Source organism: Shewanella algidipiscicola, from assembly GCF_003605125.1.
Taxonomy (GTDB): domain Bacteria; phylum Pseudomonadota; class Gammaproteobacteria; order Enterobacterales; family Shewanellaceae; genus Shewanella; species Shewanella algidipiscicola.
Window position 1 is genome coordinate 1 of the sequence record NZ_QPQT01000007.1, and the last position, 57671, is coordinate 57671.

The window sequence follows — 57671 nt, forward strand, 5'->3', positions numbered from 1 at the left end:
ATAGGCAAGGTGTGTAAGCGTTGTGAGGCGTTGAGCTAACTTGTACTAATGACCCGTGAGGCTTAACCATACAACCCAAAAGGGTTTCGAGTTAATGGTTAACTTTAGCGAAAGAATACCGCCACTTGATTTAGTGTGACTCAATTTAAAACAGCTTTCTAAATTTATAATTTTGGTTAATTACGCAGGTAATTGTTTGGCTGACAAAGCCGTAACGAGCGAAGCGCGGAGTGTACTTTAGTACATGAGCACTGTAGCGAGGAAACAATGCCGTCAGACGGACAATTAACCAGTAAGAATTTGTCTGGAAACCATAGCATTGTGGTACCACCTGATCCCATCCCGAACTCAGAAGTGAAACGCAATCGCGCCGATGGTAGTGTGGGGTCTCCCCATGTGAGAGTAGGTCATTTCCAGACGCCTAATACGATAAAGCCCGTTGCTAATGCAACGGGCTTTTTTCGTTTAACCGCTATTGAAATTATCACTCGAAAATGGGGAAATAAAAAGTCCGAACGTAGTGAGGTTCAAAACCATGTGGAGGTCGATAAATGTTCCAGACAATATCGACACTTCCGCCATCCTTGGCGGTCGTAGGGGGCAGCGTCTGCGCTTATTCAGCGCAGCTTGATGCTGGAGCTGAACGCGGAGAGCTAGCTCGAAGCTGACTATGATAAGACGCCTAATGCTCTTGCAAGAGAGTCGATAAAGCCCGTTGCTAACGCCGCGGGCTTTTTGGTATATGAGTTTGCCAAACTTAGCCTGAGTATCGGCTAGAGAGATTTAGATGATATTGATTACTTGATTATGCTTGGCGGCTAAGCGGGAGGTATTCACTTTGATACAAGCCCAATATCGATAGATACAGGGCTTGTTAAGCCTCATAGGGCAAGTAGCTTATCTATGATGGGGGCATTAGCCGCAGGAAAGTCATAGTGTTGTAACTCACCTAAGTCTGCCCACTCTATTGGTTGTCCTTCAAGGCCTCTAGGCTCTCCAGAGAAGCTGTTTACTATATGGATATCGAGTAGGACTTGTTTGTCGGGATAATCGTGAGCAATTGTCATTAGAGGCGTTGTATCGCTAACAGTAATATTAACCTCTTCTTGCAACTCTCGGATTAGTGCTTGTGATGTTGTTTCATTATTTTCAACTTTACCACCTGGAAATTCCCATTTTCCACCTTGATGAAGATGGTCTGGGCGTTTAGCTAGCAGTACCTGATTGGTGGTATTCATAACAACGCCAACGGCGACATGTACTCGTTTCATCGGTTAGTTGTCCTTGAAAAAGTCTGCTTCATCATACCCGAGTGCATCTAAGGACTCAGCATCGAACTCAGGTTTCACTGGAATGGCGTGTTTCTCTGACGCCCAGTCGCCAAGATCAATAAGCTTGCAGCGCTCACTGCAGAAAGGTTTAAATTTAGATGTTGCAGTCCACTCTACTTGGGCTTTGCAGGTCGGGCAGTTTACTACAGTTGGCATAAAAGCTCCCATTGTCGCTTTGGTGATTTATACGAATCCGATTAATCAGTCGAACGCTTAATTAATTGAATTGGCATTAAGCTCAATGGTAATCAGTTTAGCGACAGGTTGCCAACATAAAGTCGATGGTTTGGTCTGAATGTTTTTGTTGCTCAAATCCAACGAAATGGATTGCGTAACGATTGCGATTACCGCTAATGGTGGGGTAACAGCCTTGTGCGGCATCGAGTTTAACTCTGATAAGTGATAATGCCTGCTCACTATTGCCTTGGTAAAATCCAGCAATGGCGGTTTCATCGGTGTAATGGGTGGTTTGACGAGTTAATTCAAGTAGCAGTTTGATGGGGGTGAGCAAGCAGTCGAAGTGGGCTATCCAAGTTCGATATTCCTGCAGGCGAACATCGAAGGGTTTTGCTAACCAAAAATGCAGTTGGGGTAAGTCAAAGTTGCAACAGGCACCTGGCATGCCAAATCGTTGTCTTAGTGCTGACAAGAAGCGGTCTTGTTTGAGTATTTGTCCGGGACGTTGGTAGTGGATTAAATATTTTCTGGCATCTTTTAGTCTATCGATAAGGTCAGTGAGCTGTTGTTTATCGGTGTTATTTTGATTTTGCCAGTGAGTTAATTGTTGCAGTTGTTTATCGATATCTTTAATAATTTCAATTTGATAATCACAGCGCTCTGTGAGTTCACACAAGGAGAATAGCGGATAAAAGCACCGATGTTGGTGGTCTTGAACTAGGTTACTCTGCAACTGATTGGCAAGATACTCGAGCCGTAAATAGCTGCGGGTTTTCTCATTGAGTGGCTGTTCATAGATCAATTTATTCATGACATTATCGGGTGCGACCGGCTAGTGTTAGGTATTTATTATGTAATACAGCTACCTTGCCTTTTAATGCTGATATCGTTCCTTGATTGTCGATGACATCATCAGCTTTTGACAGTTTCTCGGCTCTACTGGCCTGACTGTTTATTATATTTTGGACTTGTTCTGCACTGACCGCATCGCGCTCGATGGTCCGCTTGGTTTGTAGTTCAGGTGAAATATCAACCACTAAAGTGCAATTGACTAAGCTATCTAAACCATTCTCAAATAGCAAGGGCACAACTAAAATAGCGTAGGGTGAGTCAGCTTTTTCTAATTGCGACAGCATTTCTGCCCTAATGAGTGGATGCAAAAGGGCATTAAGCCATTCACGATCGGCAGTATTACTAAAAATACGTTGCCTTAATGCTGCACGGTTAAGCTCGCCATTATCCAATAAGATGGTTTCGCCAAAGTGTTCGACTATTTTGGCTAATCCTTCACTGTCTTTGGCGACCACTTCTCGGCTGACGATGTCGGCATCAACCAAGGTGATCCCCAATTCGGCAAACAGGTTGGCCACGGTCGTTTTTCCACTGCCAATCCCCCCGGTTAATCCGACAACAAAATTTGACATGGCTGGCTCTTAAACTCTCAAAGTAGTGTTATAGACAAAGGTCGAGGGTTATAGGGTCGCTAAATAAGCGTTGACTATCTGCTCGCCCCATAACATGGCAATCCACCCAGCGATGGCAATATATGGGCCAAACGGAATGGGGTTACCCGAGTTGATTTTCTTATTGACTATCATCGCGATGCCAACCACAGCCCCGACAACTGATGATAACAATATGATCAAAGGTAGCAACTGCCAACCTAACCAGGCACCGAATACGGCTAGCAGTTTAAAATCACCGTAGCCCATGCCTTCCTTACCTGTGAGTAACTTAAAGCCCCAAAAGACACTCCACAGGCTCAAGTAACCCGCGGCGGCACCAATGATGGCATCGGTGCTTGTGGCAAAGGTGCCATTGAGGTTAATGAGTAAACCTAACCAGAGTAGCGGTAAGGTGATTTGGTCGGGCAGTAGCATCTCGTCGAGATCGATAAAGGTTAGCGTTAGCAGGGCGAAAGTGAGCAATGTTGCCAAGGCAAATTGCCAGCTGGGACCAAAATGCAGGGCTAAATAAGCGATAGCAACGCCGGTAATTGCTTCAATTACCGGGTAGCGAGGTGAAATCGGCATGCTGCAACTGGCGCAGCGACCTCTAAGCATTAACCAGCCCACTATGGGAAGGTTATGCCAAGGTTTAATCGTGGTATTGCATTTGGGGCAAGCCGAGCCGGGGACTATCAAATTGTATTTGGCCGGAAAGGCATCGATAGGGGCGTCGAGTTTATCGGCGATAGGGGCAATCAGGGCTTGATGATATTCCTTGAGGTATTGGTTGCATTCTTGCTGCCACTCGCGCTTCATCATCACAGGTAAACGGTGGATCACCACATTGAGAAAGCTACCAATAGTGGCGGCAAAGACAAAACTGATGGCGGCAAACAGCCAAGGGTGCTGCGCCATTAAATCGATAAACTGAGTCATTATTGTACTTATCTTGTTGATGCTAACTAGTTACTAAAAATGGCATCTTCTATGCCAAAGTCGCCGGCCAATAGCTCATTTAACCAATGGCTTATTTAAATAGTCGCTTTAAATGCAATTGATTAACGAACTTCATTCAAGGGTTAGCCTACCACATTACCCATTTCGAAGATGGGTAAATACATGCCAACAATCAAGCCACCCACCACGGTACCTATCACCACCATCATGACGGGTTCGATAAGGCTAGATAGACCATCGACGGCATCATCCACCTGCATTTCGTAGATATTAGCCACCTTATTAAGCATCTCATCGAGGCCGCCAGACTCTTCACCAATCATCACCATCTGGATCAACATATCGGGAAATAGCCCTGTTGTACGCATGGCAACGTTCATCTGCATGCCCGACATCACCTCTTGGCGCACCTTTAATAGGGCTTTGCGATAGACATAGTTGCCCGATGCCCCAGCGGCCGACTCTAAGCCATCGATCAATGGCACACCAGCGGCAAAGGTGGTGGCTAAGGTTCTGGCAAAGCGTGCCATGGCGCCTTTATGCAAAATGTCGCCAATGGCCGGGATCTTTAATACTGCTTCGTCGACACGATTACGAAAGGACTCAGAGGTTAAGTGGGCGCGTTTGAATGCCCATACCCCAACAATGATGGCGATGACAAAGAAATACCATGAGCCTTGTAACCAGCGAGACAGACCAATAATTAATTGGGTAAAGGCGGGCAGCTCGGCGCCAAAACCATTAAAGATCTCTTCAAACTGAGGCACCACAAAGAGCAGCAATAACGAGGTGACCAAAATAGCGACTATCACTACAGCAGCCGGGTAAAACATGGCTTTTTTGATTTTAGACTTGAGTGCCTCGGCTTTTTCGCGGTAAGTGGCGATTCTGTCAAACACCGCATCGAGAGAGCCCGAGTGCTCGCCTGCGGCCACAAGGTCGACATACAGGTCGTCGAAATATTTGCGGTGGGGTTTGAGTGAGTCCGACAGCGGGATCCCCGACTGCACATCGGCAACGATAGTGGCGAGTAGCTCGCGCATCTTCGGCTTTTCGTGGCCGCGGCCGAGCATCTCCAAGGTGGTCACTATGGGCACGCCGGCGGCCAACATGGTGGCAATCTGGCGGGTCATCATGGCGATATCCATGGCGGTGATCTTAGGGTCGCGTTTAAATAACGATTCGGCTTTTTTCTTAACGACTTTGGGGTTTACCCCTTGAGACTTTAGCTGGGCTTTGATTTCGGCAGCCGAGGTGCCGCGTAGTTCGCCACCGGTTTTTTTGCCATCACGATTGGTGCCTTTCCATTCGAAGGTAACGACCTTTGGCTGTGCCTTGGCCGCTTTTGGCTTTTTGCTTTTCGATGGGCTTTTTGACTTAGCAAGTGATGCGGTGGCCATGGTGTGTCCTTAACTCGTAAGTATTAAGTATTGAGCTGTATGTATTAAGTTGTAAGTCTTAGGCTGTAAGTTGCCAATCACTTATTGTTTTGGGCTAGAAGCTGGTCACACGGTTAATTTCGGCAATGCTGGTGACGCCGGCAATCACCTTACGTAGGCCAGAATCGCGCAGATCGCGCATGCCTTGCTCCTTGGCTTGGGTGGCAATTTGCAGTGAATTACCGCCTTCCATGATGGTGCGGGCAATTTCATCTGACATTTTCATCACCTCATAAATACCGACGCGGCCTTTATAGCCACCAGAGCAGAGGTCGCAGCCCACAGGCTTATACACGGTAAAGCCCTCATCGATTTGCAGTTGGGTAAAGCCAAGTTTTAATAGCTCGTGTTCGGGCACCTCTTCAGGCAAGCGGCACTCGGTGTATAGGCGTCTGGCTAGGCGCTGGGCAATAATCAGGTTAACCGAGCTGGCGATGTTATAGCCAGGCACGCCCATATTGAGCAAGCGGGTTAAGGTTTCGGCCGCCGAGTTAGTGTGCAGGGTCGAGAGCACTAAGTGGCCGGTTTGCGCCGCCTTGATGGCAATTTCGGCGGTTTCGAGATCGCGAATTTCCCCTACCATCACCACATCGGGGTCTTGGCGTAAAAATGAGCGCAGCGCCGAGGCGAAGGTGAGGCCAGCTTTGAGGTTGATGTGAACCTGATTGACCCCCTCTAAGTTAATCTCGACCGGATCTTCGGCGGTGGAGATATTGCGCTCTTCGGTGTTGAGAATATTCAATCCGGTATAGAGGGAGACGGTTTTACCCGAGCCTGTGGGGCCGGTGACTAAGATCATCCCTTGGGGTTTAGCCAGCATCTGCTCATACAGCTCGCGCTGATCGTCTTCGTAGCCGAGCTTTTCGATGCCCAGCTGCGCCGAGGATGAGTCTAAGATACGCATTACGATTTTTTCGCCCCAGATGGTGGGCAGGGTGCTCACCCGAAAATCGATAGATTTAGTGCGCGACAGCTTCATCTTGATGCGGCCATCTTGGGGCACGCGGCGCTCGGCAATATCCAGCTTTGACATCACCTTGAGGCGCGCCGAGATGCGGCCCGAGAGATTCACCGGTGGCTCGGAGACTTGATGCAATATGCCGTCGACCCGAAAACGGATGCGGTAGCGTTTCTCGTAAGGCTCAAAGTGTAAGTCCGACGCCCCTTTACGTATGGCGTCGGTCAAAATTTTATTGATATAGATAACAATGGGCGCATCGTCACTAGCATCCCCCGTCGGCTCATCATTATGCTTGTCGGTATCGGTTATTTCGATGCCCGAGAGGGAGTCGGTATCTATGCCGTCTAAATCCAGCGCGGAGATATCCTCTTCGAGCACTTTTTCTAGCGCCTTGGTGAGTTTGTCATCTTCGACTAATATCGCCTCGGCGTGCAGCCCGGCGCTAAACTGAAAGTCTTCTAGGGCAGCAATATTGGTGGGATCTGAGGTACCAATATAGAGGCGGTTACCGCGCTTAAACAGCGGCAGGCAGCGGTGTTTCTCTATGAGTTTACGATTGAGAAAGTCTTCGGGGATGCTGCTAATATCGAATTCATTCAGGTCTAGTAGCGGCGAGCCATATTCTTCATAACAGAGCTCGGCAATTTCACGAGCGGAGATCAGCTTATCTGCTACGATAGTGGAAACCAGTGATTGTTTAGATTGACGAGATTTGGTTATCGCAGCAGAAATTTGCTCTTCTGATAGAAGTTTTTTTCTTATGAAAAGTGTTGATAAACCTAAATGTAAGCCTGTTGTGGGCATCTTTTTCTCATAAGGTCATTGGAAGCCAATTAAGTGTGAGTGAATCAGATAATCTAATCACTCACACTATAAGAGTTTACGGTATGATATTGATACTATGTGGTTGGAAGCCCTGCACCTTTTTTACAAAGAGGAAGCTCAGTATCTGAGCCTTTAGCTCCATTTGTCATTGCATAAGATACCCCGCCGCTAGGCGTGAATGTTGCTGTTAAAACACACTTTTCCTCAGTCCAAACTAAAGATAGATCTGCTCCAGGATTTTGTGCATATGTATTACCTGAACCTGTTGTAAACTTTTTATTTGCACCAATTTCATTAGCAATAGCATCACAGCCAATTCCTGTCTGAACACATGTTTGGATTTTCTGAGTGAATGCCGTAACACCTTTCATAGCTGCACCACCTTGGGCAGATGTAACGTAATCCCTGTAAGCAGGCAGTGCGATGGCGGCTAGAATACCGATGATTGCGACTACGATCATCAATTCGATTAGGGTGAAACCCTTAGCGTTGTTGATTTGTTGGTTCAATTGGATACCTTTCATTGTTACGCTCTCCGTTGGACGATAATGTTATCTTATTGTTTAGTAATTGTTTGCTATGCTTATTGTTTTCTATCCAATTAACTACTATCAGGTTATTAGTTAATAGCTGATAGGTCATTGGCTTATCAATTGCCATTAACTTGAGGATTTGGCAGCAATGATGCCGATGTTATCCTAGGTTAAGGTAGCGCATTAATAAGTTGTACAACATTGCTGGTGTACCGTATGTCGTTTGGGTAGTTTTACCCACTGCCCACTGCCCACTGCCCACTGCCCGCCACCCACTTTTACTCACTTTAGCAGTGAACCAGTAAGCAGTTTAAGTTACAGCCACCTAGTTAACCTGGTGTTAACTTAGTCTTAACCTAGGTAGCTAGTGTGCAATGTAACACCTTGGTTTCAACAATAAAGATAAATGTTAGTTTACTTAACTCAACTTATCTGTTTGTTTAGCCTGTTGGGTGGCGTATCTTCTGCAATACTAGCCCATTTTCGTCATATTCATCATTTCGACTGAGTATTTAGTCTAGCTTGGTAGAGAGCTGGCTGAAATGGCTGGCTCACCTGCTGTCAAAGTTAGTACAAAGTTAACTGGAATGGAACTACCAATGACAACAAAGTACTAATTTTGCGATAAATTTGTCTAATGCTGGGGTGTTTTTGAAAAAACAGTTCTAACATAATTTTGTCGCTATCTAAATAAATGGCACATTTCACCCATTAGTCAAAAAAATGTTGTTTACCAAGTGAGGAGACTCGCTATGAGCTTGACTATTGCAGCCAAATTATTGTCAGTCGTAAGTTTTACGTGGGTGCTCTTGATGACTTATTTATAGGGGGTTGCCTGTGGTTTTAGGTGACGATAATGGGCTTGAGTGATTTAGCCTTGGTTGTGTGTTGGGCTGCATGCCAGTAGCAACCTATTATTATCTTTTTTGTTACATTTTTGGGTGTGTGACGGTTTTTTGGGGTCATTAGCGCTTATAACATAGTGCTTAAAATTAGGTGCTTATAAATAGCGCTAATAAATAGTGCTTAAAATTAGGCGAGCTTGCATGAGGTCGTGTACTAGGCTTGGTGATTAGGTCGGTTTTAGTCATTAGCCGTACAGCATGGACTGCCTCCTCTGCTTTATCTTTTTAAGGATGGTTGTGATTAAGCCGAGCCGCTGGTGATGCGGCTCGATAAGTCAGATAGATGAGGTGCTAGCGTATGGCCTTGAGCGGCACCTCATGCTTATGGTGTAAGACTGATGACCTTGAGGGCGAGTCGGTTGGGGCTAATCTTTCAGCCTTAACGATAGGTCGAGCGCTTTAAGGTGTTTAGTGAGCGCGCCGACTGAGATGTAGTCGACACCTGTGCTGGCAAAGTCGCCGATGGTGTCTAAGGTGACGTTGCCCGATACTTCTAGCTTAGCGCGCTGGGCCTCAGGGTAGCGGTTATTAAGCTCGACCGCCTGTAACATCATGGTGACGTCGAAATTGTCTAACATCACGATATCGCTTTGGGCGTCTAAGGCTTGGGTTAATTCGTCGAGACTTTCGACCTCAACCTCGACCAATTTATCGCTGGCCAATTGACGGGCGGCGTTAATCGCGTGAGCAATTGAGCCACAGGCCATGATGTGATTTTCTTTGATTAAAAAGGCATCGAATAACCCGATACGATGGTTTTGTCCGCCACCGCAGGTGACCGCGTATTTTTGGGCGGTGCGCAGCCCTGGGATGGTTTTGCGGGTGTCGAGTAGTTTACAGTGAGTGCCTGCGATTCTATCGACATAATGTTTTGTGAGGGTGGCCACGCCCGATAATGTTTGGATAAAGTTCATGGCGGTGCGCTCACCGGTCAAAATGGCACGCGCCGGGCCCGACAGTTCACACAATACTTGGTTGGGGACGAGTAGATCGCCGTCATCAACATGCCAATGGAGGGCGACTTCGCTGCCGAGCTGATTAAAGACTTGCTCTGCCCATGCCTTACCGCAAAATACTCCCTCTTCACGGGTGATGAGGGTGGCCTGTGCATAGCGATCGCTTGGGATCAGTTGGGCGGTAATATCGGCGCTGAGTTTTTCTTGGGCACTCAAATTGCTGTCGGCTTGGTAGCCTAAATCTTCTTCGAGGGCGATTTTAACCGCGAGTCTTATATCATTTTCCAACATGTTTCTGTCCTCTGTGAGTAGCAGTCTCTCGTGGCGGTTAGCGACCTGTGGTTAATTATCCCGTTTGTGGAGACATTAAGAGTGGCGTAAATGCCTTATGGCGTTGTGCCCGTATTGGCTGCTAGCACTGGTGTTTTGTATTGGAATGATAGCAAATATGAATCTGAAAAAGCAGCGTAAATTATAGATTGAGTTACCGCCCTTATCTATAACAAAACGCTTGTTAGCGGTGATAAGTGTTTATCACTGTGTATGGCGATGATTGTTGATGAGGTTTTATCGGTTAGCGGCGCCTTAACTAGCGAGGCGAGACAAATGCAGGTAAAGTGGATTTCACATTTTTTTTTGCTATTTTAGGCGGGTGAATTCGCAGCTATTGGCTTTTAAACTCAGCGATTAATGTTAACTATCGCTGGCGTAGGGCCGTACACCTACTTAGACAATATAAAGATAGGCAAATGGGCCGCATTCGAGGCAAGATGAGTAAACTAACAATGCAAGATGATGGCTGGGTCAGCCATGCAAGGCGCTGTGTATCGCCACACTTTAATCCGCGGCCTCATGGCGAGGTGAGCTTATTAGTGATCCACAACATTAGCTTACCTGCGGGTCAATTTGGTTTGCCTTATATTGACCAACTGTTTCAAGGCTGCATCGATGTGAGCGCTGACGACAGCTTTTGTGAGTTGGCCCAATTAACGGTATCGGCCCATTTTTTAATTCGCCGTGATGGGGAGTTAGTGCAGTATGTCAGCTGCGATGACAGGGCTTGGCATGCGGGCGTGTCGTGCTATGAGGGGCGCGAGGGGTGTAATGATTTTGCCATAGGGGTCGAGTTAGAGGGCACGGACGATATTGCCTATACCTATGCCCAATATGCGACATTACAACAATTAACCTTAGCCTTGTTTGACGCCTACCCTTTGCTCAATGGCGAGCGAATAGTAGGACACTGTGATATAGCGCCTGGGCGTAAAACTGATCCTGGTGGAAGTTTTGACTGGTCTAGGTATAAAAAGAGTCTACTCGGCTATGCCGATAAGACCATTGATTGACAAGGTAAGGAGACTGAGATGGCGCTGTTTTCGTTGTTGATAGCGATTATGATTGAGCGGTTAAAATTGTTGCCACAAGCTTGGCAGTTAGAGACCTTGTTGGCTTGGTATAACAAGGCTTTTTTTGGTGATAACTCGCTGAAAAATGAGCCCATGATGCTGCTGGCGCTGTTGTTACCCGCGGTGAGTGTACAGGTGTTGGCTTGGTTTGTTGAAGGGATGTTTTGGGGGCTTATTAGCTTACTGTTATGGGTGGCGGTGGCGATTTTATGCTTTAGTCATCTCAAGCAGCGGCAAGTCTTTAAGCAGTATATTCAAGCGGCGTGCCGAGGAGATGTACAAGCATGTTATCACTTTGCCGAGGCACTTGATCCCAGCACTAATCTCGATGCGATATCGGAAACTGACTTAGGTGCTAAGGTGGGTCAGACCGTGGCTTGGGTTAATTATCGTTTTTATGGTGCAGTGGCGCTGTATTTAATTTTCTGTGGGCCTGCTGGCGCCGTGCTTTATTGTACCGTGCGTTATTTTTTTGATGAGGCCGCTAGCCAAAAAATCCGCTTACCGCTGGTGGACTCGGCGTTGACCGTGCTTGATTGGCTGCCGAGTCGCTTGATCGCGTTTGGTTATGTTTTGAGCGGCCATTTTTCGGCTGCATTTAGTCGTTGGCGCCGCTTGGCGCTGCAATGGCGAATGCCTGCCAGAAGCGTGATAGCCGAAGTGGCCTTGGCTGCCGAAACTATCGAGGCCTCATCGGCGACGCCCATATGTGTGCAATCGACTATCTCTTTGCTGCAGTTGAGTAAACGAAATTTTATCCTGTTAGTCACGGGATTATCTTTGTTAACGATATTTGGCGTGGTGGCATAGCGCCACCGACTTACATCAGGATAGCGTGCGAGGGGGTTGACCTTGTTATTGGTAAATGGTCAGACCCCCTGCGGCAAAATATCAGCTATCCTCACAAATCCTGAGGCAACATGAAGCAGATCACGAACTAGACATCTCAAATGTGATTTGATAAAGTGCGCTCAGTCAATTAAATTGGTAAGACCAATTTACAATAGGAGCTGAGGCCCATATGGCTTATAGCAAAATCACCCAGCCAAAAATCTCTGACGTGATCATGGGTCAGTTGGAGCAGATGATCCTTGAGGGGAGTCTGCAACCGGGACAAAAATTACCGCCAGAGCGTGAATTGGCACTGCAATTTGAAGTCTCTCGACCCTCTCTTCGTGAAGCCATTCAAAAGTTAGAAGCAAAAGGATTGTTGCTCCGTCGTCAAGGCGGTGGCACTTATGTCAAAGAGCAACTTTGGCAGAGTTTGGCCGATCCTATTGTGGAGCTGATGCACAGCGATTCTGAGAGTCAATACGACCTACTCGAGTTTCGTCACGCCACTGAAGGCATGATGGCTTATTTTGCGGCGCTTCGGGGTACCGATGCGGATATGCAAAACATCAAACAAAAAATCCAAGCGGTAGAAGCCGCTCCGAATATTGAGGAGCAGGCCGAAGCGATCGTGTGTTTTTATCGCGCGGTTGCCGAGGCATCGCACAATGTGGCGATGCTACACTTGGTACTGAGTTTATCTCCCGTGCTGCATAAGAATGTGGCGCAAAACTTAGAGTTGCTTAAGCGTAGAGCTGACGCCTCTAAGATGGCAAATGAGCATCGGCGAGATTTACTTGCCGCTATCGTGCGCCGCGATCCCGAAGCAGCAAGAGAAGCCTCGAACGAACATTTAAGTTATATCGAGGAAGTGATGTTGTCTGTACGGGAAGAAGACAGTCGGTTGCAGCGTAGTCTGCGCCGCCTAAAAAGTGGCGTTTAGGCAGTTACTTTAAACGCCATTTTTTATCACTTAATTCATATTATTCATGTATATAGGGAAGGACTGCGAAATGTCTGAACATATGCTACAAGATTTAGATCCGTTAGAGACTCAAGAGTGGGTTGATTCACTGCAAGCTGTATTAGAGCAGGAAGGCCCAGAGCGTGCTCATTATCTGTTAGAAAAGCTAATTGATAAGGCGCGTCGTAACGGTACCCATCTACCTTATAAAGCGACGACCGCGTATTTAAATACGATTCCAGCTGGCCAAGAGCCACATATGCCGGGCAATCAAGAGATGGAGCGTCGTATTCGCGCTATCGTGCGCTGGAACGCTTTGGCTATGGTACTGCGCGGATCGAAAAAAGATCTTGAGCTAGGTGGTCACATTTCCAGTTTCGCCTCTAGTGCCACGATTTACGATGTGTGTTTTAACCATTTCTTCCGTGCGCCTAATGAAAAAGATGGCGGCGATTTGGTTTATTTCCAAGGTCATATTGCACCGGGTATCTACTCGCGTTCATTCCTTGAAGGGCGTATTACCGAAGATCAGATGAACAACTTCCGTCAAGAAGTTGATGGCAAAGGTCTCTCTTCATACCCACACCCTAAGTTGATGCCTGACTACTGGCAGTTCCCGACGGTTTCTATGGGTCTTGGTCCAATTCAAGCGATTTACCAAGCCCGTTACCTTAAGTATCTTACCGACCGTGGTCTGAAAGATTGCTCTGAGCAAACCGTATACTGCTTCTTGGGTGATGGTGAGTGTGATGAGCCTGAAACCTTAGGTGCCATCGGCCTTGCTGCCCGTGAAGAGCTGGATAACTTGGTGTTTATCGTTAACTGTAACTTACAGCGTCTCGATGGTCCTGTTCGTGGTAACGGTAAGATCATCCAAGAGCTTGAAGGTGAATTCCGCGGCGCAGGCTGGGAAGCGGTTAAAGTGATTTGGGGTCGCTACTGGGATCCACTATTGGCGCGTGACACTAGCGGCAAGCTACTGCAGTTGATGGAAGAAACCGTTGATGGTGAATACCAAAACTGTAAAGCCAAAGGCGGCGCGTATACGCGTGAGCACTTCTTTGGTAAGTACCCGGAGACTGCCGAGATGGTGGCTAACATGTCAGATGATGACATTTGGCGTCTAAATCGTGGTGGTCATGACCCTGTTAAGATTTTTGCTGCGCTGCAGCATGCTAAAAACACTAAGGGGCGTCCAACGGTTATCCTTGCTAAAACCGTAAAAGGTTATGGTATGGGTGATGCGGGTGAAGGTAAAAACATCGCCCACAACGTGAAGAAGATGGGTGTTGAATCACTTAAATATTTCCGCGATCGTTTCAATATTCCGATCCCTGATGACCAGTTAGAAGATATTCCTTTCTATCATCCAGGTGCCGATTCTGAAGAGGTTAAGTACCTCAAAGCGCGTCGTGAAGAGCTGCATGGAGCAATGCCTGCGCGTCGCTCTAAATTCTCAGAAGATCTAGAGGTGCCATCACTGAAGATTTTTGACTCGGTGCTTAAAGGCTCTAACGGCCGTGAAATTTCAAGCACCATGGCGTTTGTGCGTATTTTGACTGCACTGCTCAAAGACAAGAAGATCGGTAAGCGTATCGTGCCGATTATTCCTGATGAAGCGCGTACTTTTGGTATGGAAGGTCTGTTCCGTCAAGTGGGTATTTACGCACACGAAGGGCAGAAGTATATCCCACAAGACTCTGATCAAGTGGCTTACTACCGCGAAGATAAGTCGGGCCAAGTACTGCAAGAAGGGATTAACGAACTAGGTGCAATGTCATCTTGGGTCGCGGCGGCAACCAGTTATTCGGTTAACGACATGCCAACGATCCCTTTCTATATCTATTACTCTATGTTTGGTTTCCAACGTATTGGTGATATGGCATGGGCTGCGGGTGATATGCGTGCGCGTGGCTTTATGGTCGGTGGCACGTCAGGGCGTACCACGCTTAACGGCGAAGGTCTGCAGCATCAAGATGGTCACAGCCATGTATTAGCCAACACGATTCCAAACTGTATCTCTTATGATCCCACTTACGGTTATGAGATTGCGGTTGTGGTTCAAGATGGTATCCGTCGTATGTATGGCGAAAACCAAGAAGATATCTTCTACTACTTGACCACAATGAACGAAAACTACGTTCAGCCAGAAATGCCTGAAGGCGCAGAAGAGGGTATCGTTAAAGGTATCTACAAGCTTGAGTCCGTTTCGGGCAGCGGCAAGGGTAAGGTACAGCTTATGGGCTGTGGCACCATCTTTGAGCAAGTGCGTAAAGCGGCGCAAGCGCTGGCAAAAGATTTCGGTATTTCCTCTGATGTATTCAGCGTTACCAGCTTTAACGAGCTAACTCGCGACGGTCAAGCGGCAGAGCGTTACAACATGCTGCACCCAACCGAAACGCCTAAGCAAGCTTATATTAGCCAAGTGCTATCGAGTGATGCTCCTGCGATTGTGGCGACGGACTACATGAAGATATACGGCGAGCAACTGCGTGCTTATATCCCAACAGACTACAAAGTACTAGGTACTGACGGTTTCGGCCGCTCTGACAGTCGCGATAACTTACGTCATCACTTTGAAGTGGACGCCAAGTTTATTGTTATCGCTGCACTTAAGTCACTCGTTGACCGCAACGAATTGCCAGTGGATGTGTTGACTAAAGCGATTGCTGAATACGGCATCGACGTTGACAAGATCAACCCACAGTACGCGTAAGGGAACAGATAATGGCTGAATTAAAAGAAGTGTTAGTCCCCGATATTGGTGGGGATGAAGTACAAGTTATCGAGATCTGCGTTGCTGTCGGTGACAGTATCGAAGCAGAAGAGTCGATCATTACGGTAGAAAGCGATAAGGCGACCATGGATATTCCTGCGCCTTTCGCTGGCACCCTTGCTGAGCTGAAAGTGGCCGTAGGCGACACAGTGTCAGAAGGCACCTTGATTGCGATGATGAGCGCCGCGGGGGCAGAGACTGCAGCGCCTGCGCCAGCAGCAGAAACGCCAGCTCCAGCCGCACCTGCCGCTGAGCCGACGCCTGTAGCCGCGCCAGTTGCTGCAGCGCCATCGGCGTCACAGATTATTGAAGTGACCGTGCCCGATATCGGCGATGCGTCCGATGTGGATGTGATAGAAGTATTAGTGGCCGTGGGCGACAGTATCGATGTGGATACTGGGCTTATCACTCTTGAAACCGATAAAGCCACCATGGAGGTGCCTGCACCTGCTGCGGGTGTGGTGACTGAACTGAAAGTCGCTGTGGGCGATAAGGTGTCTCAAGGCTCGCTAGTATTGATGCTGCAAGTTGCTGGCGGTGAAGCCGCTGCACCTGCACCGGTTGCAGAGGCTGCTCCAGCGCCTGCGGCCGCGCAAGCAGCAACTAGGGTTGAAGTGAAAGAGATTGCCGTACCAGATATTGGCGATGCCGCTGATGTCGATGTGATTGAAGTGCTGGTGGCTGTGGGCGATATGATTGAAGCCGACCAAGGCCTTATCACGCTTGAAACCGACAAAGCGACCATGGAAGTGCCAGCGCCGTTTGCCGGTAAACTGGTATCGTTAACGGTGAAGGTGGGCGATAAAGTTTCTCAAGGTAGTGTTATCGCAACAGTTGAGACTCAGTCAGCTGCGCCAGCTGCAGCGCCTACACCAGCCGCAGCGCCTGCGCCAGTTGCCCCTGCGGCGCCAGCACAGGCTCCTACTGCACAGGCTCCTACTGCAAGTAAGCCGCCAGTACCGCATCACCCAAGTGCCGGTAGCACTCCTAATACAGGCGCGGTACATGCCTCACCTGCCGTGCGCCGTTTAGCGCGCGAATTTGGTGCCGACTTAAACTTGGTCACAGGGACTGGGCGTAAAGGACGTATTCTTAAGGAAGACGTACAAGCGTTTATCAAGTATGAGCTAAGCCGTCCAAAAGCCACCGCGGCGACAGCCGTTGCGGGTGGCGCTGGTGGGCTCAATGTGATTGCCGCGCCTAAGGTTGATTTTGCTAAGTTTGGCGAAGTGGAAGAAGTACCACTAAGCCGTATTCAGAAGATCTCGGGTCCAAACCTTCACCGTAACTGGGTCACGATTCCCCATGTGACACAGTTCGATGAGGCCGATATCACTGAGATGGAAGCGTTCCGTAAGCAGCAAAATGAGCTGGCGGCTAAGCAGAAGAGCGGCATCAAGATCACCCCATTGGTGTTTATGATGAAAGCCGTTGCTAAGACACTGCAACAGTTCCCGGTGTTCAACGCTAGCTTGAGCCCTGATGGCGAGTCGCTGATCAAGAAGAAGTATTACCACATTGGTGTGGCGGTCGATACGCCTAACGGCTTGGTCGTACCGGTTGTACGTGATGTCGATAAGAAAGGCATTCTTGAATTATCTGCCGAGCTGATGGAGATCTCTATCAAGGCCCGTGACGGTAAGCTAAAAGCGACCGACATGCAGGGCAGCTGTTTCACCATCTCTAGCCTCGGCGGTATTGGTGGTACGGCATTTACACCGATTGTGAATTACCCTGATGTGGCGATTCTTGGTGTGTCTAAGTCAGAGATTAAACCTAAGTGGAATGGTAAAGATTTCGAGCCTAAGTTAATGTTGCCGCTGTCTTTATCTTATGATCACCGCGTTATCGATGGCGCTATGGCTGCACGCTTCAGTGTGACGCTGTCAAGTATGCTGTCCGACATACGTACACTTATTTTGTAATGATTAAGGCTACTCAGGTTGAGTAGCCTTTTGTTTAACTCGTTGAAAGGTTAAAATGCGGCCACCTTACAAGAACATACGTTCAAAAGCTGGCGTCATATAGCGTTGGGCCGGAATTCCTCCCAACGGAATGAAAAAGAATAGAGGAAAGCATGAGTAACGAAATCAAAACTCAGGTAGTGGTATTAGGGGCGGGTCCTGCTGGCTATTCAGCGGCATTTCGTGCTGCCGATTTAGGGCTAGAGACTGTGATCGTTGAGCGTTTTAGCACCCTTGGTGGTGTTTGTCTAAACGTCGGCTGTATCCCATCAAAAGCACTGCTACACGTATCTAAAGTGATTGAAGAAGCGAAAGCGATTGCTAACCACGGTGTGGTGTTTGGCGAACCACAGATCGATCTTGATAAACTGCGTGAGTTTAAGCAAAGCGTCATCAGCCAGTTGACAGGAGGTCTTGGCGGCATGTCTAAGATGCGTAAAGTTGACGTCGTTAATGGCCTAGGTAAGTTTACTGGCCCTAACACGCTTGAAGTGGCCGGTGAAGATGGTGTTAAAGTGATTCACTTTGAAAAAGCCATTATCGCTGCGGGCTCTCGTCCAATCCAGCTCCCTTTTATTCCTCATGAAGATCCACGCATTTGGGATTCAACTGATGCGCTAGAGCTGAAAGAAGTGCCAGGTAAGTTGCTCGTTATGGGGGGCGGTATTATCGGTCTAGAGATGGGTACTGTGTACTCTTCACTGGGTAGCGAAATTGATGTAGTTGAGATGTTCGACCAAGTGATCCCTGCTGCCGATAAAGATATCGTGCGCGTGTACACTAAGAAAATTAAGAAGAAGTTTAACCTGATTCTTGAAACAAAAGTGACCGCAGTAGAAGCCAAAGAAGATGGTATCTATGTGTCAATGGAAGGCAAAAAAGCCCCGGCTGAGCCTGTTCGTTATGACGCTGTATTGGTTGCCATTGGTCGTACACCAAACGGTAAGTTAATCGACGCCGATAAAGCGGGTGTTAACATCGACGAGCGTGGCTTTATCAATGTGGATAAGCAGTTACGCACTAACGTGCCACACATCTTCGCTATTGGTGATATCGTCGGTCAACCTATGCTGGCTCACAAAGGTGTGCATGAAGGCCATGTTGCCGCTGAAGTGATTGCGGGCATGAAGCACTACTTCGATCCAAAAGTGATCCCATCAATTGCATACACTGACCCAGAAGTGGCTTGGGTAGGTGTTACCGAGAAAGAAGCTAAAGAGCAAGGCATTGCTTATGAAACAGCAACTTTCCCATGGGCTGCTAGTGGTCGTGCGATCGCTTCAGACTGCTCTGAAGGTATGACTAAGCTGATCTTTGATAAAGAGACTCACCGCGTTATTGGTGGTGCTATCGTGGGTGTTAACGGTGGCGAACTACTGGGTGAAATCGGCCTTGCAATCGAAATGGGTTGTGATGCAGAAGATTTGGCGCTGACTATTCATGCTCATCCAACCTTACATGAGTCAGTAGGTCTTGCTGCTGAAATTTATGAAGGTTCAATTACTGATTTGCCAAATCCAAAGGCAAAGAAGAAAAAATAACTGCAGTTATTAAAAAAAAGCGCTCATTGAGCGCTTTTTTTTTGCTAATCTAACTCTTACATTGTTTTATCATTTCCGTTACATGGGGTTAGTCGCGATAACAACTTGTCAATTATCATTAGCTAGCTTAATTGCTAAGCGGATTTGTTTTATTCATCTTGGGCTACTTTGGCGCTTGCTGTTGGCGTTTTTGTTTATAGGCAGTTTAGCCTTGCCGGTGCATGGCGATCAATTAGTGCAACGGGTGTTTAATGCTCATGATGGTTTGCATAACGCCAAGGTCAATGACATTAGTTTCGATAAGCATGGTTACACTTGGCTATCGACCGAAGAGGGCTTGTATCGTATAAGTAATACCAAGTCTCGCCGAATTGATAAGAATGTCGATGGTATCCGTTTGTCTGATGAGTTTATTGCGCTGACAGAACCGTTGAGTGATACCCATTTGTTGGTCAGTACTTATGCCAACACCTATCTGTACAATATGGTTAGCGATGAGTTTAGCCAGTTTGGTAGCCCAGTGTTATTTAGCCATGCCCGCCGCAGTGGTTTACTTGGTCTCTCCCAGCAAAACGATGGCAGTTATATGCTGCTCAATAACGTCGGTGAACTGTATCGTTTTGATTATCCTGCAATGACGCTGACCTTTATTAATGCGTTGCCCCACGACCCTGATTCAAAGTGGTTAGCATTATCAGTCGGTGAAAGTAACCAACTTATTCTGGCGAGAAAACGAGAGCTTCAGCTAAGAGATAGCTTAGGTATGCTCAAGGGCGTTTTTGCTTGGACTGAAGCTAATGGATTGATAAAAATCCTATTTGAAGACAACCAGCAGCGGGTATGGCTGGGGGCCAGCAGTGGTTTATACCGCGTCCATCCTGACACACTAACGGTCGAAAAAATAACCCAAGCATCATTTCATATCTCTGACATCAGTCAAGATAAGCAGGGATTCTTGTGGCTTGCTGGTCGTGACGAGCTGGTAAAGTGGCATCCAGATACGGGTGAAACTAACCCCTTGAATGCGCAGCTTAAGTCTGCTGCTGATCTTAACTATTTACATGCCATTGCGGTGGACAGTAATGATCTTATTTGGGTCGGTGGTTCGGGCAGCGAATTAGCGCTTGTGGCCGATACCGCCGAGTTTGTGCTTGAAAGCTATACACAGGAGCCGCCATATCTACTTGCCGATGATATGGTGTGGACCATCTTTAGCCAACGAGAGTGGCTATGGCTGGGGACAGATCAGGGGTTAATCGAGATCAATCGGCAGCAAGGCCAGAGTCATTTGATCCCTATTGCCGCGATGGAGGTCAATGACAGTGTTTATAACATTAAGCCGCTCGATGCGGTGCACCTACTGATAGGTACCACGAACGGTTTATTTATCTATAATCGCGATAATAAACAGGTTGTGCGTTTTGCACAGTGGACTGGTGGTCAATCTTCGCTTGAAAATAAGATTATCTACTTGGTGTACCACGATCCTTTGCTCACTCAGCGCTGGTGGTTTGTTACTGCAACAGGGCTGTTTTACTGGGATGAGGGCACTGATGAGGTGAGTCTCTTACCACGGCAAGATGTGGACGGTAAACGCTATCAAAGCTCGCTGCGAACCATTTACCGTGCCAGTGACGGAAAGTTATGGCTGGGGGGCGGCGATCAGTTTGGCTATATCGATAAGCTGGGGATCTATTACTCACGCAGTGATGTGATTGATGACGGTGAGCGAGCGGTCGATATTAGTTATATCAGCGAAGTGGAGCCAGGCCTGCTATGGCTGGGAACCTCGCCTAATGGCTTAATGGAATACCAACCTCAAACGGGACTGACTGAGCGGTTAACTCAGAATTGGCAGCTTGAATGTGGGTCGGTATATTTTATTGAACAACTGGCTGATTATCGCATTGTGGGTTGTAACAATTCGCTGATCCGCCAAACGTTGGCTAACGGTCAGCTCCTGGTTATCGAGAAACAAGACGGACTGTTGAACAATGAGCTGAATGATGGCGCTTCGTTTTATGAGCCTGGTGTTGGCTTATACATTGGCAGTCCCAACGGTGTCGAATTGATTGACGTGACTAAGCTGAGCAACCGTGTGGTCACCGATGGGATCATGCTGGAGTCGATGTCGATATTTTTTGATGGAGCCACCAAAAGAGCGCTCTTGCCTGAGCCTAATAGTGTCGTTGCGCCCGGTGCTCGCATGATTAGCTTTCAGTTAACCAGTTCAGATTTTCTGACCGATGCGCCCTTGCAGTTACAGTATCGTTTACGCCGCAATAACGGGCAGCCCCCCGCCAACTATGTGTTATTGCAGGGGCAATCTCAGGTCAATATTGCGGGATTATCTGCAGGTGTATATACCCTCGACATTCTTAGCGAGCAAAATGGTGTCTGGTCACAAACTCCGTTCTCCTACTCATTTAGCGTTGAAGACTATTGGTGGACCAGTGAGTGGTTTAAAGCCTTGATTTCGCTGGTTGCCATTGTGAGTGGATTATACTTTTTGATGGTGAGGCAGAAGCAATTATCGGCCTTTAAACGAGTCAACCGCGCGCTGCGTGAAAGCGAAGAACGCTTGCGTCAATCGCTGCGTGGCAGCGACTCAGAATTATGGGAATGGCATAGCGATACCGGGCTGTTTAATTTAGAAAATCGTGGCGGCAACTTTCCCTGCAGTGAGCAACGCTTGTTAATCAGTATCAAGGAGTTTCCTATTCATGACGAAGACCGTCCTCGAGTGATAAAGGCTTGGCAGCGGTTGCTAAATCAACAAGAGGTGCGCATCGATGTCGACTATCGTTATCTGCGGCTCGATGGGACTTGGGGCTGGACGCGTGTCAGTGGTCGGCCGCTTGAGTTTGATCCTGTTACTGGCGCCATTAAGAAAGTGGCAGGTATCTATAGCGATATTACTCAACAACGTCGCTTAGAAGATGACGTGAAGTTATTGGCCCAAGCCTTTAGCAATACTTCTGAGGGGGTGTTAATTCTTGATGCCGATGAACGGGTGAAAGTCTCTAATCGGGCAGCGCAAACCATATTGCAGGTGAGCAGTGAGGCGCTCATCGGGTGTAAGTTCTCTGCACTACTAAGTGATAATGACTTACCATCAAATATGCAGGCTGATAATCATTATATCCGGATTCTACTTCAGCAAGCGCTGACTTGGACTGGCGAGCATAGCTTTTATACCCCAGATAAAAAGATGTGTCCTGTATGGTTAAATTTGTCGACAATGACCAATGAGGTAGGCCGCGTTTCCCATTTTGTGGCCGTGTTCTCGGATATTTCTGAGCGCAAGCAAACTGAGGCAGAGCTACGCCGTTTAGCGAATTACGATGTGTTGACAGGGCTGCCTAACCGTACGCTGTTTTCCGCTCGGTTGGCACAAAGTATTCAACGCGCCGAAGCCAAAGATGAGACATTAGCGCTGGTCTTTCTTGATCTCGACCGATTTAAAAGCGTTAACGATTCTTACGGCCACAGCATGGGTGATGCGCTACTGATTGAAGCGGCTAAACGGCTGCAATCTTGTGTGTCTGATGAGCACACTCTGTGCCGCTTTGGTGGTGATGAATTCCTGATCTTACTGCGCAATGTTAATGATATTGATGCTATTAATCATCTGTGCGAATCGCTGATCCGCCAAATTGAGCTGCCGTTCGAACTCTATGGGCGGGAGTTTTTTATCTCAACCAGTATTGGCGTGAGCCTCTGGCCTGATGATACCAAGCAGGCGGAGACCTTGATTAAAAACGCCGATCAGGCGATGTATCATGCTAAGGAAGAGGGGCGAGGTAACTTTCAATATTATTCTGCCGAGCGTAATGCGCAATCCTTGTATCACCTCAAGCTTGAGGCCGATCTGCATAAGGCTATAGCCCGAGAGGAGTTTGAGCTGCACTATCAACCGCAGATTGATATGCTAAAAGATGACAGAGTGGTTGGCATGGAAGCGCTACTGCGCTGGCATCACCCCGAAGAGGGATATATTCGACCCGATATCTTTATTAAGGTCGCAGAGTCTTGTGGTTTGATTATCGATATCGATCGTTGGGTGCTAAAGCAGGCCTGTATGCAAGGGGCTCAATGGGCTAAGCGTTATGGCGATGAACTGCAGCTGTCTATCAATATTTCAGCGGTGCATTTCAGGCAGCCCGATTTTATTCAAGGGATTGAGCAGGCATTGCACACATCGGGGATGCCTGCGCACATGTTGGGGCTGGAGATCACCGAAGGGGTGTTGATGAAAGAGCTTCATATTGCCAAAGAGCACCTACAAGCCTTACGCATTTTAGGGATCGATGTTGCCATTGATGATTTTGGTACGGGTTACTCGTCGCTGGCTTATTTGCGTAGTTTTGATGTTAGCACCTTAAAAGTCGATCGCTCCTTCTTAATTGATATTGCTAATAATCCGGCCGATCAGGCCATCGTCAGTAGTATTATTGAGTTGGCGCGCAACCTGAAGTTAACGGTTGTTGCCGAAGGCGTGGAGACCAAAGCGCAACTTGAACAGGTCTTCAGTCGAGGTTGTTACATTATTCAAGGCTACTATTATGCTAAACCCATGGCGGTGCCAGAGTTTGAGGCGTATCTCAATGCGCAGCAGCACGCCGGTATTACCCAGTAATGTTATTGAGCAAACAGCAAACTTTTTAGTTTGTTAAGTTGTTTGCTAGACTGTATTTCCTTGTATCAACCATCTGAATAAAGACCCTATATGATACGTTTCTTGTTGCTATCTGTAACACTCTTTTATGGCGCTAACGCTCTGGCTGATGATGCTCGCCCCAAGGTGGGCCTAGTGCTCAGTGGCGGTGGTGCCAAAGGGGCTGCTCACGTGGCGGTGCTTAAAGTGCTCGAAGAGCAGCGAATCCCGGTTGATTTTGTGGCAGGCACCAGTATTGGTGCCTACGTCGGTGGCATGTATGCGCTGGGTTATAATGCTAGCGAAATTGAAGCTATCATGATGGGGGAAAATTGGAGCGATGGTTATTCCGATATCATCCCTCGTGAGGCGCTGAGTTATCGCGACAAGCAGCACAGAGATAGGTTTAATATTCCTATCAATGTGGGATACAGCGATAAAGAGGTGAAGATGCCCAACGGCTTGCTGCGCGGCCAGACCATGTCGATATTACTGCAACGCTCTACCGATTTAGTCCATAAATTTAACAGTTTCGATCAACTTGCCATTCCCTATCGGGCGGTTGCCACCGATTTAGAAACAAGCCTGCCAGTGGTGATGGATCACGGCAGTCTAGTCGATGCGATGCAGGCTTCGGCAACGGTTCCTGGCGCTCTACAAGCGGCGCAATACAATGGCAAAATGGTAGTCGATGGTGGCATAGCGAACAATATGCCTGTCGATGTGGTTAAGGCGATGGGGGCCGATATTGTGATTGCGGTCGATATTGGCTCATCTTTGGTTAAACGCGATCAGTTGGCCAGTACGGTTGCGGTATTGAATCAGCTATCGACCATGTTGACTAACGCCAGTACCGAGCGCCAAAAACAACTGCTGACAGAACAAGATATTCTAATACGCCCAGAGGTGGGCGAGCTCAGTACTACAGATTTCACCATCATGCCCGAGGCCTACCGCTTGGGGGGGGATGCGATAGCCTCGCAGCTGGATAAACTCAAAAGCTTGTCGATCAGTCCTGCAGCTTATCTTGCCTATCAGGCGGAAAAAGACGCGCAGCGATTAAGCTGGAACGCTAATATTCGTCAGCCCGTAGTGGCATTACGTTTTGAAAACAACTCTAAGGTCAGCACTAAATTATTACATGAAACCTTAGGGATAAAGGTGGGTGATGTTGTTGACAAAAAGACCTTAGAACAAGGGATTAGCAATATTTATGCGTTAGATAAGTTTGAGCGAGTCAACGCCGAATTTATCGATACCGATGCTGGCAGAATACTGGTGCTCAACACTCAAGCCAAATCTTGGGGGCCCAATTATTTTCAGCTTGGCTTTAGTTGGGAAGATGATTTCACCTTAGATTCGGTTGTGTCACTGGATGTGGCATATACCCTTACCGATCTGACTCAATACGGCGGCGAGTGGCGTAACGAATTACGCCTCGGGTTTGAGAAGCTACTCTCTAGCGAATTTTATTTGCCGCTCGACTCTGATCAACGTTATTTTGCCCGTACCGAACTCTCTTATGAACGTAAAGATTGGGATTTTTACCAAGAAAACAATCGTGTGTTGCAATTGAGCCAAACCAATTATCGCGCCGATCTGGGTATTGGTTTTAATTACGTCAATCAAGGGGCTATTGAGCTGGGCTTGACCGTCGAGCAAGGCTATTTAGAAAACGTGGCTCTGTTTGATGATTTAGATTACAACTCCTATGGTGGCTACCTGAAGTTTGGGTTTGATGACCTTGACAGTATTAACTTCCCCACGTCGGGTAATCGTCTGGAGCTGAATGTCTTCTACCGTAAAGATGAGAGCCCGCAACAGCTTTCTAGTAATCCGTCAGAGATATCCTTTCAGTTTGAGGGCAGTTGGCGTGGCGCCTTAAGTGTTAATAATCATGCCATTGTGGGGATAGCTTCGTTTGCAACTGTCGACAATGATGACCAGTTCAGTGTGCATGTTTCTGAACTAGGCGGCTTCCTTAATTTATCTGGCTATCATAAAAATGCGCTGGTTGGCCCACATAAGGTGTTTGGTGCATTTGTTTATCAATACGATCTTGGCCGCGATATGTTAGGGATGACAGATTACCCGCTCTACTTGGGGGCCAGTATTGAAGCGGGTAATGTCTGGTTGGCACGTGATGAAGTTAATTTTGGCGAATTGCTTTACGGAGGGAGCCTCTACTTTGGTACCGATACTTCGATGGGGCCGGCAGCCTTTGGCTTTGGTTGGGCCGATGACGGTGAAAAATCGGTGTTTTTATTCTTAGGTAAAAATTGGTAGCCCTTAATTAAGGTATATTTACTTAGCTTTTATCGCAGCCATATGTGGTAACCAAAGTGGTAGGTCAACGATTAAGTAAGAGCCCGCATCATTTGATGTGGGCTTTTTATCTCATAGGAGCTAACGGTCGCTTGCTTAAGTGATGGGCAAGCTACTGGGCACGCAATACCTGACTTACATAGTCACTTAACTGGGTCAAGTCATCCAGTTTCCGATGAGCCGCCGCCCATTTAGCCTGCGTCGCTTCATGATTTGCCGGTACCACCACAGTGTGCATATTGGCTGCGCGTGCGGCGATAAGGCCATTAAAAGAATCTTCCACGGCGATACACGATTGGGGGGGGACCTGTAACGCGGCTGCGCAATTAAGGTAAACCTCAGGGTGCGGTTTGCCAAAGGTGAGCGACTCGGCGCTGCAGATGGCATTAAAATAATGGCCTATATCCAGTTTTTGCAGTACGGCCTCGATGAGTGGCGATGATGAAGAGGTAGCTAAGCCAATTTTTAACGGCTTATCTTGGCAGGCTTGCAGAGCCGATATGGCGCCATGCATGGCTTCACCGCTGCGCAATATTCCTGCCGCAACCTGCTGCACAATGGCATTGGCAGTGGCTCGATTGTCATAGTCTGGCCAAGGGTGGCGTTGATACCAATAGTCGACCACTTGGTCGATACGCAATCCGGTGGTTTGTAGCGTGTCTTGCAGGCAAATAGGTAAACCTAATTGGCCAAATACACTGATTTCAGCCGCCTGCCAACTGGGCTCAGAGTCGATTAATACTCCGTCCATGTCGAAGATCACTGCCGCTACTTTGTTGTGGTTCATTGAGCCATTCCTGATGGTTATTTACGCATTGTCGATGGAATATTATGCGGATTTATGGGCTGAATACGACCGTTATGAATAAGTTCTTTAAAAAAAATTGCACATAAATGTGCCTTTTTAATGTGTTTATAATAAATTATTGTTAACCATTAAAGTATATATTTATCAGTTGGTTGGTGGTTGTTTCAAACTATCGTCTAATTTCATTTGTTTTATCACTGAGATAAATTGCCTTGTGCCCTAGAGAATCCCGGTAATTTCTCACTTCTCAGAGTGTGATCTGATTCATACTTTTGCAAAGCTGTAGTATAATGCGGCCGGAAATACGGGTTAAGCCTGCTTGACTGTTAACTTCAAAATGTTACTTCAAAATTGAAGACGTGCAGTTTCGCTGTTAGAACGCCAAACAAAGAGGAATGTTGCCGTGCTAGAAGCATATCGTAAACACGTCGCAGAACGTGCTGCAGAGGGCGTAGTCCCTAAGCCACTAGATGCCCATCAAGTGGCCGAGTTAATCGAATTAGTAAAAAATCCGCCAGCGGGTGAGCAAGAATTTATTCTTGACCTGCTAGAAAACCGAATTCCACCAGGTGTTGATGAAGCTGCATACGTTAAAGCAGGTTTTCTCGATGCACTTGCTAAAGGTGAAGTGACTTCACCTATCCTATCTTCAGCGCGCGCAGTTGAATTGCTTGGCACTATGCAAGGCGGCTACAACATCGAGCCACTGATCGCTCAGCTAGATAACGATGCTCAAGCGCCGTTAGCGGCAAAAGCCTTATCAAACACCCTACTGATGTTTGATGCCTATCATGATGTCGTTGAAAAAATGCAAGCGGGTAACGCTCACGCTAAGCAAGTGGTTGAGTCTTGGGCGAATGCAGAGTGGTTCTTGAACCGTCCAAAGCTGGCTGAAAAAGTGACCCTGACCGTATTCAAAGTGACTGGTGAAACCAACACCGATGACTTGTCTCCAGCGCCAGATGCATGGTCTCGTCCAGATATTCCATTGCACGCTTTAGCTATGCTAAAAAATGCCCGTGACGGTATCGTACCTGATGAACCAGGTGTTGTGGGCCCAATCAAAGAGATCGCAAGCCTTAAAGAGAAAGGCCATCCGCTCGTGTATGTGGGTGATGTTGTCGGTACCGGTTCTTCGCGTAAATCGGCCACTAACTCTGTGTTGTGGTTCATGGGCGATGATATTCCTTATGTGCCTAACAAGCGCGCTGGCGGTTTCTGCCTAGGCGGTAAAATTGCCCCAATTTTCTTTAACACCATGGAAGATGCTGGCGCTTTGCCTATCGAACTTGATGTTAACGAAATGAACATGGGTGATGTGATTGATATCTACCCATATCAAGGTGTGGTTAAGCGTCACGGCACTGACGAAGTAATTTCAGAATTCAAACTGAAAACCGAAGTCTTGTTAGATGAAGTGCGTGCTGGTGGACGTATTCCATTGATCATCGGCCGTGGCCTGACTGATCGTGCACGTGAAACACTAGGGTTACCTGCATCAGATATTTTTGTTCGTCCACAAGATGTGGTTGATTCTGGCAAGGGTTACACCCTAGCGCAGAAGATGGTTGGTAAGGCGTGTGGTGTTGCTGGTGTGCGTCCAAACCAATACTGCGAACCTAAGATGACTTCTGTGGGTTCTCAAGACACGACAGGTCCTATGACCCGTGATGAGCTGAAAGATTTGGCTTGTCTTGGCTTTAGCGCCGATTTGACCATGCAGTCTTTCTGTCACACCGCGGCTTATCCAAAGCCAGTTGACGTGAACACGCATCACACGCTGCCTGATTTCATCATGAACCGTGGCGGTGTATCACTGCGTCCAGGTGACGGGGTTATCCACTCGTGGTTAAACCGCATGCTATTGCCTGATACGGTTGGTACTGGTGGTGACTCGCATACCCGTTTCCCAATCGGTATCTCGTTCCCAGCAGGTTCTGGTCTAGTGGCGTTTGCTGCCGCGACAGGTGTCATGCCGCTGGATATGCCTGAATCTGTACTGGTACGCTTTAAAGGTGAGATGCAGCCCGGTATCACATTGCGTGACTTGGTACATGCTATTCCGCTCAAAGCTATCGAAATGGGCTTACTGACCGTTGAGAAGAAAGGCAAAATTAATGCTTTCTCTGGTCGAGTCCTTGAGATTGAAGGGCTTGAAAAGCTGAAAGTTGAGCAAGCGTTTGAGCTTTCTGATGCATCAGCCGAGCGTAGCGCTGCAGGTTGTACTATCAAGCTAGACAAAGAGCCAATCATCGAATATCTCAACTCTAACATCGTCATGTTGAAGTGGATGATTGCCGAAGGCTATGGCGATCGTCGTACTATCGAGCGTCGTATCACTGCGATGCAAGAGTGGCTAGCGAACCCAGTGTTGATGGAAGCCGACAGCGATGCAGAATACGCCGAAGTGATCGAAATCGATTTGAATGAGATCAAAGAGCCTATTTTATGTGCGCCAAACGATCCAGATGACGCTGTGCTATTGTCATCGGTTGCCGATACTAAGATTGACGAAGTCTTCGTCGGGTCTTGTATGACGAACATCGGCCATTTCCGCGCAACGGGTAAGATGCTGGATAAGTTTGCTAAAACCCTGCCAACGCGTTTGTGGATCGCGCCACCAACTAAGATGGACAGAGATCAACTAACAGAAGAAGGCTACTACGCTATCTTCGGTCGTGTTGGTGCGCGTATCGAGATCCCTGGTTGTTCATTGTGCATGGGTAACCAAGCGCGCGTAGCTGAAGGCGCAACTGTGGTATCGACCTCAACACGTAACTTCCCTAACCGTTTAGGTACGGGGGCTAACGTCTACTTAGCCTCTGCTGAGCTAGCGGCTGTAGCGGCGTTACTGGGTCGTCTGCCCAGCGTGACTGAGTACCAAGATTATGCCAAAGAGCTTGATGCCACTGCGGCAGACACTTATCGTTACCTGAATTTCGATAAGATTGAATCTTACACTCAGAAAGCCGGCGAAGTGATCTTCCAATCTGCGGTTTAAGTTAATCGATTCGATTAGGTAAACAGCAAAAAGGCCAGCTAATTAGCTGGCCTTTTTTAATGTGAGTAACATGCTGTTGAAATGTAATTTGTCACCTAAAACCCTGCTTATGCAGATTTGCGATGCAGCGCTTCTAGTAGTTGATCTTCTAGCTGAAAACGAGTTTCCATGGCATCACCAAGGGATGATAAATCATGGTCGAGTTGATACAGAACTTTGTCATCGTCGGCTTCGGTGTACTTGTCACTAAAGTCGAGGGCTAGATCGGTCGTCTCGTTGATCTTTGGCATCACCTCTTGAGTGAGGTTTTGGCTCGATTGCCCATTGTTGTCACAGGCGCTAACTAGGCGATCATAAACCTCAAAATGACCTTCTGATACGTAATCGACCAACAGATCGCAAAATTCTTTAACTGATTGAAAGTTGGGGAGTGATTTATCGTGAGACTCATAGGGAGGCAATCCGGCAACTTGGCAGTAATGGATCAGCAATTTACGCCGATGATTGAGCCATTGATCAATCAGTGAATTGGAGCCTCTCCATTTTTGTTCAGCTCTTTCCAATTGCTTTAGCATGACATTCCCCATCGATGTTGTTCTATGCCTTCTAATGTAGGTGACAAACGCAGCTTTGATCAACTCTTTTTTAGCGTAAACAGAGTCAAGCTGCATCTGGTCTAATCTGCTGGTTTTGTCTGTAAAACGAATGGGTGAGTAATAGGGGGACTGAAAATAAAATGCCCAGCGATAGAAATCTATCGCTGGGCGAGTAAAGGTATTGCGGGCTCGATGCGACGAGCTTCTTGATTGTTCTTGCTAGCGCAGACTTTTTATATCAAAGGCTTTGATGTGGCGCAACGTTTTTCTAACGAATTATGAACCTTTACCCCATAATCCATCGATAGTCTGGTGTAAAAATAAACAGCTAGACGATAAAAGTATAATCAAGCGGCGTTTGTCACATAAATGTACTGATGGAGGTTACTTTATTCACGTAAATGCTAAACTACTGTCCCAGCGGAAATCAATAAGCGTAGGAATAGAGCCCCATGGCAGAACTAAAAAATGATCGTTATTTGCGTGCCTTACTAAAACAACCTGTCGATAGAACTCCTGTCTGGATGATGCGTCAAGCTGGGCGTTATCTTCCAGAGTACAAAGCTACCCGCGCCGAAGCTGGTGACTTTATGTCTCTTTGTAAGAACCAAGATCTGGCCTGTGAGGTCACTCTTCAGCCGCTTCGTCGTTACGACTTAGATGCCGCAATCTTATTCTCTGATATTTTGACAGTGCCTGATGCTATGGGGCTTGGCCTCTATTTTGAAGCGGGCGAAGGCCCACGTTTCGAGCGTCCTACCGATACCATAGATTCCATTAAAAAGCTGTGCATTCCTGATCCAGAAGATGAACTGGGCTATGTGATGAATGCCGTAAGCACGATTCGTCGCGAGCTTAAAGGTGAAGTGCCGCTGATTGGTTTCTCTGGCTCGCCTTGGACATTGGCGACCTATATGGTTGAAGGTGGTTCAAGCAAGGCGTTCGAAAAAATTAAAAAAATGGCCTATGAAGAGCCAGCCACACTGCATATGTTGCTCGACAAGCTTGCCGATTCAGTCACCTTGTACCTTAATGCGCAAGTGGCTAACGGTGCCCAATCATTGATGATTTTCGATTCGTGGGGAGGTGCATTATCGCATCACGCCTACCGTGAATTCTCACTGCGTTACATGCAGAAGATTGTTGATGGACTGACGCGTCATGCCGATGGTCGTCAAGTGCCTGTGACCCTATTCACCAAAGGTGGTGGCTTGTGGTTAGAAGCGATGGCTGAAACGGGTTGTGACGCGCTAGGTCTTGACTGGACTGTAGATATTGGCGATGCGCGTCGCCGCGTGGGTGATAAAGTTGCCCTGCAAGGTAACATGGATCCTTCTGTGTTGTATGGTACTCCTGAGCGAATTCATCAAGAAGTGGATCAAATCTTAGCTTCTTACGGTGAAGGTACTGGCCATGTATTTAACCTTGGTCATGGTATTCACCAACATGTTGATCCTGAGCGTGCTGGTTCATTTATCAAGTCGGTGCATGCACTGTCTCCTCAATATCATAAGTAGTCAGTACTTGTGATGAGTCTGATTAAAAAGCCCGTTTAACGGGCTTTTTTTGATCTTATGGCGCGATAGAGAGATACAAAGGTATGTAGCTGGATGGGGCGCTTGGCGGATAAGCTTCATCTGTTCAGCTAGTTAGCGGCGAGATACATCATTTAATGCAACAGTTCTTACCAATATGGTCGCTTTGAGTATACGGTTGCCGTGAGTATATTTGGCGTGACTAATATAAAAATATAAAAGCTATTTAATCCTTTAGCTAAATAGAGTATTTTGCTTGCCGCATATGTATTGATGCGAATATGAATTAACACAGGATGGCTGTAGATAGATGCGTATTAGCAAAAAATTAGTGATTTTTGTTGTCGGATTTTGCTTGCCAGCCATGATTGCGATCACATTCTCCCTTAATCTGTGGTTCGACAACCGCGTCGAGCAGCTTAAACACGCCTCTATCGATGGTGAATTCGATAATATTGCCAGTCTAATCGATACTGAGCTTGAGCGTTTGGCGTTATTTACTCAGATATACGGTGTGCCCATTTCGGCATTAGATCGCCCCAGTCGTCAGCGTTTTGAGCAAGCTTGGCTCAATAGCGGATTAGCCGAGCATCGCAGTCTATTTTATTTGGATCAGGATAAAGATAAAGTAACCGCCTTCGCCTCCAGTGGCGGAGCCATAAATCACTTCGACTCCGGCAAATTACCCGTCTCATTGTTCGCATTAACTCAAGCTAAAACGGGCTTTTACCTGCAAGGGGATAAGGGCTTTATTATCAGTGTTGCCCCTGTTGATCCTAGCTTATCTATCGTCTTTGTCAGAGGGGTTGATGTTAGCCTGTTAAATCGCTATCAAGTTAATAATGCCTTGAGTCACTTGCAACTTGGTCGTGGCAAAGCCACGGGCCTTATACCCAACTATGCCGCCCTGTCACATCAACTGAACGTGCCTAGCCTGCTTGACGATGAAGCGCTGCATCTGTCGATAACTCTTTCCGATAGTGTCTTTAACGATATTCATCAACCACCGACCCAGATGCTTTATGGGGTCATCGGCCTGAGTGGCTTATTGCTGTTTTTGGGGTTTTTATGGCTTAGGGTGGGATTGGTGAGTCCTTTTAGGCAGTTGTTGACTGAATTAGCCAGTATCGATCCTGAGGCCAAGACTTATGAGCCAATACGAGGTGAAGGCTGTGAAGAGTTGGCTGGCATCGCCGAACAAGTGAATCATTTGATGGCACGTATCTTCCAGCAAAAAGAGCGCTCAAAAACCACCTTAGAGGCGATTGCCGAAGCGGTGATCCTCACCGATGTATCAGCCAAGGTTATCTACCTCAATCCTCAGGCTGAGCGTTTACTGCAGTGTGAGTCTAATACGGCGGTGGGCGAGAGTATCGAGCGACTGTTTAAGTTTGATAAGCAGATTAACCAAACCTTGTTTACTTTAATGCGAAGTGGCGTGAGTCAGCCCTTATTAAGTAAGGTTAAATGTTGTAATGATAATAGTAAGATTATGGAGCGCAGCATCAACAATTTGCGTGATCCACACAACCAGGTGATTGGCAGTGTGATTGTGCTGAGGGATATCACTCAAGAGGAGTTACTGAAACATCAATTAAGACGTAAGGCTAATTTTGATGGTATCACTTCGTTATTAAACCGTAGCGCCTTTGAAGAACGCGTAGTGAGTTTTGCCGCCGATGCAAAGATACTGGCAATGTGTTATTTCGATCTCGAACAATTTAAGTTGATCAACGATTCTTGTGGTCATAGCCAAGGCGATGTGATGCTTAATAGAGTCGCTAAAGCGATACAATCGAGTCTGACAGGGAATGTGTTAGTCGCTCGTCTGGGTGGCGACGAGTTTGGTTTAGCCCTTAAAGACAACACCCTGTTGCAGGTTGCCCAGCAAGTGAAACGCATTATGGATAATGTGGTCAAGTTGGTCATGGAGCACCAAGGATGCCAATACCGCGTAGGAATGAGTGCAGGGGTTGCGGTGGCGCGTTCGCCCTATATTTTACCGCTTGAGTTGCTCAAAGATGCCGATATTGCCTGTATTGCCGCTAAACGTAAGGGGAGTAATCAGGTGCATTTTTATGACAATAAAGACAAAGAGTTAACCTATCAGCGTAATGCACCCAAATGGGCGGTGAGAATTGCGCAGGCGATAGAACGTAATGAGTTAATTCTCTATTATCAGTCGATTAAAGGCATTAGTGGCAACGGCCAACATAAGCGCATGGAGATCCTACTGCGGATCCAAGAGCCCTGTGGGCGGATCTTGCCGCCTGCGCAATTTATTGAGGCTGCTGAGCGCTTTAAGCTAATGACTGAGGTTGATAAAGAGGTGATCCGCAAAACTTTCTTGTGGTTGTCTTCTCATCCAGAGCTATGGCCCGACCATAGTTTATCGATTAATTTATCGGGTAATAGCTTAGGCGCCGAAGGCATGGTCGATTATATCATCGCTCAGTTGCACCATTTTGCTATACCTAGCAGTTGCATCTGCTTTGAGATCACAGAAACCAGTGCGATTCAAAATCGCGATCGGGCGATGGAAATGCTGAACCGACTACGTAAACAAGGCTTTGCGTTTGCGCTCGACGATTTTGGAACCGGCTTCGCCTCCTATGGTTATCTGCGTGAGCTGCCAGTGAACTATGTAAAAATCGATGGCTGCTTTATCAAAACGTTGGCTACGAATGCCAAAGATTATGCTATCGTCAAATCGATTCATGATGTGTGTTGCGTAATGGGCATTGAGACGGTCGCCGAGTTTGTCGAAAATGAAGAGATCATCGAAAGGCTTGAGTCTATCGGCATTAACTATGCGCAAGGTTATGCCATAGGCCGCCCTCAAAGCCTAGATACTTATCTTGACTCGCGCCCGCAATTACAGCTAATCCAAGAGGCGGCAGCGCAGAACCGTTAAGTTGAGATACTTGTGCTTTGCTGCTAACTATGTGAGCTTAAGTCCATGTCGCTTAAGTGGTTAATTGATAGGGAGTGCGAAGATGCAAGGATTGACAGATAAAGTGGTGATCATTACCGGTGCGTCAGAAGGAATAGGGCGTGCATTGGCCAAAGCCATGGCACCATTGGGCTGTAAATTAGTATTAACCGCCCGTAATCAAGCCCGGCTGGATTCACTGGTACAAGAGTTAGCTCAGATGAGTCATCACACCCCCTTGGTGATCAGCGCCGATATTAGCTCACCCGACAGTTGCCAACATATCGTCGATAGTGCCATTAGCCATTTTGGTTATCTCGATATCGTGGTTAACAATGCGGGCATGACTATGTGGTCGCGCTTCGATGAGTTAGAGGACCTGACCATTCTTGCCAAGCTGATGACGGTCAATTATCTCGGTCCCGCCTATTTAACCCACAGCGCGTTACCCCATTTAAAAGCCAGCCAAGGGCAAGTGGTGGTGGTCTCTTCTGTGGCAGGTCTCACGGGGGTGCCAACCCGCAGCGGTTACAGTGCATCTAAGCATGCGGTGATGGGCTTTTTTGACTCTCTGCGTATTGAGTTAGCCGATGACAATGTGGCAGTGACTGTGATTTGCCCCGACTTTGTGGTGTCAGAAATCCATAAGCGGGCGCTCGATGGTCAAGGCACACCACTGGGGCGTAGCCCAATGCAGGAGTCTAAAATTATTAGCGCCGAGCAATGTGCGCAGATGATGTTACCTGCCATTGCTCAGCGTCAGCGCATGATGATCACCTCAATACGTGGTCGACTCGGTCGTTGGCTACGCCTGCTCGCGCCTAAGCTTATCGACAATATTGCTAAAAAAGCGATCGCCGCGGGCCATTAACCTTTTCATCGCTCACGTGAGAGAGGGATTTACTCCTGATCGTTTAAATGTTTGATGATGGCGCGCTCTGCATCGGCTTGGGTAGCGACATCATCGCGTGCGACAACTGGCGTGGTCGACCTTAAGCCGGTCATATCTTCTGCAATGTGTAGCCAGTCTGGATGCCAATAAAAGGACGTACCCGCAAGAGTGTTCCAGTGGTGTACGCCAGCTCTTTCGCCATTATAAATAAGATCGCCAATTGAATATGTCATCATTATTCCCTGATTTAGTTTAAAACTCTCGAGTGAATATAGTGCACTTGGTAACAATATGCATGTGTGAACTAATTCACGTTTGTTAATTGTTTATCGGTGAATGAGTGGATAATAAAAAACCGGCCATGGCCGGTTTTTTAGCATACTAACTTACTGTTAGCTTTCGCGAGCGATGGCGCGGTAAGCGATATCGGTACGAAAATACACATCGTCCCAATGGATGGTATCCACTAAGGCGTATGCAGCACGCTGTGCCTCGGTGACAGTATTGCCCAGTGCGGTAGCGCATAGGACGCGCCCCCCATTGGTGACCACTTTACCCTCTCGCATGCAAGTGCCAGCATGGAACACTTTGGCGTTATTATCGCCAAGGCTTAAGCCTTCAATGACGTCATGCTTACGGTACGCATCGGGGTAACCGCCGGCAGCCATGACGACGCCAACGGCGGCGCGCGCGTCAAACTCTGCGGTCACGGTATCGAGTTCACCACGGGTAGCGGCTAAGCAAAGCTCAACTAAATCTGATTTAAGGCGCATCATGATAGGTTGAGTTTCTGGGTCGCCAAAACGGCAGTTGTATTCAAGCACCTTAGCGCTACCGTCGGGTGAGATCATCAGGCCTGCGTAAAGGAAACCAGTGTAAACATTGCCTTCAGCGGCCATGCCATCAACAGTTGGGCGGATAACATTAGCGATTGTCCAGTCGTGCACCGCTTGGGTCACCACTGGCGCGGGAGAATAGGCACCCATACCGCCAGTATTCGGGCCATTATCGCCATTGTCACGGGCTTTATGATCTTGACTGGTGGCCATAGCCAGAATGTTTTGCCCATCGACCATCACGATAAAGCTGGCTTCTTCACCCTGTAAAAACTCTTCGATAACGACACGTGAGCCTGCTTCGCCAAACATGTTGCCTGCGAGCATATCTTCAATGGCGGCATCGGCTTCGTTTTGGTCTTGGGCGATAATCACCCCTTTACCCGCTGCTAAGCCATCGGCCTTGATGACGATAGGGTAGCCAGTATTGGCGGTGACGTCAGCTACATACGCTTTGGCTGGCTCAATCTCGGTAAAGTTGGCATAAGCCGCAGTTGGAATGTTGTGGCGGGCTAAGAAATCTTTAGTGAAGGCTTTTGATGATTCGAGCTGCGCTGCGCCTTTCGTGGGGCCAAAAATAGCTAAACCCGCTTCGTTAAAGGCATCGACAACCCCCAAAGACAAGGGCACTTCTGGGCCAACGATAGTGAGCTCAATGTTATTGGACTGAGCAAACTCAACTAATGCGTTAATCTCTTCAACGTTAATGGCGACGTTTTCTAGTTTAGGCTCTAAAGCCGTGCCTGCGTTACCTGGTGCAACGAAGATGGTGTCAACGTGTGCTGATTGAGCGGCTTTCCACGCTAATGCATGTTCACGTCCGCCGCCACCAATAATTAATACTTTCATGTTCTTACCTTTTATAGCTGCGCCATTTCCCTTCTCTGTATCAAGCATGCCTGTGTATAGGTATATTCTTACCTATAACACTGCGCATGCTTTGACCTAGAGAAAATGGTTTGCGCTAAACGTTAAAAATGAATGTGGTTAATCCGCGAATTAAGTCGTTTTTAACTTACTTCGCGCCAACAAATTAATGACGGAAGTGACGCATACCTGTAAATACCATCGCCATGCCGTGCTCATCGGCCGCTTGGATGATCTCTTCGTCACGAATCGATCCGCCTGGCTGGATGATACAGCTGATCCCCGCGGCCGCTGCGGCATCAATACCATCGCGGAAGGGGAAAAACGCATCCGATGCCATGACCGAGCCTACCACTTCGAGGTTTTCGTCGGCGGCTTTAATGCCTGCCACTTTGGCACTGTAGACACGGCTCATTTGGCCGGCGCCGACGCCAATGGTCATGCTGTTCTTGGCGTAGACAATGGCGTTCGATTTAACAAACTTAGCCACTTTCCAGCAGAACATGAGATCTTTCATCTCCGCTTCGGTCGGCTGACGCTTCGAGACCACTTTAACATCGGCTTGGCTAACCATGCCTTGGTCACGATCTTGCAGCAGCAAGCCACCGTTGACACGCTTGTAGTCTAGGCTGGTGGTCTTAGTGTTCCACTGGCCGCACTCTAGCAGGCGCACATTGGCTTTAGCGGCAACGACGTCGCGGGCGGCTTGGCTCACACTTGGGGCGATAATCACTTCCACAAACTGGCGCTCAACGATCGCGCTAGCGGTGGCGGCGTCAAGCTCACCATTAAAGGCGATGATGCCACCAAAGGCTGAGGTGGGGTCGGTTTGATACGCGCGGTTATAAGCATCGAGCAGATCGCTACCAATCGCCACTCCGCATGGGTTAGCGTGCTTAACGATAACGCAGGCGGGCTCGTCAAACTCTTTCACGCACTCAAGTGCCGCGTCGGTGTCTGCGATATTGTTGTACGACAGCGCCTTACCTTGTAGCTGTACTGCGCTAGCGACTGAGGCTTCATCGATATTCAGATCCACATAGAACGCCGCGCTCTGATGGCTGTTTTCACCGTAGCGAAGATCTTGTTTCTTCAGCAGTTGGGTGTTGTAAGTGCGCGGGAACTTAGAGTCAGCGTGGCATTCATCTGTGCTGTGTGCAGGTACCATAGTACCGAAGTAGTTGGCAATCATGCCGTCATAGGCCGCGGTGTGCTCAAATGCGGCGATGGCCAAATCGAAACGGGTTTCAAGCGTGGTGCTACCGTTATTGGCTTGCATCTCGGCAATCACGCGGTCGTAGTCGCACGCGTTGACAACAATAGTGGTGTCTTTGTGGTTTTTAGCGGTCGAGCGCACCATGGTGGGGCCGCCAATATCGATGTTTTCTACCGCATCGGCTAGGGTGCAGCCTGCTTGGGCAACGGTGTTGGCAAAGGGGTAGAGGTTAACGGCAACTAAGTCGATTGGCTTGATGGCATTTTGTTCCATGACCAGCTCATCGATACCACGGCGTGCTAAGATGCCGCCGTGCACTTTGGGGTGCAAGGTTTTTACGCGCCCGTCCATGATCTCTGGGTGACCTGTGTAGTCGGAGACCTCAATGACAGGCACACCGTTGTCTGCCAGAAGGGCAGCGGTACCGCCAGTAGAGAGCAGCTCAACACCTTGAGCATGCAAGGCTTTTGCAAACTCGAGAATTCCGGTTTTATCAGAAACGCTTAACAGCGCGCGACGAATAGGTCTGGCATTATTCATTTTGGGTACAGGGTCCAGTAGTTATTTTTAAGGATCTTTCGGAAAACATTACAGTGCCTTAGTTAGTGCCTTGCTCTGCTTTCCAAAAGTCCCTCAATCTATTGTTACTGTCCATCGCGGCGCGCGTATTTTATCGTAAAACGCTGTGCCATGCTGTTTTTTTCTGCACGATTTCACAATACGCCTAAGCGAACAAGCATCTTGACTGTAAATCCGCATAATAACCCTTGACCTTAGATTTAACTCTAAGGTTTATACTTAGTGCCATCGACAATGATGCCAACGTGTTTGGGTGAGTTATGTATCGAATAGGTGAATTAGCAAAGCTGTGTGAGGTAAAAACTGACACACTGCGATTTTATGAAAAGCATGGTTTGTTATCGCCGTTGATGCGAACCGAATCAGGCTATCGTATGTATACCGAAGAGGATGCAGAGCGGTTACGTTTTATCCTGCGGGCCAAGGCGGTGGGATTCACGCTGGCGGAGATAGCTGAGCTGTTGTCGATTGACTTGGATAAGTCCAATTGGGCGTGCGCCGATGTCAAAGGGATGGTGGATATCAAGTTAGCTCAGGTGAGCGCCAAAATCGCCGAGCTTAATCATTTTCAGGTGTCGCTTAAGCGCTTATCCGATGCCTGTTGCGGCGGCCCTGAAAGCGCCGAACATTGTTCAATATTAGAAGCGCTAGAATCAAACTCTGCTGAAGTAAAGCGTGAAAACCATACTCATCAGCATCAAAATAACCCAAATAAAGCAAGCTGTAAGCGTAAGGGCTAGTTATGTTATTAAGTCATTTTATCGATCTGTTTTTAGAGTCAGCCCCTTGGTTGCTACTGGGATTAGTGTTGGCAGGCATGTTAAAGATGTTTGTGCCTATGACATGGATGCAACGACAGCTAGGGGGCCATGGCTTTAAAACCACCGTCAAGGCGGCGGTGCTGGGCGCGCCTTTACCCTTATGTTCTTGTGGAGTGATCCCCGCCGCAGTAGGGCTGCGCCGCTCTGGCGCGTCGAAGGCGGCGACCACCTCATTTTTAGTCTCGACCCCTGAAACCGGCATAGATTCTGTCAGCGTATCTTATGTCTTGCTTGGGCCATTTATGGCGATTGTCAGACCGATTGCCGCTATTGCCAGCGCCATTGTCGCAGGCTTGTTAGTTGGCCGTGATGATGACCAAGTAGCGCCTGCAACCTCAGTGTCAGACAAGGACGCGGCAACCGCGAGCTGCTGTAGCAGTGATAAAGCCGAGGTCGTGGTGGCGTCTTGTTGTAGTAGCAAAGCTGCCACGCCCGTAAAAAGTGGCGGTGGTGCTAGTCAAGGGAATAAGCCGCTCATCATGCGCCCATTAGGTGAAAGTGCTCGTATGATGGCAATGTCGCCTCAAGGCGCTACGCAAGTGGCTAGCCTTAAGCCAGTCGCTGCCAGCGCCAGCTGTTGTAGCGACAAGGCTGCCGCTAAAATTGAGTCTGCATCGAGCTGTTGCAGCACGGAGAATAAGGATGAGACTGCTGAAAGTTGCTGCGCCTCGACCCAAGATATCGCCAGCGAGCTTAAAGGCACCTCGGTGATCGCCAGAATGGGCAAAGGGCTGCACTATGCCGCCACCGATTTGATTCGCGATACCACCCTTTGGCTGTTGATCGGTTTGTTTTTTGCGGCCTTAGTGCAAACCTATGTTCCAGGCGATTTTATGGCGAAATGGGGCGATGGACTGCTTGCCATGTTGGTGATGGTGCTGATCTCTGTGCCTATGTATATCTGCGCTACGGCATCGACGCCGATTGCTGCAGGGCTATTACTTGCTGGGGTGTCACCCGGCGCGGTATTGGTGTTTATGCTCGCCGGCCCTGCGACTAATATCGCCACCTTAGGGGTTGTCGCTAAAGAGTTGGGTAAGCGTGCCTTATATGGTTATCTGGGCGGCGTACTCGGTGTAGCCTTAGTCTCTGGGGTGATAGTTAATTACCTTGTTGATACCTTTGGTTTTGAGGTGATGCCGCAAGTGGGTGAGCAGCACAGCCTATTACCCGATGCCGTTGTGTACACCTCTGGCGTTGTGCTAGCGATATTGATGTTAAAGGTACTGCTGGAAAAGCTGCCTAAAAACTGGTGGCGCCGTGATTGCTGCTCATAACACGGGGTAAGCTAGCTTAACTGTCGTAGATCGGATTTGAAATTAATTATCAGCCAAAAGGCACTCAATGAGTGCCTTTTTTATGGGTAACACAGAGTGTTGCTTAACTGGCTGGTACAAAATCCATGGGGATATTGCGTTCGGTTACCGCGGCTTGGGTGACGCTGACCTCCTGTTCATCGGCATGAATAAAGAAGGGGGATTGTGGATCGTCTGGGTTGTTGCTCGACTCCGGATCATCATTTTGGGCTAAACAGGTGTAACCTAAGCTGTAACTGTCGGCAGCGACAAAACCAAATTCATATTGGTAACCGATAACTGTCTCTGTGTCATCTAGTATGGCTTGTACACGCGAGGAGGCGATAGGCGCCACTTGAGCTGGAATGAGCCCTGCATCAGGGCGGAAATCGCTCATCTGCGCCAATGGCGTATCGGCTGGGTAAAGGTAAACGGCTTGATTAAAGGTAGAGCCCTCGGCGGCGGTTTCACAGGCTGTCACGGTATCGGGACTGATTTGACCACGAATCGCGCCCACTTCGGCATTATTAACCAATTGCACCGAGGTTGGTTTGAGTGTCCAGTAGGCTTTATTGCCGTGGGGCGCCTGTAGTCCTTTAGCCAGATCGAATTCGGCGACAAACAGGTTGTTGCCAGCGGCGATAGTAAAGGCTTTATTAAAAAATAGTCGCCCTGTATCTGGCTCGTCGGCGCCAACACCGCCGCAAGTGCCATTGCTGTTAGTCGTTAATCCTGCAATCCCATCGATGGTTTGTACATAGGAGCTATCTTCATTGGCAACTTCACTGTTTTCCATGTAGATACACATTTGGTATTCACCGACGGGAACCGATTGGCCACTGACCAATGTGGCTGTCTCTTGGCCTTGAACGGTAAGTAAGTCGACCATTTTGAGCTCGCCGTTATCCGATACATCAAATGACAGTGACTGCCCATTACCTTTGAGCACGACTTGTTTAAAGGCGATATTGACAACTTGAGCATCGGCAGGGTTATCGGACACGCCAAGACTAAAGCTGCCTGATAGTGCTGGGTCAGGGGCGTCATTGCTATCGCTGCCGCCACAAGCGGTGAGGACACTGGTCAGTGCGATGGCCATTAACGATGTAGAATACTTCATAGATCACCTGTTCATCATGTGTAGAGTGAATGTAAAAGGGGTTAATTCACGCCGCTAAGTGAGGTGAACGACGTATATAGATACATTATAGACACACTTAGTTGTCATTCTTAAGGTTGAGACATTAACAATAGGGGTGTATGAACCAGAATTAATTTAGTTAGGGGGAATATGGATAGATTATTTACCCATTAAGAGTGATGAGTCTTGGTAGGAAGCAGCTTGTGGGTTAACTATAAAGGGTTGTAAATCAAGCGGCTTTAAATTGAGTTGCTCAAATTAAAGCCGCCGTCGCTATTTAATCACTCAAACCGTTAGTTTGTAAATTCAGCATTGTGGTAGACGTTTTGCACGTCGTCACAATCTTCTAGCGCCGCTAGAAACTTCTCGAATTGCGCGATCACTTCAGGATCGGTCACCTCTGTCATGGTTTGCGGCACGAAAGTGATCTCTTCCACTTCAAATTCGATATCGGGTAGTGCTTCGTTTAAGGCGGTTTTAGCTTTGAAAAATTCGGTATGAGGAGCAAAAACACTGACCATGCCGTCTTCGACTTCAATATCGCTAACATCCACATCGGCCATCATCAGTAGTTCTAAAATGGCTTCTTCATCGTCACCTTTAAAGACAAATACCGCTTGGTGATCAAACATATGACCAACCGTGCCTGGGCCGCCTAACTTGGCGTCATTTTTAACAAAGGCTTGTCTCACCTCGGTGAAAGTGCGCTTACCGTTATCGGTTAAACAGTCGACGATGACCATGGCGCCACCCGGGCCGAAGCCTTCATAACGGGCTGTTTCATAGTCTTCACCGCCGCCGCCACGGGCTTTTTCGATGGCACGATCTATCACGTGAGCCGGAACCTGATCTTTTTTAGCCTTAGCGATCATTTGACGCAGTGCTAAGTTGCCATCTGGATCGAAACCACCATTTTTTGCGCAAACATAGAGCTCTTTGCCGTAGCGAGAGTACAGTCTAGTTTTTTGCCCAGCCGTTTTGGCCATAGATTCTTTGCGATTTTGGTATGCTCTTCCCATCTTGATCTATCTCTTTAAGCTAAAAAAATTGGCCCAATGTTAGCAGTTTTATTGGCATTTTTGCAGACTTGGATAATGAATTTATCAAAACAGCGCTAAGTATCACTATTGCGAGGTTTTTTGTTCTGGCCGGTTAATGAAATCGGGGATCTCTAATATCGCCTCAACTCGGGCGGCAAACAGGGCGTGATAACGGCACTTGGTCGTGTGTGGCCTCGAGTCGATAATTGCCATCTCAGCGATGCGATAGCCTTTAATAGAGACCGACTCGTGGCGCCGTTCAAATCGATAACGGGCACTTAAGGTGACAAATATCATTGCCTCATAAGGCTGGTGATGAGTAGACTGCTAAATCAATTTAATCAAGAGTTCGTTATCAATGGTGCAGTGGCAAGAATATGGGTTTTCAGCGCTTAGCGTAAAGCAGTTATATGAGCTAATTAAGCTCAGGATCGATGTGTTTGTGGTAGAGCAGCATTGCCCTTATCCCGAGCTCGATGGCAAAGACACGCTACCCCAGACTCGCCATCTGTTAGGGATTGATGAACATGGCGCGCTGGTAGCTTATGCCCGTATTTTAGCGCCGGGCGTGAGTTATGCCGATAGCAGTATTGGCCGCGTGGTGGTCGCCCGTTGCGCGCGTGGAGCCGGGCTTGCCGAGTCACTAATGCACAGGGCGATAGCCATTGCCCAAGCGCAATGGCCGCAGGCCAATATCCAAATCGGTGCGCAGCAGTATCTCAGTGGTTTTTATCAACGCATGGGATTCACCCCTGTCTCGGATGTGTATCTCGAAGACGGTATACCACATGTCGATATGCTATTAAGCTAAGCCGCCAGCATAATGGCCAGTCATAAAAAAGGAGCACCTTGATGGTGCTCCTTTTTTTGAGATAAACGCCATAGGCGCTAAAGGCATATTGAATAATAAGCCTTAGTCTCGAAGTCGGATCCTTGGATTGTCGTCAACTTCACCGCGGCTATCTATGGTCGATAGTTGGTGCTGCTGGGCGATAATCGCTAACGGACCCGAAGGCAAATGGCGAACAAACAACAGTCGATAACCAAACCGAAGCAGGTTATAAAGGGCCATTTTTTGCTCTGCGCTCATAGAGTTCCAATGCTCATCATGATGCAGGCTAGTCCTTCGCCTGTCTTGCAGTTGTTGTGCTATTTGCATGTTATTATCTTTACGTATGAAGGCTGATGCAGCCAATTAATCCCGTGCAACCCCTTATCTTGGCGGTTATCACTATCGACTAATGGGTCGATTGGAGCAGTCTAAAGTGAATTGGCTGTGTAAAAATTGCACGAGATCAAAGTCGGTGCAAGATCATGCGACTAGGTTGAGTAATTATGAAATCGCTCACGTTTTATTCCGTTTTTTGAGGCCGTAAGATGCTCCAGTATATCGAACCTGTGTTTCGACCACCGTCAGAGTGGAAATCATTAATTTTACAAGTGACCAATGGCTGTAGTTGGAATCGTTGCAGTTTTTGCGACATGTATACTGCACCGCAAAAGCAGTTTAAGGCGCAAAAACTCGAGCTGATTGAAGCTGATATCCTTAAAGTAAAGCAAAGTGGTGTTGCGGTATCACGGGTTTTCCTTGCCGATGGTGATGCAATGGCACTGCCTTTTAAACGTTTAGAGGCGATCTGTTTGTTGATCCGTGAACACTTACCTCAAGTCACTAGGATAAGCAGTTATTGCCTACCGCGTAACCTTTCTAATAAGACTGATGAGCAACTCGCTCGGCTTAAATCGTTGGGGTTGAGTCTATTGTATGTGGGCTGTGAAAGTGGCGATGACCAAGTGTTAGCGCATATTGAAAAAGGCGAAACCTTCGAATCATCACTGATGCATTGAGCAAAATACGTCGTGCCGGCATGAAATCGTCAGTCATGATATTAAATGGTTTGGGCGGGGTGACGCTTTCTCAACAGCATGCGGTTAACTCGGCTAAATTGATGAATGCGGCGCAACCAGATTATTTATCAACCTTAGTCGTGACCTTACCTTTGGGGGCGCAGAGAATGGACAGTCGATTTGACGGGCATTTTGAGCTGCCCGATCAGTTGGGATTACTGCGTGAAATGCACACCTTGCTGAGTCATCTTGAGTTAGATAAAACTATTTTTCGCTCTGATCATGCCTCAAATTATTTGGTGCTCAAAGGGGTATTAGGCAAAGATAAAGCCATGTTACTCGCGCAGGTCGAACAGGCATTACAGGGGATGATCCCACTGCGGCATGAATGGCAGCGAGGCCTGTAAGGCCAGTGATTAGCCTACAGGCAATGCTAGGATTTAGCCTACCTTTCTACATGGATCTCACGAACCGGGCAGGGAACTTCAATGCCGGCCTGCTTAAGAGCATGAATTAAATCCAGATTTACTTGGTATTTCTTTTGGTGGTAATGGGCTGTGGCAACCCAATAACGCACACCTATTTCCAGCCCTATGCTATTAAAACCATTGATGCCGATTTGTGGTGCGGCCTGCTGGCTAACATGTTCGCTGCGCTCTAACACCTGACGTATGATGGCAATGACTTGGTCTACGTCACTGTTGTAGTTGATATTAAAGTGGTTATTAACCAATTTGTTTTCAAACGAGTTATGCAGTATTTCACCGACAATATGTTTGTTGGGAATGCTGATCACCTCACCCTCTTCATTGGTCAGCAGGGTTAAGCCAAGATGGATGTTCTTGACGACACCACTGACCCCTTTAATTTCAATCGTATTACCTACCACAAAAGGGCGAGTCACAATAATAGTGACGCCAGCAGCGTAATTGGCCAGCATGCCTTGCAAGGCCAGCCCAGCGCCTAAGGACGCCGCGCCGATGGCGGCGACCATGGGGGTGATACTGATCCCTAGCTTGCCCAGCGCAATGATCCCCACCATCACCACTATGATGATCCGCACTAAGTTAGAGACAAAGTTGCTTAGGGTGATATCGATATGATGTTTTTCAAATTGCTTAGCGACTAAGTTAGACACCTTGTTAGCCACCCACAGCCCAAGCAGAAAGACCAGCAGTGCACCAACGAGCTGAAAACTGTATTTGACCAGAAATTCGGTCAACATGTTGTAGACATTCTGCAGCTGAGCAAGCTCCTGCTCTAAACCATTCTCATTCATAAGGTTGTTCCTGACACTGTGGCAACAAATAATCGTTAAGGTTACTTAATTTTCAAGAGTTTGATAATCACTATCTGCTTAAATCACTCTATTGGCTTAATGCGTGATTGAGGTCAAGCTATGGGCATCATTTTCTAAGCGGAGCACTGGGTTAAGTTATAGTTCAACGAGGACAAATTGATAAATGGTTTAATTAAGGAGCGATATGAAAGCGTTAGTATTAGTGTTAAGTTTGCTGGCATCGGTTAGTGCCCAAGCGGCGACTCTAGTCGTGGGAGACAGCCTAAATACAGTTGAGCTACAAGATCAGCATGAGCAAACCTTGGTGGTAGATCAAAACACCCGCATCGTGCTGTTTAGCCGAGGCATGAAGGGCGGTGACATCATTAAGGCGGCGCTGGAGTCACTACCGCAGACGGAGCAAGCAGAAGGGCTCGTTTATGTCGCCGATATTAGTGGCATGCCATCACTCATCGCCAAGTTTGTCGCCATACCACAAATGCAGGATCTGCCTTTTCAAATCGCCTTAGACCGGGAAGGGCAAGTAACGCAGCAGTGGCTGGGTAATAAAGACAGTGCAACGGTTATGCACCTGCAACAGCTCAAGATTGTTGCCATGACTCAAGTGGACACGCCTGAAGCGCTAGTGGCTGCGATAAAATAGTTCATTACATCTTGCCTCGGTTATCTTGATGTTGCGCAGTGTTGGGTAAGACTAACGCCGCGCAGCTCATATCATATCTCCATCATGGCCTGTTTGGTGCTGCTCGTTTGTGCATGGCGTGATTGGCTGAGTTTTACCTCCTCGTTTACCATCACCCCTTATTGAATAAAAAGTTATCTTTGGAGCATTAAAATTCATTGCTATTAGGGCTGAAATAGCGTTTACTGCGGATGATTTTTTAATCAGTTTAACTCACGCTATTTTATGCTGCTATGGAGATACTGGCGCGATGAGCCAATTTCAATCTATTGATGTTAATGATTATTATGACTCTGAGACATTTGAGCGTATTAAATCGTTTGCCCAAGATAAGCCCACACCATTTGTGGTCATTGATACTCAGATTGTTGCCAAGCAATATCAGGCAATGGTGGATAACTTTCCATACGCCAGTATTTACTATGCGGTTAAGGCCAATCCCGCGCCGCAAGTGTTAACCCTGCTGCGTGACAAAGGCGCCAATTTTGATATTGCCTCAATTTACGAGCTCGATATGGTTACTGAGCTTGGTGTGAGCTGCGATAGAGTAAGCTATGGCAATACCATCAAGAAGCGCGCCGATGTGCGGGCGTTTTTTGCTCGTGGTGTACGTATGTTTGCCTCAGATTCAGAAGCCGATCTACGGATGTTAGCCGAAGAGGCGCCGGGGGCGCGCGTTTATGTGCGGATTTTAACTGAGGGCACTCATACTGCCGACTGGCCTTTATCACGTAAATTTGGCTGTCAAAATGAGATGGCCTATGACCTGCTCGTGCTGGCTAAGGCATTGGGGCTTGAACCCTACGGGATCTCGTTTCATGTGGGATCGCAGCAACGTGACATTGGCGCATGGGATTCGGCGATTGGTAAAGTCAAAAGCATCTTCGATCGCCTCAGTGAGGAGCACGGTATTATCCTCAAGATGATTAATCTTGGTGGTGGTTTTCCGGCTAACTATATCGATAAAACCAATCCGCTGGAAACCTATGCCGAGCAGATAACGCACTTTTTGCAGGAAGATTTTGGCGATAACTTGCCAGAAATTATTATAGAGCCCGGTCGTTCGCTGTTGTCTAACGCTGGGGTATTAGTATCAGAGGTGGTGTTGATCAGTAAGAAGTCACACACAGCGTTGGAGCGTTGGGTCTTTACCGATGTTGGTAAATTTTCTGGCTTGATTGAAACCATGGATGAAGCGATAAAGTTTCCTATCTATTGTGAGCGTCAGGGCGAACTGGATAAATGTGTAATTGCAGGGCCGACCTGTGACAGTGCCGATATCATGTATGAGCATTACCATTATGGCTTGCCCAGTGATTTAGCCATCGGCGATCGTCTCTATTGGCTCAGTGCTGGCGCCTATACCACCACTTATTCGGCGGTATGTTTTAACGGTTTCCCACCGCTAAAAGACTATTATTTATAGGTGTCGCTATTGATAATCCCTCAATGTTAGCGATACAGAACAGTGGCGAGCCTTACGTGTTAATGCTCGCCAAACCATTAGCAACTAAGGTATTGATTGGTCCAATCAGTAAACCGTAAGGAGGCTTTAGCGTCTCTGGCAGTGTATGTGAATCAATCACTTTGCCTTGTTATGTGCAAGGTGTACAAGCCACAGCCTACAACCGTTAGCCACAGGCTCCCACCTTTTGCCGCAAACGGCATTACCTCTTTGGCTGATATTTATCGGCACTGTTTTTTATTGGTACATTTTTTATTTTAAATTAATAGCTTAATCGTTATGATTGTCGTTTTCTAACCCACTCAATCAGTGGTGATTAAATCTGCAAGCGTGCTGGAAAGGTAGCTGCCAACTGCTATATTTGCTGTTGTTGTGGTGTAAATGGTTTTGTAAATCGATTACGGCAAAAGATCGAACTGCTAGCAAGCAAAGTGTGATCGAGTTAACCTTACTGGCTTACGTACTAGGTTAAAGTCCGATTTAACAGAATTTTATAATCAAAACTGAAAGGGGTTTTCATAATGTCAGATGTATTTCATTTAGGCCTGACCAAAGAGATGTTGCAAGGTGCAACACTTGCCATCGTCCCGGGTGATCCTGAGCGTGTTAAGCGTATTGCCGAATTAATGGATCAACCTACATTTCTTGCTAGCCACCGTGAATATACCAGCTACCTAGCCTATATCGATGGTAAACCCGTCGTTATTTGTTCAACTGGGATTGGTGGTCCATCAACCTCAATTGCGGTTGAAGAGCTGGCCCAGTTGGGGGTTGATACCTTCTTACGTGTCGGAACTACAGGTGCAATTCAGCCCCATGTTAATGTTGGCGATGTCATTGTGACTCAGGCCTCGGTTCGTCTGGATGGTGCTAGCTTACATTTTGCTCCTATGGAGTTTCCTGCGGTCGCGAACTTCGAATGTACTACGGCGATGGTTGCTGCCACGCGTGAAGCGGGCATCGAGCCACACATCGGCATAACGGCCTCTTCTGATACTTTCTATCCAGGTCAAGAGCGTTACGACACTGTGAGTGGCCGGGTTACCAGTCGTTTTGCTGGCTCAATGAAAGAGTGGCAAGCGATGGGGGTATTAAACTATGAGATGGAATCATCGACACTATTTACCATGTGTGCGAGTCAAGGGTGGCGAGCAGGTTGTATTGCGGGCGTTATCGTTAACCGCACTCAGCAAGAGATCCCTGATGAAGCGACTATGAAAAAGACTGAAACCAGTGCCGTGTCGATTGTGGTCGCAACCGCGAAGAAGTTGTTGGCATAAACTGCTGACATCATGCGTGACATGGGTGTTGGCGTCAGTTTAGATGAGTCTTAATGTGAGTCTTTGCGGCCAATGATGTTGTTAGGGGCTCTCATTGCCACCTTGTGTGATGATATGTAAATAAAAGGCGCCCAGTGGCGCCTTTTTGATATTTATTTTTTGGTCAGCTCTTTAGCGGCAGGTTAACCACACAAGGCTTAACTCATGTTGGGCCTAGAAGTGATATTTAGCGATCACTGAATAGGTATTTTGATCTACGCCTTTAACGCCATATTTATTTTGCCAGTAGTCATACTCGACGCCGACAAACAGTTGGTTTTTATTGTGTTCACCAAAGATCACCGCGCCAAGATCGTACTTAACCTGTGGGTTAAAGTGGAAGTTCTCTTCATAGCCTTGGTTATCGGCAGAAAAGACCCAATCGATATAGCCATCGAATACGATATTGCTATTCCCCACGGGGAAATCCATTCTAAAGGCTGGAGTGACTTGCCAACCATCACTTAGGTTACCACTGCTGAGCGCGTCACGGCGGTAGGTATTAATATTGAAATAGGTAAAGTAAGGCACTGCGATATCCATGCCGATACCATACAAGAAACTGGTGACTGGGCCTTCACCTTCTTCAAGCATAAATGCCCAAGAGAGATCGGTTATTGGACCAAAGTCTATTGATTGGCCACTGATCTTGCTAGCGCTTAAGCGTGTTGAAATTTCACCATAAGTGGTGTCGTTTTCAGACAGGTTTGAGCCGTTAAAATAGGTAACATCTTGGAACGCAAACCAATCACCGTAGATCCATGCGCCTGCAGTTTCGAAAGTGACTGTCGTTTGTCTGTCCGAAGCGGCAAGATCATAATCATTACCGTGCAGTGCCGTCACACTCATATCCCACCACTGCACGACATCATTAGCCATAGCAGGTTGTGCAGCCAATAGGGCGAGAGCAAGCCAACTCTTTTTCATCAATCTTCACCTTGTGTTGATTTTTTTATTCGGACGTAATTTAAAACAGTCCTGAGGTTATTTAGGTTATGGTGATGCAGTTTGATCGCCGTAACCCTTTAGTGGCGGCAAGTATAAATGATTTCTTTAAGCGGCCAAAACACTAAACAATGCGCAGGGCTAATAAATATCGACTCTGTGGTAAAGACCTCGATTTACTGCTAAAAGGCATGACATAATATGTCGCCTGCAGCGAGTAGAGCTGCTATAGTCAAGTCTTAATACTCTTATTTCAGGGGGAAATATGGTGTTGTCAAATCCGTTGATGATATGGATAGTGATCGGTATCGTGTTGATGTTAGCTGAGATTGTCTTACCCGGTGGAATTGTTATTTTATTGGGGGCTGCCTGTTTGGTGGTGGCTGGGGCGTTAGCCGTTGGCTGGGTTGAAGGCTTAGTGCAAGCGTTCACCTTGTGGTTTATTGCCTCTATGGTGTTACTGTTAGGCTTTCGTCACGTCACACAAAAGTTGGTCGGCGGTGATTCACATATTGATAATACCGATGAGGAGATGGATTTATATAATCAAACCGCGATAGTTAAAACGGTGATTGGTCCCGCACAGATACGTGGGAGAGTTGAATTTCAGGGGAGTGAGTGGCCAGCGTTAGGCGATGGCAGCGAGATCCCTGTGGGGGCAACTGTCAGAGTGATATGTCGTGAAAATATCGCCTTGGTGGTTGAACCAATATCAGAGTAATAGCGATAAGCTATGTAAAGGATGGAATCTATGTTTGTATTTACCTTAGTGGTGTTATTTGTTTTTTTTATTTTATATAAATTGCTGTTGATCGTGCCGATGCGTGAGGTCAATGTGATTGAACGTTTAGGCAAATTTAGGGTGGTGTTGCAACCTGGGTTTCATTTTTTGATCCCCTTCTTCGACCGGGTTGCTTACAAGCATGACACCCGAGAGCAAGTACTCGATGTACCACCGCAAAGCTGTATCTCAAAAGATAATACCCAACTAGAAGTTGATGGACTGGTGTATCTCAAGGTGATGGACGGGAGACTGGCCAGTTATGGTATAGAAGATTATCGCCGCGCCGCAGTCAACTTAGCCCAAACCACCATGCGCTCAGAGATTGGTAAGTTAAGTTTAAGTCAGACCTTTTCTGAACGTGACAGCCTCAATGAATCAATCGTGCGTGAGATAGATAAAGCGTCCGATCCTTGGGGGATCAAGGTGCTGCGTTATGAAATTAAAAATATTACCCCCTCCTTTAAAGTGATCCACACCCTCGAAAAGCAGATGGAAGCTGAGCGCCGTAAGCGCGCCGAGATAACCTTAGCCAATGCCGAAAAAGCCGCGATGATTAACCTGTCTCAAGGTGAGCGCCAAGAAGCGATTAATATTTCAGAAGGACAAAAGCAGAAACGCATCAATGAAGCCCAGGGTACGGCACAAGAGATCGCCATTATTGCCAGAGCTAAAGCCGAAGCCATGACTCAGGTGTCTCAAGCCCTTGCGTTAGAGGGAGGCAACGAAGCGATGAATATGCAGCTTAAAGAGCAGTTTATTGTGCAGGTTGGCAAAATACTTAATAAGGCCGATATTTCGGTGGTTCCCGCCGAGCTGGCGAAATTGGAAGGTTTCTTCGAAGGGATGGAGCAAGTGACCCAAGCGGTTGGACAAGCAAAAGGAGAGCGCTCATGATTGCAGGTGTAGACACAGACTTGATTGTCATGGGGATTTGGGGATTAATTTTTGCGATTTTCGTGATCAAGTTATTCCAATCTATTCGCTTGGTGCCCACCAAGTCGGCATGTGTGGTTGAACGTTTAGGTAAGTATCACTCGACGCTCGATGCTGGCTTTCATGCCTTAGTGCCCTTTGTCGATAAAGTGGCTTATGTTCATGATCTTAAGGAGGAGACCATAGATGTACCGCCCCAAGAGTGTTTCTCTAGCGATGAAGTCAATGTGGAAGTCGATGGGGTTATCTACATCTCGGTAATCGATCCGGTAAAGGCCAGTTATGGGGTAACAGATTATCGCTACGCCGCCATTCAACTTGCGCAAACCACCACGCGCTCTGTGATAGGTACCTTAGATTTAGACCGCACTTTTGAAGAGCGTGATGTGATCAGCGCTAAAGTGGTCGAGGTGTTAGATCAAGCGGGCGCCACATGGGGAATTCGGGTGCACCGCTATGAGATCAAAAATATTACACCACCAGAAACCGTGAAGAATGCCATGGAGATGCAGGTCAACGCCGAGCGTGAGCGCCGTGCACTATTGGCAAAAAGTGAGGGTGATAAACAGAGTAAAATTAATCGCTCTGAAGGTATTAAAGCGGAAACCATTAACCATTCAGAAGGTGAAATGCAGCGCCGCATAAACGAAGCCGAGGGTAAAGCTGAAGAGATCTTAGCCATCGCCAAGGCAACTGCCGAGTCGATTGAACGTATCGCCCAGGTGATCTCAGCGCCGGGGGGTAAAAACGTGGTGCGTATGCAGCTGGGTGCCCAATACCTACAGCAGTTTGATGGTCTAAGCCAGAATGCCAGCAAGATAGTGTTGCCGGGCAATATGATGGACTTTGAGCATTGGATGGACAGCATGGGACTGGAAGAGAGTAAAGATTAAGTAGCCCATTGAACGGCAAAACCGGTGCCATGGCGCCGGTTTTTTTTATGCCTGCATCGCAATGCGTTAAAAGCCACGCAGCGTATGACCTAGGCGCCGGCTCCTGTTATACTGCCTGCCTGATTTTTTGGAGGCAAGAATGGACGTATCTTCTTTACTTGACGGCTTAAACGATAAGCAGCGCGAAGCCGTTAGCGCACCACAATCTAGCATGTTGGTGTTAGCGGGCGCGGGCAGTGGTAAAACACGCGTATTGACCCACCGCATCGCTTGGTTGATGCATCATGAGCAGCAGAGCCCCTATTCTATTCTTGCGGTCACCTTTACCAACAAAGCCGCTGCCGAGATGCGTGAGCGGGTAGAGAAGGTGAGTGGCAGTAATATGGGCCGCATGTGGATAGGCACCTTCCACGGCCTAGCTCATCGTTTGCTGCGCACCCATTATCAAGACGCTAACTTGCCTCAAAGTTTCCAAATTCTTGATTCTGACGATCAGCTGCGCTTGATTAAACGTATTTTAAAAAGCCTTAACCTTGATGAAAAACAGTACCCTCCGCGTCAAGCTCAGGGCTACATCAATGGTAAAAAAGATCAAGGTTTGCGCCCCAAGCATATCGATACCACGGGTTTTCCTATCGAGCAAAATCTGCTGAAGATCTATCAGGTATACCAAGAGTCTTGCGACCGTGCTGGACTGGTGGACTTTGCCGAGATCTTGCTACGGGCTCATGAGCTGTGGCTCAATAAACCGCATATTTTAGAGCACTATCAAGCGCGTTTTAAAAATATCCTTGTGGACGAGTTCCAAGATACCAACGCCATTCAATATGCGTGGATCCGCGTGCTAGCGGGTAACAGCGCCAATGTGATGATTGTTGGTGATGATGATCAGTCCATTTATGGCTGGCGCGGCGCGCAGGTCGAAAATCTGCATAAGTTCTTAGATGATTTCCCCGACGCGAAAACCATACGCCTAGAGCAGAATTACCGCTCCAGCGCCAATATTTTGAACGCCTCGAACGAGCTGATCGCCAACAACCCAGATAGACTCGGTAAAAAGCTGTGGACCGAAGATAAAGCCGGTGAGCAGATTGGGCTTTACTGCGCCTTTAACGAAATGGATGAGGCGCGCTTTATTGTGGGCCGTATCATGGACTGGCAAGACATGGGCGGCAATTTAAGCGATTGCGCGATCCTTTATCGCTCCAACGCCCAATCACGGGTGCTTGAGGAAGCCTTGCTGCATAAAGGGATGGCTTACCGTATTTATGGCGGTTTGCGCTTCTTCGAACGCCAAGAAATTAAAGATGCCATGGGGTATCTGCGGCTCATCAGCAACAAAAATGATGATGCCGCTTTTGAACGTGTCATTAACACGCCCGCTCGCGGTATAGGGGGGCGCACTCTGGATATTTTACGCTCGACGGCGCGTCAGCAAGAGTTAACCCTGTGGCAGACCTGCTTGTCGGTGCTCGATGAGAAGTTGCTCAGTGGCCGAGCGGCAAATGCGGTGCGTGGCTTTATGGATCTTATCGTTAACTTGCAACAAGATACCGAATCGCAATCTTTGCACCGTATGACAGATCATGTGATCCAAGCTTCTGGCCTCAAAGCCATGTATGAAGCCGAAAAGGGTGAGAAGGCCCGTGCTCGAGTAGAAAACTTGGATGAGTTAGTGACCGCGGCGCGCACCTTTGTGATGCCAGAAGATCTGGAAGATATGGGTGAACTCAACGCCTTCTTGTCCCATGCGGCGCTCGAAGCGGGCGAAGGCCAAGCCGATGCCTTTACCGATGCGGTGCAATTGATGACGCTGCATTCGGCCAAAGGACTTGAGTTTCCACTGGTGTTTATGGCGGGCGTCGAGGAGGGGATTTTCCCCAGCCAAATGGCGATGGATGAGGGCGACAGGCTCGATGAAGAGCGCCGCCTTTGTTATGTGGGCATGACCCGCGCCATGAAGCAGCTCTATATTACCTATGCCGAATCACGGCGCATCTATGGCCGAGAAAACTTTGCCCGACCGTCACGGTTTATCAAAGAGATCCCCAGTGAATATGTGCAAGAAATTCGCTTAAAGGCACAGGTAACGGCACCGACTAATCGGTTTAGTAACCGAATCAACGATGCCATTAGCGAGAGTCGCAATCGCCCTGTAAGAGCGGTTGCTGGCCATGAATCTGGTTTTAGTATTGGTCAACGGGTGATGCATTTTAAGTTTGGTGAAGGCAAGGTTATCGATCTTGAGGGCAATGGAGATCAAGCGGTTATTGAAGTGAACTTCGACGATGTCGGCCGTAAACGGCTTAAAATCGCCTTTGCTCGTTTAGAAAAGGTATAGCCATGGGTGGTACAAATGGCTTGAAAGTGGTCGTATGTCAGTCATAATGTCAACCATATTGACCTCAGATCACAGGCCAAGCGGTGTTTAAGGGAGCCTTATCAGATGAACTTACGGGATAAAATTAACGCCTATTTGCGTCTTGCACGCATGGATCGGCCCATCGGTACCTTGTTGCTGCTATGGCCTTGTTTAATGGCCCTTGTACTAGCGGCTGGTGGCATGCCAGATACTAAAGTACTGATTATTTTTATTATTGGCGTGGTAGTGATGCGTGCGTGTGGCTGCATCATCAATGATTATGCCGATCGTAATATCGATTCTTACGTCGAGCGCACTAAATCACGACCTTTAGTCAGTGGTGAGGTATCAGTGAAAGAGGCCCTGTGGCTATTTGTGGCATTAGGCTTGTTAGCTTTTGGTTTAGTCTTGATGCTTAATCCATTGGTGGTGCAACTGTCTGTGGTAGGGATTATTCTGACCATCATCTACCCCTTTACCAAGCGCTTTACCAACATGCCGCAAATGTTCCTTGGTGTGGTGTGGAGCTGGTCAATTCCCATGGCTTATGCGGCGCAAACGGGTGAGGTGCCAGCAGAAGCCTGGTGGTTATTTGCGGCCAATTGGTGTTGGACCGTTGCCTACGACACTATGTATGCCATGGTCGATCGTGATGATGATTTGAAAGTAGGCATTAAATCGACGGCGATTTTATTTGGCCGTTTTGATCGTCAGATAATCGGTTTGTTTCAGTTAGCCGCCCTTGGTTGTTTTATTATGGCGGGCTTAAGTGCACAACGTGGTTTAGTCTTTGGTTTAGGCATTATCACCTTTGTCGGCTTTAGTCTGTATCAGCAAAAGCTGATTTATGGCCGCGAGCGCGCGCCCTGTTTTAAAGCTTTTTTAAATAATAACTGGGCGGGGTTAAGCCTGTTTATGGCATTGGGTATCGATTATCTAATCTAAATGGGTTAAGCGTGTTGCGCTAACGGTCACAGATGCAAGTCGAGATGATTAACAACAGAAGCCAGTGACATTATCACTGGTTTTTTTGTTAATCGTATAAGTGCAGCTCATACTAGACCAACTAGCTCGCTTGTTGTAGCTGCAGATCTCCATTCAAATTCGCAGCCTCAATAGCAGACTTAAACTGCTGCGGATTATCCAGCACTATGTCGATTTGGCTAACTGACTCTGTTAACTGCCCCATTGCGCCCATATAGACTTGAGGAGATGTAAACATAATTCGCGTATTGCTTTTCCCTCTGCCGAAACTCAGATCCTGCTTGTCTCGCTGTGCACTGCCATCGAGTAATTCCACACCTGCAATACGATTTAATTCAACAACTAGCATTCCCCAAATGCCATTATTTAGCACCAGCTTGTCATCGATGAGATAACAACTATAGTGCCGCGCAATTCGGTGGTTTGCACAAAGTACCACGACACTATAGGCGATAAACCCAGCAGAAAAGAGTGCGGCGAGTTCACTCCAATCGACTAAGGCTAGGTAACAACAAGTCGCGGCAGCAACCAAACCTGTGATCAGTGACAACAGATGCCAGCGACTCGATGATAATGAGGTGATATGCGCAATAGCCCTTGC

General features: G+C 47.6%; 44 protein-coding genes, 1 rRNA gene and 1 pseudogene (1 of these 46 running past the window's edge). 25 read left to right on the forward strand and 21 right to left on the reverse strand.

Features of this window, described 5'->3' with window-relative positions; genetic code table 11:
• Positions 1–303: 303 nt before the first annotated feature.
• Positions 304–419 (forward strand): 5S ribosomal RNA (rrf, locus tag DVO77_RS08705).
• 462 nt (positions 420–881) lie between these two features.
• On the opposite strand, the gene mutT is transcribed toward rrf, so the two are convergent.
• The 9 genes from mutT to nadC all read right to left on the reverse strand — a co-directional run bounded on the left by mutT (position 882) and on the right by nadC (position 9823).
• Positions 882–1271 (reverse strand): 8-oxo-dGTP diphosphatase MutT, encoded by a 390-nt coding sequence (gene mutT, locus DVO77_RS08710; protein ID WP_119978050.1) that lies wholly within the window; start codon positions 1269–1271, stop codon positions 882–884.
• A 3-nt stretch (positions 1272–1274) separates the two neighbouring features.
• Positions 1275–1487: a DNA gyrase inhibitor YacG gene (yacG, locus tag DVO77_RS08715; protein ID WP_119978225.1), complete on the reverse strand. Its 213-nt coding sequence runs from the start codon at positions 1485–1487 to the stop codon at positions 1275–1277.
• Between the two features lie 97 nt (positions 1488–1584).
• On the reverse strand, positions 1585–2319 hold the full coding sequence (gene zapD / locus DVO77_RS08720) for a cell division protein ZapD (RefSeq protein WP_119978051.1): 735 nt from the start codon (positions 2317–2319) through the stop codon (positions 1585–1587).
• Positions 2320–2323: 4 nt separating this feature from the next.
• Positions 2324–2932 (reverse strand): dephospho-CoA kinase, encoded by a 609-nt coding sequence (gene coaE, locus DVO77_RS08725; protein WP_110457006.1) that lies wholly within the window; start codon positions 2930–2932, stop codon positions 2324–2326.
• 48 nt (positions 2933–2980) lie between these two features.
• A complete protein-coding gene (locus DVO77_RS08730; RefSeq protein WP_119978052.1) occupies positions 2981–3892 on the reverse strand; it encodes a prepilin peptidase in 912 nt (303 codons plus the stop codon).
• Between the two features lie 143 nt (positions 3893–4035).
• Positions 4036–5313 carry a type II secretion system F family protein gene (locus DVO77_RS08735; protein ID WP_119978053.1) on the reverse strand — a complete coding sequence of 426 codons (1278 nt, stop codon included), beginning with the start codon at positions 5311–5313 and terminating at the stop codon, positions 4036–4038.
• A gap of 94 nt (positions 5314–5407) precedes the next feature.
• A complete protein-coding gene (gene pilB, locus DVO77_RS08740) occupies positions 5408–7117 on the reverse strand; it encodes a type IV-A pilus assembly ATPase PilB (RefSeq protein ID WP_119978054.1) in 1710 nt (569 codons plus the stop codon).
• 95 nt (positions 7118–7212) lie between these two features.
• Entirely contained in the window at positions 7213–7662 is a 450-nt protein-coding gene (locus DVO77_RS19380; RefSeq protein ID WP_119978055.1) for a prepilin-type N-terminal cleavage/methylation domain-containing protein, read from the reverse strand.
• A gap of 1279 nt (positions 7663–8941) precedes the next feature.
• Positions 8942–9823: a carboxylating nicotinate-nucleotide diphosphorylase gene (gene nadC / locus DVO77_RS08750; RefSeq protein ID WP_119978056.1), complete on the reverse strand. Its 882-nt coding sequence runs from the start codon at positions 9821–9823 to the stop codon at positions 8942–8944.
• Positions 9824–10302: 479 nt separating this feature from the next.
• Here nadC and ampD point away from each other — a divergent pair, with 479 nt between their 5' ends.
• The 8 genes from ampD to DVO77_RS08790 all read left to right on the forward strand — a co-directional run bounded on the left by ampD (position 10303) and on the right by DVO77_RS08790 (position 25957).
• Positions 10303–10878, forward strand: a complete 576-nt coding sequence (gene ampD, locus DVO77_RS08755; protein ID WP_119978226.1) for a 1,6-anhydro-N-acetylmuramyl-L-alanine amidase AmpD — start codon at positions 10303–10305, stop codon at positions 10876–10878.
• A gap of 18 nt (positions 10879–10896) precedes the next feature.
• Entirely contained in the window at positions 10897–11748 is an 852-nt protein-coding gene (gene ampE / locus DVO77_RS08760; protein WP_119978057.1) for a beta-lactamase regulator AmpE, read from the forward strand.
• 211 nt (positions 11749–11959) lie between these two features.
• Positions 11960–12712 carry a pyruvate dehydrogenase complex transcriptional repressor PdhR gene (pdhR, locus tag DVO77_RS08765; RefSeq protein ID WP_119978058.1) on the forward strand — a complete coding sequence of 251 codons (753 nt, stop codon included), beginning with the start codon at positions 11960–11962 and terminating at the stop codon, positions 12710–12712.
• Between the two features lie 70 nt (positions 12713–12782).
• Complete coding sequence (gene aceE, locus DVO77_RS08770) at positions 12783–15449, forward strand: pyruvate dehydrogenase (acetyl-transferring), homodimeric type (protein WP_119978059.1); 2667 nt, start codon at positions 12783–12785, stop codon at positions 15447–15449.
• A gap of 11 nt (positions 15450–15460) precedes the next feature.
• Positions 15461–17434 (forward strand): pyruvate dehydrogenase complex dihydrolipoyllysine-residue acetyltransferase, encoded by a 1974-nt coding sequence (gene aceF, locus DVO77_RS08775; RefSeq protein ID WP_119978060.1) that lies wholly within the window; start codon positions 15461–15463, stop codon positions 17432–17434.
• Between the two features lie 152 nt (positions 17435–17586).
• Positions 17587–19014, forward strand: a complete 1428-nt coding sequence (lpdA, locus tag DVO77_RS08780; protein ID WP_119978061.1) for a dihydrolipoyl dehydrogenase — start codon at positions 17587–17589, stop codon at positions 19012–19014.
• A 181-nt stretch (positions 19015–19195) separates the two neighbouring features.
• Positions 19196–23653, forward strand: coding sequence for an EAL domain-containing protein (locus DVO77_RS08785; protein WP_249038138.1), 4458 nt, complete (start codon positions 19196–19198; stop codon positions 23651–23653).
• Between the two features lie 90 nt (positions 23654–23743).
• Positions 23744–25957, forward strand: a complete 2214-nt coding sequence (locus tag DVO77_RS08790) for a patatin-like phospholipase family protein (protein WP_119978063.1) — start codon at positions 23744–23746, stop codon at positions 25955–25957.
• Positions 25958–26108: 151 nt separating this feature from the next.
• Here the strand turns inward: DVO77_RS08790 and hxpB are convergent, their stop codons facing one another.
• Entirely contained in the window at positions 26109–26783 is a 675-nt protein-coding gene (gene hxpB / locus DVO77_RS08795; RefSeq protein WP_119978064.1) for a hexitol phosphatase HxpB, read from the reverse strand.
• A 424-nt stretch (positions 26784–27207) separates the two neighbouring features.
• Here hxpB and acnB point away from each other — a divergent pair, with 424 nt between their 5' ends.
• The gene (gene acnB / locus DVO77_RS08800; protein WP_110457019.1) at positions 27208–29805 is read left to right on the forward strand and encodes a bifunctional aconitate hydratase 2/2-methylisocitrate dehydratase; all 2598 of its coding nucleotides are present in this window, start codon (positions 27208–27210) and stop codon (positions 29803–29805) included.
• Positions 29806–29912: 107 nt separating this feature from the next.
• Here the strand turns inward: acnB and rsd are convergent, their stop codons facing one another.
• Positions 29913–30380: a sigma D regulator gene (gene rsd / locus DVO77_RS08805; RefSeq protein ID WP_119978065.1), complete on the reverse strand. Its 468-nt coding sequence runs from the start codon at positions 30378–30380 to the stop codon at positions 29913–29915.
• Positions 30381–30853: 473 nt separating this feature from the next.
• On the opposite strand from rsd, the gene hemE reads away from it, so the two are divergent.
• The 3 genes from hemE (at position 30854) to DVO77_RS08825 (ending at position 35739) form a co-directional block, all read left to right on the forward strand.
• Entirely contained in the window at positions 30854–31918 is a 1065-nt protein-coding gene (gene hemE / locus DVO77_RS08815; RefSeq protein ID WP_119978066.1) for a uroporphyrinogen decarboxylase, read from the forward strand.
• Positions 31919–32246: 328 nt separating this feature from the next.
• Complete coding sequence (locus DVO77_RS08820; protein WP_119978067.1) at positions 32247–34850, forward strand: sensor domain-containing protein; 2604 nt, start codon at positions 32247–32249, stop codon at positions 34848–34850.
• A gap of 82 nt (positions 34851–34932) precedes the next feature.
• Positions 34933–35739 (forward strand): SDR family oxidoreductase, encoded by an 807-nt coding sequence (locus DVO77_RS08825; protein ID WP_119978068.1) that lies wholly within the window; start codon positions 34933–34935, stop codon positions 35737–35739.
• A gap of 29 nt (positions 35740–35768) precedes the next feature.
• Here DVO77_RS08825 and DVO77_RS08830 read toward each other — a convergent pair whose 3' ends face one another.
• From DVO77_RS08830 to purH, 3 genes are all read right to left on the reverse strand, one after another.
• Positions 35769–35993 carry a hypothetical protein gene (locus tag DVO77_RS08830; RefSeq protein WP_119978069.1) on the reverse strand — a complete coding sequence of 75 codons (225 nt, stop codon included), beginning with the start codon at positions 35991–35993 and terminating at the stop codon, positions 35769–35771.
• Positions 35994–36152: 159 nt separating this feature from the next.
• Positions 36153–37445, reverse strand: a complete 1293-nt coding sequence (gene purD / locus DVO77_RS08835; protein WP_119978070.1) for a phosphoribosylamine--glycine ligase — start codon at positions 37443–37445, stop codon at positions 36153–36155.
• A 184-nt stretch (positions 37446–37629) separates the two neighbouring features.
• Positions 37630–39219: a bifunctional phosphoribosylaminoimidazolecarboxamide formyltransferase/IMP cyclohydrolase gene (purH, locus tag DVO77_RS08840; protein ID WP_119978071.1), complete on the reverse strand. Its 1590-nt coding sequence runs from the start codon at positions 39217–39219 to the stop codon at positions 37630–37632.
• A 299-nt stretch (positions 39220–39518) separates the two neighbouring features.
• Between purH and zntR the strand changes: the two genes are divergently transcribed.
• A complete protein-coding gene (gene zntR, locus DVO77_RS08845) occupies positions 39519–39998 on the forward strand; it encodes a Zn(2+)-responsive transcriptional regulator (protein WP_119978072.1) in 480 nt (159 codons plus the stop codon).
• A 2-nt stretch (positions 39999–40000) separates the two neighbouring features.
• Positions 40001–41356 carry an SO_0444 family Cu/Zn efflux transporter gene (locus tag DVO77_RS08850; RefSeq protein ID WP_119978073.1) on the forward strand — a complete coding sequence of 452 codons (1356 nt, stop codon included), beginning with the start codon at positions 40001–40003 and terminating at the stop codon, positions 41354–41356.
• A gap of 103 nt (positions 41357–41459) precedes the next feature.
• On the opposite strand, the gene DVO77_RS08855 is transcribed toward DVO77_RS08850, so the two are convergent.
• The 3 genes from DVO77_RS08855 to DVO77_RS08865 all read right to left on the reverse strand — a co-directional run bounded on the left by DVO77_RS08855 (position 41460) and on the right by DVO77_RS08865 (position 43852).
• The gene (locus DVO77_RS08855; RefSeq protein WP_119978074.1) at positions 41460–42494 is read right to left on the reverse strand and encodes a DUF4382 domain-containing protein; all 1035 of its coding nucleotides are present in this window, start codon (positions 42492–42494) and stop codon (positions 41460–41462) included.
• Positions 42495–42808: 314 nt separating this feature from the next.
• On the reverse strand, positions 42809–43534 hold the full coding sequence (locus tag DVO77_RS08860; RefSeq protein WP_119978075.1) for a YebC/PmpR family DNA-binding transcriptional regulator: 726 nt from the start codon (positions 43532–43534) through the stop codon (positions 42809–42811).
• Positions 43535–43639: 105 nt separating this feature from the next.
• Positions 43640–43852: a hypothetical protein gene (locus tag DVO77_RS08865; protein ID WP_119978076.1), complete on the reverse strand. Its 213-nt coding sequence runs from the start codon at positions 43850–43852 to the stop codon at positions 43640–43642.
• Positions 43853–43913: 61 nt separating this feature from the next.
• Here DVO77_RS08865 and DVO77_RS08870 point away from each other — a divergent pair, with 61 nt between their 5' ends.
• Positions 43914–44366 carry a GNAT family N-acetyltransferase gene (locus DVO77_RS08870; RefSeq protein WP_119978077.1) on the forward strand — a complete coding sequence of 151 codons (453 nt, stop codon included), beginning with the start codon at positions 43914–43916 and terminating at the stop codon, positions 44364–44366.
• Positions 44367–44468: 102 nt separating this feature from the next.
• Here DVO77_RS08870 and DVO77_RS08875 read toward each other — a convergent pair whose 3' ends face one another.
• The gene (locus DVO77_RS08875) at positions 44469–44714 is read right to left on the reverse strand and encodes a hypothetical protein (protein WP_110457033.1); all 246 of its coding nucleotides are present in this window, start codon (positions 44712–44714) and stop codon (positions 44469–44471) included.
• A gap of 218 nt (positions 44715–44932) precedes the next feature.
• Here DVO77_RS08875 and DVO77_RS08880 point away from each other — a divergent pair.
• Positions 44933–45810: pseudogene (locus DVO77_RS08880) on the forward strand (radical SAM protein).
• A gap of 38 nt (positions 45811–45848) precedes the next feature.
• Here DVO77_RS08880 and DVO77_RS08885 read toward each other — a convergent pair.
• Complete coding sequence (locus DVO77_RS08885) at positions 45849–46682, reverse strand: mechanosensitive ion channel family protein (RefSeq protein WP_119978078.1); 834 nt, start codon at positions 46680–46682, stop codon at positions 45849–45851.
• A gap of 205 nt (positions 46683–46887) precedes the next feature.
• Here DVO77_RS08885 and DVO77_RS08890 point away from each other — a divergent pair, with 205 nt between their 5' ends.
• From DVO77_RS08890 to udp, 3 genes are all read left to right on the forward strand, one after another.
• Positions 46888–47346: a hypothetical protein gene (locus DVO77_RS08890; protein WP_119978079.1), complete on the forward strand. Its 459-nt coding sequence runs from the start codon at positions 46888–46890 to the stop codon at positions 47344–47346.
• Positions 47347–47635: 289 nt separating this feature from the next.
• The gene (locus tag DVO77_RS08895) at positions 47636–48811 is read left to right on the forward strand and encodes a type III PLP-dependent enzyme (RefSeq protein ID WP_119978080.1); all 1176 of its coding nucleotides are present in this window, start codon (positions 47636–47638) and stop codon (positions 48809–48811) included.
• 560 nt (positions 48812–49371) lie between these two features.
• Complete coding sequence (gene udp, locus DVO77_RS08900) at positions 49372–50130, forward strand: uridine phosphorylase (protein ID WP_119978081.1); 759 nt, start codon at positions 49372–49374, stop codon at positions 50128–50130.
• A 213-nt stretch (positions 50131–50343) separates the two neighbouring features.
• On the opposite strand, the gene DVO77_RS08905 is transcribed toward udp, so the two are convergent.
• A complete protein-coding gene (locus DVO77_RS08905) occupies positions 50344–51096 on the reverse strand; it encodes an outer membrane protein OmpK (protein ID WP_119978082.1) in 753 nt (250 codons plus the stop codon).
• Between the two features lie 283 nt (positions 51097–51379).
• Between DVO77_RS08905 and DVO77_RS08910 the strand changes: the two genes are divergently transcribed.
• The 5 genes from DVO77_RS08910 to ubiA all read left to right on the forward strand — a co-directional run bounded on the left by DVO77_RS08910 (position 51380) and on the right by ubiA (position 57031).
• Entirely contained in the window at positions 51380–51835 is a 456-nt protein-coding gene (locus DVO77_RS08910) for an NfeD family protein (protein ID WP_119978083.1), read from the forward strand.
• A gap of 30 nt (positions 51836–51865) precedes the next feature.
• Positions 51866–52792 (forward strand): SPFH domain-containing protein, encoded by a 927-nt coding sequence (locus DVO77_RS08915; RefSeq protein WP_119978084.1) that lies wholly within the window; start codon positions 51866–51868, stop codon positions 52790–52792.
• Positions 52789–53724 (forward strand): SPFH domain-containing protein, encoded by a 936-nt coding sequence (locus tag DVO77_RS08920; RefSeq protein ID WP_119978085.1) that lies wholly within the window; start codon positions 52789–52791, stop codon positions 53722–53724. Before DVO77_RS08915 ends, DVO77_RS08920 begins: the two co-directional genes overlap by 4 nt.
• Before the next feature lie 139 nt (positions 53725–53863).
• A complete protein-coding gene (gene uvrD, locus DVO77_RS08925; RefSeq protein WP_119978086.1) occupies positions 53864–56065 on the forward strand; it encodes a DNA helicase II in 2202 nt (733 codons plus the stop codon).
• A 105-nt stretch (positions 56066–56170) separates the two neighbouring features.
• On the forward strand, positions 56171–57031 hold the full coding sequence (gene ubiA / locus DVO77_RS08930) for a 4-hydroxybenzoate octaprenyltransferase (RefSeq protein ID WP_110457043.1): 861 nt from the start codon (positions 56171–56173) through the stop codon (positions 57029–57031).
• A gap of 121 nt (positions 57032–57152) precedes the next feature.
• Here ubiA and DVO77_RS08935 read toward each other — a convergent pair whose 3' ends face one another.
• Positions 57153–57671: the 3' end of a hypothetical protein gene (locus DVO77_RS08935; protein ID WP_119978087.1), read on the reverse strand. Its footprint extends 567 nt past the window's final position; 519 of the gene's 1086 nt are visible here — the last part of the coding sequence; the start codon falls outside the window, past its right edge — the gene reads right to left on this strand; its stop codon occupies positions 57153–57155.

What these genes read in the sequence shown, in the direction of transcription:
- DVO77_RS08730 (WP_119978052.1), bottom strand. Translation starts at nt 3,892, where the DNA reads ATGACTCAGTTTATCGATTTAATGGCGCAGCACCCTTGGCTGTTTGCC.
- DVO77_RS08915 (WP_119978084.1), top strand. Translation starts at nt 51,866, where the DNA reads ATGTTTGTATTTACCTTAGTGGTGTTATTTGTTTTTTTTATTTTATAT.
- pilB (WP_119978054.1), bottom strand. Translation starts at nt 7,117, where the DNA reads ATGCCCACAACAGGCTTACATTTAGGTTTATCAACACTTTTCATAAGA.
- DVO77_RS08910 (WP_119978083.1), top strand. Translation starts at nt 51,380, where the DNA reads ATGGTGTTGTCAAATCCGTTGATGATATGGATAGTGATCGGTATCGTG.
- DVO77_RS08860 (WP_119978075.1), bottom strand. Translation starts at nt 43,534, where the DNA reads ATGGGAAGAGCATACCAAAATCGCAAAGAATCTATGGCCAAAACGGCT.
- nadC (WP_119978056.1), bottom strand. Translation starts at nt 9,823, where the DNA reads ATGTTGGAAAATGATATAAGACTCGCGGTTAAAATCGCCCTCGAAGAA.
- DVO77_RS08790 (WP_119978063.1), top strand. Translation starts at nt 23,744, where the DNA reads ATGATACGTTTCTTGTTGCTATCTGTAACACTCTTTTATGGCGCTAAC.
- purD (WP_119978070.1), bottom strand. Translation starts at nt 37,445, where the DNA reads ATGAAAGTATTAATTATTGGTGGCGGCGGACGTGAACATGCATTAGCG.
- DVO77_RS08885 (WP_119978078.1), bottom strand. Translation starts at nt 46,682, where the DNA reads ATGAATGAGAATGGTTTAGAGCAGGAGCTTGCTCAGCTGCAGAATGTC.
- lpdA (WP_119978061.1), top strand. Translation starts at nt 17,587, where the DNA reads ATGAGTAACGAAATCAAAACTCAGGTAGTGGTATTAGGGGCGGGTCCT.
- uvrD (WP_119978086.1), top strand. Translation starts at nt 53,864, where the DNA reads ATGGACGTATCTTCTTTACTTGACGGCTTAAACGATAAGCAGCGCGAA.
- DVO77_RS08825 (WP_119978068.1), top strand. Translation starts at nt 34,933, where the DNA reads ATGCAAGGATTGACAGATAAAGTGGTGATCATTACCGGTGCGTCAGAA.
- rsd (WP_119978065.1), bottom strand. Translation starts at nt 30,380, where the DNA reads ATGCTAAAGCAATTGGAAAGAGCTGAACAAAAATGGAGAGGCTCCAAT.
- DVO77_RS08865 (WP_119978076.1), bottom strand. Translation starts at nt 43,852, where the DNA reads ATGATATTTGTCACCTTAAGTGCCCGTTATCGATTTGAACGGCGCCAC.
- DVO77_RS08735 (WP_119978053.1), bottom strand. Translation starts at nt 5,313, where the DNA reads ATGGCCACCGCATCACTTGCTAAGTCAAAAAGCCCATCGAAAAGCAAA.
- aceE (WP_119978059.1), top strand. Translation starts at nt 12,783, where the DNA reads ATGTCTGAACATATGCTACAAGATTTAGATCCGTTAGAGACTCAAGAG.
- DVO77_RS08890 (WP_119978079.1), top strand. Translation starts at nt 46,888, where the DNA reads ATGAAAGCGTTAGTATTAGTGTTAAGTTTGCTGGCATCGGTTAGTGCC.
- DVO77_RS08820 (WP_119978067.1), top strand. Translation starts at nt 32,247, where the DNA reads ATGCGTATTAGCAAAAAATTAGTGATTTTTGTTGTCGGATTTTGCTTG.
- udp (WP_119978081.1), top strand. Translation starts at nt 49,372, where the DNA reads ATGTCAGATGTATTTCATTTAGGCCTGACCAAAGAGATGTTGCAAGGT.
- DVO77_RS08895 (WP_119978080.1), top strand. Translation starts at nt 47,636, where the DNA reads ATGAGCCAATTTCAATCTATTGATGTTAATGATTATTATGACTCTGAG.
- pdhR (WP_119978058.1), top strand. Translation starts at nt 11,960, where the DNA reads ATGGCTTATAGCAAAATCACCCAGCCAAAAATCTCTGACGTGATCATG.
- DVO77_RS08830 (WP_119978069.1), bottom strand. Translation starts at nt 35,993, where the DNA reads ATGACATATTCAATTGGCGATCTTATTTATAATGGCGAAAGAGCTGGC.
- zntR (WP_119978072.1), top strand. Translation starts at nt 39,519, where the DNA reads ATGTATCGAATAGGTGAATTAGCAAAGCTGTGTGAGGTAAAAACTGAC.
- DVO77_RS08870 (WP_119978077.1), top strand. Translation starts at nt 43,914, where the DNA reads ATGGTGCAGTGGCAAGAATATGGGTTTTCAGCGCTTAGCGTAAAGCAG.
- DVO77_RS08920 (WP_119978085.1), top strand. Translation starts at nt 52,789, where the DNA reads ATGATTGCAGGTGTAGACACAGACTTGATTGTCATGGGGATTTGGGGA.
- yacG (WP_119978225.1), bottom strand. Translation starts at nt 1,487, where the DNA reads ATGCCAACTGTAGTAAACTGCCCGACCTGCAAAGCCCAAGTAGAGTGG.
- DVO77_RS08850 (WP_119978073.1), top strand. Translation starts at nt 40,001, where the DNA reads ATGTTATTAAGTCATTTTATCGATCTGTTTTTAGAGTCAGCCCCTTGG.
- coaE (WP_110457006.1), bottom strand. Translation starts at nt 2,932, where the DNA reads ATGTCAAATTTTGTTGTCGGATTAACCGGGGGGATTGGCAGTGGAAAA.
- ubiA (WP_110457043.1), top strand. Translation starts at nt 56,171, where the DNA reads ATGAACTTACGGGATAAAATTAACGCCTATTTGCGTCTTGCACGCATG.
- hemE (WP_119978066.1), top strand. Translation starts at nt 30,854, where the DNA reads ATGGCAGAACTAAAAAATGATCGTTATTTGCGTGCCTTACTAAAACAA.
- zapD (WP_119978051.1), bottom strand. Translation starts at nt 2,319, where the DNA reads ATGAATAAATTGATCTATGAACAGCCACTCAATGAGAAAACCCGCAGC.
- DVO77_RS19380 (WP_119978055.1), bottom strand. Translation starts at nt 7,662, where the DNA reads ATGAAAGGTATCCAATTGAACCAACAAATCAACAACGCTAAGGGTTTC.
- mutT (WP_119978050.1), bottom strand. Translation starts at nt 1,271, where the DNA reads ATGAAACGAGTACATGTCGCCGTTGGCGTTGTTATGAATACCACCAAT.
- hxpB (WP_119978064.1), bottom strand. Translation starts at nt 26,783, where the DNA reads ATGAACCACAACAAAGTAGCGGCAGTGATCTTCGACATGGACGGAGTA.
- purH (WP_119978071.1), bottom strand. Translation starts at nt 39,219, where the DNA reads ATGAATAATGCCAGACCTATTCGTCGCGCGCTGTTAAGCGTTTCTGAT.
- ampE (WP_119978057.1), top strand. Translation starts at nt 10,897, where the DNA reads ATGGCGCTGTTTTCGTTGTTGATAGCGATTATGATTGAGCGGTTAAAA.
- ampD (WP_119978226.1), top strand. Translation starts at nt 10,303, where the DNA reads ATGAGTAAACTAACAATGCAAGATGATGGCTGGGTCAGCCATGCAAGG.
- aceF (WP_119978060.1), top strand. Translation starts at nt 15,461, where the DNA reads ATGGCTGAATTAAAAGAAGTGTTAGTCCCCGATATTGGTGGGGATGAA.
- DVO77_RS08855 (WP_119978074.1), bottom strand. Translation starts at nt 42,494, where the DNA reads ATGAAGTATTCTACATCGTTAATGGCCATCGCACTGACCAGTGTCCTC.
- DVO77_RS08905 (WP_119978082.1), bottom strand. Translation starts at nt 51,096, where the DNA reads ATGAAAAAGAGTTGGCTTGCTCTCGCCCTATTGGCTGCACAACCTGCT.
- DVO77_RS08875 (WP_110457033.1), bottom strand. Translation starts at nt 44,714, where the DNA reads ATGCAAATAGCACAACAACTGCAAGACAGGCGAAGGACTAGCCTGCAT.